The following is a 57,671-nucleotide window of genomic DNA, read 5'->3' on the forward strand; positions in this document are numbered from 1 at the left end:
GTCAGTGGAAAGCAATAGTAAGTATCGGCGATTAGCGCAGTTTGGTAGCGCACTTGGTTTGGGTCCAAGGGGTCGCAGGTTCAAATCCTGCATCGCCGACCATTTTCTTATCTAATAAGATGAGTAAATAAAATCCTCAAAATTATAAATCTACTTTTGTTAACCTTTAATCCTATTAAATAATTTATATTTTACTGCATGTAATTTACAGTTAGCCTGTTTTTTATTCAGTTAGCCTCTATAGTCTCTTATCTAGTCCAAATAATTGCCCCCTGTACTCGACTATCATAAATATTAGGTTATAATGCCGCGTCTATTGTTTAACATAGTGCCCGAAGGGCAAAGCAGCAATGGTATCTCATGGTAGCGACGGATGTTTTTAAGTGCGAAAAACCGCTTAAATTTTATCAAGACTCATGCAGATCACTTTGTTTGTAAGGAAGGCGAACAATCGCCAAAATTGAATATTGAGGTAAATCATGCAAGTTTCTGTTGAGACGACCCAAGGCCTTGAGCGCCGTATAACTATCACCGTTCCTTCAGAGAACGTTGAGACCGAAGTAAAAAAACGCCTACAACAACTGTCAAAAACACAGCGTATAGATGGTTTCCGTGCTGGTAAAGTTCCAGTATCTGTAATTAACAAGCGTTTTGGCCCTGCAGTTCGTCAAGAAGTTGCTGGCGAAGTAATGCAACGTAATTTTTACGAAGCAATTGTTTCTGAAAAAATCAACCCAGCTGGCGCGCCTACATTCGCACCTAAATCACTTGAAGCTGGTAAAGATTTAGAGTTCTCAGCTACATTTGAAGTTTACCCTGAAGTTGAAGTTCAAGGTTTAGATAAAATTACTGTTGAAAAACCTGCTGTAACAGTAACTGACGAAGATTTAGCTAACATGCTAGAAACACTTCGTAAACAACACGCAGCGTGGGCTGATGTTGATACAGCTGCTGGCGAAAATGACCGTGTAACAGTTGATTTTGTAGGTACTATCGACGGTGAAGTATTTGAAGGCGGCAAAGCTGAAGACTTCCCATTAGAACTTGGTCAAGGTCGTATGATCCCAGGTTTTGAAGATAACATCGTAGGTAAGAAAGCTGGCGAAGAAGTTGTTGCTGATGTAACGTTCCCTGATGATTACCACGCTGAAAACTTAAAAGGTAAAGCGGCTCAATTCACTATCACAGTGAAGAAAGTTGAAGCGCAAGAATTACCTGAATTAAGCGAAGAGTTTGCAACTAAATTCGGTGTTACCGAAGGCGGCGTAGATGCGCTTAAAGAAGAAGTTAAAAAGAATATGACGCGTGAGCTAGACCAAGCGGTTAAAGCTAACGTTAAAGACCAAGCAATCAAAGGTCTTTTAGCTAACAACGAAATTGAAGTGCCTAAAGCACTTGTTGATCAAGAAGTTGATGCACTACGTCAGCAAGCGGCTCAACGTTTTGGCGGCGACGCGCAAAACATGCCTGAGCTTCCAGCTGAATTGTTCCATGAGCAAGCAGTAACACGTGTTAAAACTGGCCTTTTATTAGGTGAAGTGATCAAAGCTAACGAGATTAAAGTTGATGACGCTAAAGTTGAAGCATTAATTGCTACAGTAGCTTCTGCATACGAAGATCCAACTGAAGTAGTAGAATACTACAAAGCGAATGATCAACTTATGCAGCAAATGCGTAATGTAGCAATGGAAGAGCAAGCAGTTGAAGCTATTTTAGCTAAAGCAGCTGTTACTGATGTTGAAAAAGCATTTGATGACATCATGAATCCAAAGCAAGGCGCTTAATAAGTCATTGACTTAAGCTCTCGCTAACGATTAAATGGCTCGTGCTACTCTGTTTATACAGCGTGCCCGGGCCATTTTAGTTTTTGGCTCTAAATTTGCGAAAAACGATAACTATGCTTCCTTATAATAAGGATAAGTATAAGCGCATAAGGAATTAAATAAGTATGAACACTGGTATTACAGATCCCCTAAATGCATTGGTCCCAATGGTTGTTGAACAAACACCAAAAGGCGAGCGCTCGTATGATATTTATTCGAGATTATTAAAAGAGCGTATTATCTTTTTAACAGGTCAAGTTGAAGACAACATGGCAAATCTGATTTTAGCGCAAATGCTATTTTTAGAATCAGAAAATCCTGATAAAGATATCTTTTTATACATCAACTCACCAGGTGGTTCAGTAACTGCAGGTATGGCTATTTACGATACAATGAACTTCATCAAACCTGATGTAAGTACAATATGTGTTGGTCAAGCTGCAAGCATGGGTGCTTTTTTACTTACAGCTGGTGCTAAAGGTAAGCGTTTTTGTTTACCAAACTCACGGGTGATGATTCACCAACCGCTAGGTGGGTTCCAAGGTCAAGCATCTGATTTTGAAATACACGCGAAAGAAATCTTGTCGATTAAAGACAAATTAAATCGCTTAATGGCTGAGCATACAGGTCAACCATTAGAGGTGATTTCGAAAGACACTGATCGTGATAACTTCATGAGCGCATCACAGGCTGTAGATTACGGCTTGGTAGATTCAGTGTTCACAAATCGCGATAAAAAGTAAGCGTTTGGTAAGCAGGTTGCCTGTTTACCACTTTGAGTTACTATGCGAAAAAATTAAATTTTGGTATAGTTAAAACGTATTGAAATAGCCACCAACCAATTTGGTGGCCAACGTATAAAATGAGGTAGCTGAATGTCTGACACTCCTACAGACGGCGACAAAAGTAGTAAATTGTTATACTGTTCTTTTTGTGGCAAAAGCCAGCATGAAGTTCGTAAATTAATTGCAGGCCCTTCAGTATACGTCTGTGATGAATGTGTAGAGTTGTGTAACGATATCATCAGGGAAGAAATAAAAGACATTGCTCCAAAGCATGATGCGTCTGATAAATTACCTGTACCAAAAGAGATCCGTAAGCACCTAGACGACTATGTTATTGGTCAAGACCATGCTAAAAAAGTATTGTCTGTTGCTGTTTATAACCATTATAAACGTTTACGTAATCAATCGACGAAGCAAGATATTGAGCTAAGTAAAAGTAATATCTTACTAATTGGTCCAACTGGTAGTGGTAAAACACTATTAGCAGAAACGTTAGCACGCTTACTCGATGTGCCGTTTACTATGGCCGATGCCACTACATTAACCGAAGCAGGTTATGTAGGTGAAGATGTTGAAAACATCATTCAAAAGCTATTACAAAAATGCGACTACGATGTTGAAAAAGCACAACGTGGTATAGTTTACATTGATGAAATTGATAAAATTTCTCGTAAGTCAGATAACCCATCGATCACACGTGACGTATCGGGTGAGGGCGTTCAACAGGCGCTACTTAAACTGATTGAAGGTACAATTGCATCAGTGCCACCGCAAGGTGGCCGTAAACATCCACAGCAAGAGTTTTTACAAGTAGATACATCTAAAATCTTATTTATTTGTGGTGGTGCGTTTTCGGGCTTAGATAAAGTCATTGAGCAGCGAAGTCATAAAAATACCGGTATTGGTTTTGGTGTTAGCGTAAAAGAATCTGCTGCGAGTCGCTCGTTAAGTGAAACATTTAAAGACGTAGAACCAGAAGATTTAGTTAAATATGGCTTAATCCCTGAGTTTATAGGTCGTTTACCAGTAGTTGCAACGTTAACAGAGCTTGATGAAGCTGCACTTGTTCAAATCTTAAGTGAGCCTAAAAACGCCATTACTAAGCAGTTTTCTGTTTTATTTGGTATGGAAGATGTTGAGCTTGAGTTCCGCGAAGATGCCTTAGCTGCCATTGCTCACAAAGCAATGGAGCGTAAAACAGGTGCACGTGGTCTTCGTTCAATTGTTGAAGGCGTACTGCTTAATACGATGTATGAACTTCCTTCGATGGATGATGTAAGTAAAGTGGTTATTGACGAAACCGTTATTAAAGGTGAGTCAGACCCAATCTTGATTTATGAAAATAATAAACAAGAAAAAACTGCATCAGAGTAGTTTTTAAGCTATTTGCATAAAAAAGGAGCCTTAGGCTCCTTTTTTTATAATTAATTTAATCGAGTTGGGAAAAATTGTTGAACTTTAATTAGGTTATCCCCATATACTTGAGTAATCTTTAAAATAAATAAAGTGCGAAGAGAAAATATAATGACGCTTGAGAGAACCGACCGAGTCGAAATCCCAGTCCTAGCACTGCGCGATGTTGTGGTGTATCCACACATGGTGATCCCGCTTTTTGTTGGCCGTGAAAAATCAATAAAATGCCTAGAAGCGGCAATGGACAAAGACAAACAAATTTTCTTGGTTGCACAAAAAGATGCAACTGTAGACGAGCCTGAGCAAGATGATATTTATCGTATTGGTACTATTGCAACTGTACTTCAGTTATTAAAGTTACCTGATGGCACAGTTAAAGTATTAGTGGAAGGTACACAACGTGCGCAAATAGAAGAATTTGTAGATAACGATGATTTCTTTGTTGCTAATGCCCAATTTATTGAATCTGATTTAATTGATGAGCAAGAGCAAGATGTATTTATTCGCAGCGCTATTAGCCAGTTTGAAGGCTATGTAAAGCTTAATAAAAAAATCCCACCTGAGGTACTAACTTCAGTTTCAGGTATCGATGAACCTGCTCGTCTGGCCGACACAATGGCAGCTCACATGCCGTTAAAAGTACCTGAAAAGCAAAAAGTGCTAGAAATTTCAAGCGTTACAGAACGTCTTGAATATTTAATGGCACTAATGGAAGGCGAAATAGACTTACTGCAAGTTGAGAAGAAAATTCGTACCCGCGTTAAAAAGCAGATGGAAAAATCTCAACGCGAGTATTACCTCAACGAGCAAATGAAAGCCATTCAAAAAGAGCTTGGTGAGCTTGACGATGTACCTGACGAATTTGAAGCACTTAAAAAGCGCATCGAAGAATCAGGCATGCCAACAGAAGCACAAGAAAAAGCGACCACAGAGCTTAATAAACTTAAGATGATGTCGCCAATGTCAGCAGAAGCGACCGTAGTACGTTCATACATTGATACATTAATTAATGTACCGTGGAAAAAACGTTCTAAAGTTAAAAAAGACTTAGCGGGTGCGCAAAAAATTCTTGATAGCGACCACCATGGTCTTGATAAAGTTAAAGAACGTATTTTAGAGTACCTTGCGGTGCAACAGCGTACTAATAAGCTTAAAGGTCCGATTTTATGTTTAGTAGGGCCACCAGGTGTGGGTAAAACCTCACTAGGGCAATCTATTGCACGCTCAACGGGTCGTAAGTATATTCGTATGGCACTAGGCGGCGTACGTGATGAAGCTGAAATACGTGGACATCGTCGTACCTACATCGGTTCAATGCCTGGTAAGTTAATTCAAAACATGACAAAAGTGGGCGTCAAAAACCCATTATTCTTGTTAGATGAAATAGACAAAATGTCATCAGACATGCGTGGCGATCCAGCATCTGCATTACTAGAAGTGCTCGATCCTGAACAAAATAGCCACTTTGCTGATCACTACTTAGAAGTTGATTACGATTTATCTGATGTCATGTTTGTAGCTACCTCAAATAGCTTTAACATTCCAGGTCCATTATTAGACCGTATGGAAGTTATCCGTTTATCGGGTTATACCGAAGACGAGAAGTTAAACATTGCAAAAGAGCACTTAATTACCAAGCAAGTAAAGCGTAATGGCTTAAAAGATCATGAAATTGAAATTGCTGATAGTGCAATTGTTGGTATTATTCGTTATTACACGCGTGAAGCGGGTGTGCGTAATCTTGAGCGTGAAATTTCGAAACTGTGTCGCAAAGCAGTTAAGAATATTTTAATTGAAAAAGACACTAAAACAGTGACTATTAATCAAGATAACCTAGAAGAGTTTTTAGGTGTACAGCGCTTTGATTACGGTAAAGCGGAGGACGGCGATCGTATTGGCCAAGTAACGGGCCTTGCATGGACTGAAGTGGGTGGCGATTTACTTACTATTGAATGTGCGGCAGTGCCCGGTAAAGGTAAATTGACCTATACCGGCTCTTTAGGCGATGTAATGCAAGAATCGATTCAAGCGGCTATGACGGTCGTGCGTAATCGTGCAGATACATTCCGTATTAACAGCGATTTTTACGAAAAACGTGATATTCACGTGCATGTACCTGAAGGTGCGACACCTAAAGACGGTCCGAGCGCAGGTGCTGCTATGGTGACTGGGTTAGTATCAAGTTTAACAGGCAATCCAGTGCGTGCAGATGTTGCAATGACAGGTGAAATTACGCTACGCGGTGAAGTATTACCTATTGGTGGCTTAAAAGAGAAATTATTGGCAGCTCACCGTGGTGGTATTAAAACCGTTATTATTCCAAAAATTAATGAACGTGATTTAAAAGAGATCCCAGACAATGTGCTGGCAGGCTTAGATATTCACCCTGTTACTTGGATTGATGAAGTATTAAAACTAGCTTTAGTGCATCCGGTTGAGAGTTTTTCAGTCGAAACGGCAAAAAAGTAGTAAAAAACGCAAAAAAAGTGCTTTTTAGGGCTTTTCAAATCTAAACGGTATGATAAGTTAAGCACTGGTTTTCAAGCCTAGCCCTTATGGGGCCTAGGCTTAAGAAAAATATAATCATGTGAGCATTAAAAGTTTGCTCTAAAATTTTCAAAAAAGTGATGTTAGTTTAAAAAACCGTCGCTCTTGATAATAACAATGAAAGAGGATGATATTGTGAATAAATCTCAATTAATCGATCAAATCGCAGCTGATGCTGACATTTCTAAAGCGGCTGCAGGTCGTGCACTAGATTCATTCATCGAATCTGTTTCTGGCGCGTTAAAAGATGGCGATTCAGTTGCACTTGTTGGTTTTGGTACTTTCTCTGTACGTGAACGTGCTGCACGAGCTGGCCGTAACCCACAAACAGGTGAAACTATTCAAATTGCTGCTGCAAACATTCCTGCTTTTAAAGCCGGCAAAGCGCTTAAAGACGCAGTAAACTAATCATCATTTTAAACAGATTAGTTATGGCGAATGTACAAGTACTTAATAATCGCAAATGATGAACTAAGTAACTTTACCGCCAGTTACTTCAAGTGAAAAAGCGTATCTGGTAAGATACGCTTTTTTTACATGTGACAAGGTAAAATACCTTGATCAAAAAGAGATAAACAAATGCTTGAGAAAATCAGAGAAGGTTCGCAAGGACCTGTAGCCAAAATAATTTTAGGCGCGGTGATTTTATCTTTTGCCTTAGCAGGGATAGGCAGTTACCTTGGTCAAACCACGGAACAACCCGTTGCTGAAGTAAATGGAGTTAAAATTAGCCAAACCGACTTTAATCGCGCGTATCAAAATGAGCGCAGTCGACTAGAGCAACAATTTGGTGAATACTTTGCACAAATATCTGCAGATCCAACTTACATGGCGAGAATTCGTCAAGGTGTAGTTGACCGTTTAGTACAACAAGAACTGCAAACACAACTAGCGGCAGAATTGGGTCTTCGCGTAAGCGATGCAAGTATTCGAAAAACAATTTTAGAGTTACCGTACTTTCAAGTAGGCGAGCAGTTTAATAACGACCGTTACTTACAAGTTATTCGTCAAATGAATTTTCAACCAGATGCATTTCGTGAATATCTACGTAAAGATATGACTCGTAGCCAGCTTGTATCAGCAGTCGCAGGTACTGACTTTGCACTAGACAGTGAGCTTAAAAGTGCAATTGCCCTGCAACAGCAAACGCGTAGCATTGACTACTTAGTTGTAAACAAAGAAGCATTAGCGGCTGATATCGTAATAACTGATGAGCAAGTATCTGACTACTATGAGCTAAATGCATCGCAGTTTTTGTCGCCAGAGCTTATCTCGGTAAATTATATTGAGCTTAAAGCTGAAGATATCACTGTTGAGTCGGTTACTGAGGATGATGTAAAAGCATACTATGAGCAAAATAAAGCACAATACGTAGAGCCTGAAAAGCGCCGCGTTTCGCATATCTTAATCGATAACAGCGAAGATGACGATGCAGCAAAGGAAAAAGCAGGTACGCTTTTAGCACAGTTAAAAGAAGGTGCAGATTTTGCTGAGCTTGCACAATCATCATCGGATGACATTGTCAGTGCAGAACTTGGCGGAGATCTTGAATGGATCGAACGCGACGTAATGGATCCTGCTTTTGAAGATGCTACATTTGCTCTTACAAACAAAGGTGAGTTTTCAGATGTTGTTGCTTCAGAATTTGGTTATCACATAATCAAGTTAACTGATATTCAGCCACAGCAGGTAAAAGCCTATGATGATGTTAAAGCTGATTTACGTACAGAGCTTGAACAAGCTGAAAAAGTTGACGCATTTTACGAAAAGCAAACAGAAATGGGTGCGCTTGCGTTTGAAATTTCAGACCGTTTAGACGATGCTGCTGAAGCAGCTGGTTTAGAGATTAAATCAACATCACTTTTAGCACTTAATGCATTGCCAGAGCCATTAAATAATGCGTCGGTTATAACTGCTTTATCGTCAGTTGATTTACTTGAAGATAAAGTAAACTCTGAGGTTATAGAGCTTGGTAATGAGCATGCCATTGTTGTTCGTGTTAATGAGCACAAACCTGCTACGACTAAACCATTAAGCGAAGTAAGTGAGCAAATTAAAACTCGCTTAGTGAACGAACAGTCATCAACAATGGCTAAAAGTAAAGCACGTAGCTTATTTGCAGAAGTGCAAGCAGGTAAGCGCTTAAGCGATATAGCTAACGAGCAAAGTTTAACTGTTCGCCAAGAAGCGCAGTTAACACGTCAAAGCTACACGGTATCACCTGCGATTGTGACTCAAGCTTTTAAAATGGCTCACCCAGTAGATTCTGCAGTGGTAGACGTTGTTGATTTAAATAACGGTGATGCAGCGATTGTCGCGCTTAAGTCGGTAACTGATGCACAAGTTGCAGCTGATATTGATCCACAAGCCAAGCAAAGCATTACTATGGCGCAAGCAAATAAAAACTACATGGTATTTATTGAAGCGCTTAAAGCGAATGCTGAGCTTAACTTACCAACGGTTACACAATCTGTTGAGTAATTAACTTTAGCTCATAAAAAAAGGCGCTTTTAAAGCGCCTTTTTTATTGTCTTGAATAAAGTTGGTATTAATTACCTCTGGCAATAAACTCAATCCGATTACCACTAGGCTCCCTTATCATCATGTGCTGCGTTGGGCCCTTGCCTAAATTCTCTGGTGCAAATTCAATTTTAACATTACTTTGCGTTTTTAAATGTTCATGTAGCTGGGCTAACTTTTCAATACTCTCAACACTGAGTGCTAAGTGGTGTAACCCCACATTTTCTGCTCGATTAAACGCTACACGTTTTTGATCATTTTTCACGCGCCATAATGTAATGGTTATTTTATTGTTTGATAAAAAATAAGCGGGATAGGTTGAATCGCTTCCTAGCGTTTTAAAACCAAGTACATCAGCAAAAAATGCTTTTGAAGCATCCAAGTTTGATACGGTTAGCCCTAGGTGATCAACTCCGCCAACCCAATTTTTGACGTCTTTTGGTGTATCAGCAATAGCAGAAGCGGATAGAAGGAGTAGGGGAGAAAGACTAAGTAATAACGTTTTTTTAAACATGATATCTCTTGTTAATTAAATGCAGTTAACAATAAGACCTATCTAAATACGGTTATCTCACAAAAAAGGTATAAATCTATAAGCTGCTTTTAGCAGCTTAGTAAACGCTGCGTTACTTTTGACTGCGGGTTTTGAAAAACGACTTCGGTGGCACCGTATTCGACTACTTCGCCTTTGTCGAGCACCACAACGTGGTCGCTAATATGGCGCACTAAACTCAAGTGATGGGTGATCATGATATATGTCAGTCCTGTATCACGTTGTAACTTTAGTAGTAAATTAACTATCTGCGCACGTATAGAAGGGTCTAATGATGATACTGCTTCGTCGAGTACAACAACCTTGGGATCCAAAATTAATGCACGAGCGAGTGCTACACGCTGTAATTGACCTACGCTAAACATATGCGGATAGTAATGCTGATGATCTCTTAATAATCCAACTTTAGACAGTGTGGTATTTATTTTTTCGATGCGCAGTGCCTTATCAAACTCAGTATTATATAAAAGGCAGTCATCAAGCATATCGCCAATGGTTAATCCTGGATTTAGTGACGCCCCTGAGTCTTGAAAAATCATTCGAATATGACGACATTGATCATCGCGAATGCCGTTGTCTTCAATAATATTACCTTCTAGCAAAATTTGTCCGCTATCAGCATGATCAGCGCCGGCGAGTAACTTAGCTAGCGTACTTTTACCAGCGCCCGTTTCACCAATTACAGCAAGAGTTTCACCTTTACCTATACAAAACGAAATATTTTTGAGTACTTCAAATTTCTTTCGATTAAATAAGCCAGCCCGTACATTAAATGTTTTAGATAAAGCTTGTACTTTTAATACCGGTTGCATTATCTCATGTCCTTAATAAGTGGAAAGTGACACGCATAACTGTGGCCATTGTGCTTGGTAAGTGGAGGGGTAACAACACATGCTTTTTGTGCTTGTGGACAGCGTGGTCCTAGTCGACAACCTATAGGTAAATGCTGCAACGTAGGAATGCTTCCTTTAAGTGCATAAAAAGGCTCTTTATGAGAGAGGCCTTGCTCGTAATCCGGTAAGCTTTTTAATAAAGCTTGTGTATAAGGGTGACGAGGCTGGGTAAAAATTTTGTGAGTAGGTCCCGCTTCGACCATTTGTCCGCAATATAAAACATGAATACAATGCGACCAATGTGCAATTTCTTCGAGTTCATGAGAAATCATCAAAATAGACATGTTTTTTAATTGATTTAAGCTTTTTAATAACCTAAATACTTGTGCACGCGTGGTACTTTCAAGCGCCGTTGTTGGCTCATCTGCAATAAGTAGCTTTGGCGTTCGGGCTATGGCCATTGCAATCATTACTTTTTGACACACGCCTTCTGAGAGCTCATGTGGGTAACTATCGAGTACGGCTTCATGATTTTTAATCCCAACTTTATGGATAAGTGCCTTTACCCTATCTTTTCGCTCGCGATTGCGTTTTAAGAAAAACCCTTTACTTGCTACTTCCGGCAATGTTTCAGCTATTTGATCGAATATTTTTGCGGTTGGGTCAAGGCTGCGACTTGGATCTTGGTAAATCATCGCAATATCTTGGCTCACTGTTTTACGGCGTTGCTCGGGTGTTAAACGCATTAAATCAACACCACGCCAGTGAATTCTATCTGCGGTGATGTCCCAGCGTTCGTTTAAAACACCGACAATGGCTTTTGCTATTAGGCTCTTGCCAGAGCCAGACTCGCCTACAAGTGCGTGTACCTCGCCTTCTTTTAAACTAAAGCTGACTCTGTCTACGGCTCTAATTACCGTTTCTGAGGTGCGTAGCTCAATAGTTAGGTTTCGAACATCTAGTAATTGCATTTAATCAGCCTTACGTTCTTTTAACACCTGTCGCAGTCCGTCACCCACCAAATTGGTTGATAGTACCGCTAAAAATAATAATACGCCTGGTAACGCAACAGTCCAAGGCGCTAAATAAATCAGGCCAAGGTTTTCGGCTAAAATTGCACCCCATTCTGTGGTGGGAGGTTGAGCGCCTAATTTTAAAAAGCCCAGTGCTGAAATATCTAATATTGCGGTCGATAGTGCCATAGTAAAAATAACAACAATATGTTCGTAAATATTGGGGAATATCCCGCGCGATATTATATGCCAGTTAGACGCACCATCAAGCTTAAAAGCGGTAATGTAATCTTTATTTAATTCATCAACAATCAGGCTTTTTATTGAGTGAATAAATTGCGGTAGCAGAGCTAAAATAATAGCCCACACAGTGTTCATTAAACCAGGCCCAAGTACCGCAATAATAATAATCGCTAATAATAAAGAAGGGATAGACAGTGTTATATCAAGTAAATGATTTAAAAAACTTGATCGTAGCCCACGGCTAATACCAGCAAAAGTGCCCACCAGAACACCAATAATAGTGGTAAGGAGCGCCGCTACAACCGACAGTCCGAATGTATAAGTAGCGCCATTCATTAAGCGCGAAAGTACATCTCTACCTAAATCATCGGTACCTAAAATAAAACGTACATCGCCCATTTCTCGCCATGACGGTGGAATAAGCAGTGCATCACTATGCTGTTGGTTTACGCCATAAGGCGCTAAAAATGGTGCGCTGGCGGCAAGCAAAGCAAAGGCTAAAAATATCCACAAACCAACTAATGCAGGGTGATTATTTTTAAACTTTCGCCAAAATCGCGCCAGTGGCGATGTATTCGACTCTTCAGAAAATAAATTAAACTTTGCCATGAGCTTGGTTCCGTGAAATTGGGTCGAATAGGGTGTAAGTAAGTTCGGTAATAATAGTGGCTAAAATAACAAACAACGACACGGCCATTAACCCACCTTGAATCGCGGGAAAGTCGCGCTGATAAATACTATCGATTAACCAACGACCAACACCAGGCCATGAGAATATAACCTCTGTTATCATGGCAAGTGTGATAAGCGTACTAAACTGCAAACCAATTTGTTTAATGACCGGCAGCAATGCATTACGCAGTGCATGGTGCATTATAAGTTGTCTGCGATTAAGCCCTTTTGCTCTGGCTGTTTTTATAAAGTTTTGGTCCATTACCTTGAGCATTGATTCCCGTGTAAAACGTATCAAAACGGTGGTTGGATACATAGCGAGTACAATAGTTGGCAATGTTAAATGGCGCAGAGCATCTAAAAATGCAATTCCTCGATAAGGAAAGTTGGCTAATGCAATATCAATTAAAATAAAACCGGTTACAGATGGGATTTCGTAAAGTAAGCCCATTCTCCCCGACATTGGAAACCAGCCTAGTTTTAATGAAAATACCATAATGAGTAACAGAGCTAACCAAAAAACAGGCATTGAATACCCAATAATGGCGCTAGAGTTAATGAGCTTATCTGGCCAACGCTTATAATAAACAGAAGCTAAAATACCAACGGGTACGCCGACTACAACCGATACAATAAGTGCATAAATACTCAGCTCTAATGTGGCGGGTAATAAAGCAATAATATGTGTAAATACATTTTGCCCAGAGGCAAACGACACGCCCCAATCGCCTTGTAAAATTCGCCCTAAAAAGGCGAAATATTGCATAAAGTAATTACTGTTATATAAGTATTTATCTTCAAGCGCACTGTGCTGAGCAAAGTTATTACTCGGTATGCCACTTAAGTTACTGAGCGGCTCACCAGGAAATAAATAAGCAAGTGAGAAGGTAAAAACACTGAGCATAAACACCATAAAGACAAGCAAACCAAGGCGTCGAAAAATATAATCTAGAATCATTATTTCTTCCTTGCATTAGCTAATGAAATAGCACCAAACGGGCCCAATGTTATACCTTCTACATCTGCGCTACTTGCTTGAAAACGCAAGCCATGAGCAAGAGGTAACAATGGGAGCTCATCTATAATCATGTTTTGCGCTTGTACGTAGTATTTTTTACGCAGATTGAGATCTGTGGTATCGAGAGCTTGAGTCAGCAGTAAATCAAATTTAGGGTTGCACCAATTAGCTGGGTTTTTACCGCTAAAAGTGGCGGAGCAACTTAGTAATGGACTAAAAAAATTATCCGGATCGGGTGTATCTGCGGCCCATCCGAGTAAAACACTGTCGTGGCGATGCTCGCCAATGCGTTGTATAAATGTATTCCATTCGTACTCTACAATACTGACATTAACACCAATTTTGCGTAAATCACTTTGCATAAGCTCAGCCATTTTACGTGCATTAGGGTTATAAATTCGACTTACTGGCATTGCCCAAATATTCATATCAAACCCATTGGGTAAGCCAGCTTTAATTAATAATTGTTTAGCAAGCTCGGGATCAAACGTAGGCATGTTTTTTTGTGACTCGAACGCCCATGACGTTGGCGGTAAAATTGATTGTGCACGCGTACCGTTACCGTAATACACAGCTTGCATTATTTTATCTATGTCGATGGCATGAGCCAGTGCTTGGCGCACCTTTATATTGTCAAATGGAGCACGTTCGGTATTAAAGGCCCAATAACCCACATTTAAATTGGTTTCTTTTTCAATATTAATATCATCACGCTGGGCTAAAATACTCAACTGGGCACTGCTTGGGTGGGCCGTTACATCACATTCTTTAGTCAACATTTTTGCAATACGTGCAGTCCCATTTGGTGTTATATCGTAAACCAACTGCTCTAGTACCACATCGTGTTTCCAGTACAGCGGGTTTCTATAAAAACGCACCAGATGATCGCGGCGATATTCTTTATAAATATAAGGGCCGGTGCCAACAGGGTATTGATCGAATAAATTGGTTTGCTCATTTGCTTTTAACTTCATTGCGTATTCTTGCGAGAGCACAACCGCAAAGTCGGTTGCTATATTGGCTAAAAAGCTACTTTCAGCATTAAATAGCTCAAATCGAACTTGATAGTCAGATACTCTAACAATGTTTTGAATAAGCTGGTCAAGGCCTACGCTCTGAAAATACGGATAATTAGCTTCGCCTACAAAATGGTAAGGGTTATAAACATCAAACAGTCGACTAAACGTAAAAATAACGTCATCAGCATTAAAGTCACGAGTGGGAGTAAAGTAAGATGTGGTGTGAAATTTTACGCCCTTGCGTAACGTAAACATGATTGATTTACCATCTTTACTGATTTTCCAGTCGGTAGCTAACTCGCTTTGAAACTCTGCTGTAACAGGGTCAATACTAATTAAGCGGTCGTATAACTGGTTGGCAATTATATCAATAGTGGAACCCGTAGTGGTCACTTGCGGATTAAACGACACAGGATTAGCTTCAGCGCAATAAACTAAGCCTTGGTTTTTTTCTTCTATGACTTCTTCTTTACTATCTATGCAACCAACTAATGTAGCCGCTAGCAAAACAAGTAATAATTTATGCACCCGCATAACCTCTGCTATTGTTGATCCAACAAGTTGTATTTTTTAAGATAACCACGTAATTGATGATACGTTAAACCAAGTACTTCTGCAGTTTTCTTTTGATTAAATTGGCTATGCTCGAGCGCTTTATTAATCATGTTTATTTCAAAGTCGTTTGAGCGCTCTTTGAGATTACACGGAAATTGAATATCAACGGCTATATCAGTGCTCGCTTGAGTAATAGGTGGAGCAATAACAATAGGGTCAGCGTTAACAGTTTGAGTCGCTAGTGGCGCTTTTACACGTGCTTTTGGCCTAAAAGGGCTGTCAAATGGGTCTAAAATAATCTGGTGAACGGGAATATGTTCACTGCCATGGCGATACAAACTACGCTCAACAACATTTTTAAGCTCACGAATATTACCGGGCCAATCATAACTAAGGAGTGTTTCTGTTGCGCTGCGAGTAAAGCCGCTAAATAACGCCCATTCTAAATCGCGTGCCATATTCATCGCAAACTGTTCAGCAAGGAGCATAATATCGTCTTGACGTTCGCGCAGCGGCGGTAGGGTAATTACGTCAAATGCAAGGCGATCGAGTAAATCACTTCTAAATTCACCTTGCTCGGCTAAATAAGGTAGGTCCTCGTTTGTCGCGCACACTAAGCGTGTATCTACTTTTACAGTTTGTTTGCCGCCAACACGTTCAAACTCACCGTATTCTATAACGCGTAGCAGTTTTTCTTGTACCATAGCGGAAGTATTGGCTAGTTCATCTAAAAATAACGTCCCGCTGTTAGCGCGTTCAAAACGACCTTCGTGGCGTTTGCTTGCCCCCGTGAACGCACCGCTTTCATGGCCAAATAATTCACTTTCGAGTAGGTTTTCGTTAAGCGCTGCACAGTTGAGCTTTACGTAGTTTTGCTCCCAACGTTTAGATAAAAAATGTAAGCGTGCTGCGATTAGCTCCTTACCTGTGCCGCGTTCACCAATAATAAGCACCGGCTTATCTAAATTAGCTAGCTGCGATACCTGATCTAATACAGATAAAAAGCTATCTGATTGGCCGAGTAAATTATCCTGTTGGCGGTATTGGCTCATATTTCCTAACTCTTGGTCATTTTTACTAACAGTTAGTGTATTTCATAATCGGGGAGAACTAAAGAAATTTGTATATATAGTTTAACTTAATGAAAATAAAGTGTATTTTATCTTTTAAAAAGTTGGCAAGTATATTGATACTAGTTATAGCAGACTAACTACGTTTTAATTACAGAGGTAAATGTTATGGGAATTTTTTCACGTTTTGCAGATATTGTTAATTCTAATATCAACGCCATTTTAGATAAAGCAGAAGACCCAGAAAAAATGGTTCGTCTGATTATTCAAGAAATGGAGGATACGCTTGTAGAAGTGCGTTCTACTTCAGCTAAAACACTGGCTGAGAAAAAAGAAATTGTACGTCGTGTAGACACTTTAAAAGCGCAAGTAACCGATTGGCAAGAAAAAGCAGAACTGGCTTTAAGTAAAGATCGCGACGATTTAGCGCGCTCAGCATTACTTGAAAAACAAAAGTCGGTTGATGCCGTTGCTACAGTAACAAGTGAACTTGAACATGTAGAATCTCACATAGAAAAACTTCAACAAGAAGTAACGACACTACAAGAAAAGCTAGCAGATGCGAAATCTCGTCAAAAAGCCATTATACTTCGTCAACGTTCGGCTGAGTCGCGCCTTGAAGTGAAAAAAGCACTTGATAGCTCAAAAGTAGAAGATGCACTTAATCGTTTTGAACGTTACGAAACTAAAATTGATGGGCTAGAATCTCAAATTGAGTCTTACGATTTAGGTAAAAAGACGTTAGCGGACGAAATTGCTAATCTACAAAAAAATGAAAAAATAGATGATGAGCTCGCCGAGCTTAAAAAGAAGCTAGCTGATAAATAATTGCATATAAAAATAGATGGGGCCATGTGCCCCACTGCTTAAAAACATCAAAACGGATTGTTAGGAGAGGGTTATGTTTGATCCAGAGATATTAGTTGCACCATTTATCTTATTTATGATTTTTGTTGCACCGCTGTGGTTAATTTTACACTACCGTAGCAAAAAACAGGTCAGTCAAGGGTTGAGTGAGCACGAACATCGTCAGTTACTGGAGCTTGCACAAAAAGCCGAAAAAATGGCTGACAGAGTAGAAACGTTAGAAGCACTACTTGATCAAGAGTCACCACAGTGGAGACGTAAAGTATGAGTACCAAACGCGAATTATTAAGAGACCCACAGCGCGGTAAAATAGCGGGTGTATGTGCGGGATTAAGTGACTACTTTAATATGGAGTTATGGTTAGTTCGCATTATATTTGTTAGTGCGGTACTGCTAACAGGTGGTCCACTATTTGTGGTAGCGTATATTGCTGCTTGGTTTATTTTGGATAAAAAAGAGCCAACTACAGCTAATAATACAAGCTCTGCTAAACATGACGACCCACTAGAAGTAAAATTTAAAGTATGGCAAAAAGGCGAGCCACCGCGCCGCGCTTTGCAAGATTTAAAAGAGCGTTTAACGCGCGTAGATACTCGCCTTCAAGATATGGAGCGCCATGTTACTTCAAGCGAGTTTACGGTGAGCCGTGAAATCAACAAACTTTAAAGGATTTAATAGCACCTTATTTGCAGCGTGATAAATTACGGCAAATTAGGTGCAAGACACTTTATGAGCCAATCATTTGCAAAAAAGACCTTTAAAAGCATTAAAGGCAAAGCACAAAAAGCCCTCCATCGTAGTTTAGATCAGCACGTAAAGCTGGCCGTAACGGGCCTAAGTGGCAGCGGTAAAACAGCGTTTATTACCGCGCTTGTTAAACACTTAACAACCCAAGCGGACGATAAAAACTTACCTTTTTTTGATGTAATGCGTGAGCATCGCCACGTTGCCACAAAAGTTGTGCCGCAAGAAGCGTTAAAAGTCCCTACATTTAATTATACGCGCGCGTTAAATTCATTATTACCCAGCGATGGCGATCCCTCATGGCCTGCATCAACCGAGCGTATTAATACACTACGCTTGACAATAAAGTATCAAAGTAATGCGGGGCTGCGTGGGCACTTTTCGCCGCAATCAACGCTTTATTTAGATATAATTGACTACCCGGGTGAATGGCTCCTTGATTTACCTATGCTTGAGCAAAGCTATAGGCAGTGGTGCGAGCAGCAATATCCGTTATTAACTCAGCCTTCGCGCGTAAACACATCAAGTGATTTTTTAATGGCCGTTGAGCAACTTGACTTAAACGCTCCCGTTGATGAAAACGCACTTGCTCATATTGCTCAGCTTTATCAAAGCATGTTAGTAGGGCTTAAAAAAGACACCAAACTTGCTATGTTGCAACCTGGGCGCATGCTTATGCCAGGTGATTTACAAGGCGCGCCATTGTTATTGTTTTTTCCGGTATCGGATGAAGTAAATAGTGACGATGTCGTTGCAGGTTCTAATTTAGCGCATTTAATTAAGCGTTTTAATGGCTATATAAAAGAAGTCGTAAAACCATTTTATAATGAGCATTTTAGGCACTTCGATCGCCAAATCGTACTTGTCGATGTACTTAGTGCATTAAACGAAGGGCACGAAACCCTCCAAGAGCAAAGCAGTGTAATAAATCAATTACTCGCGCACTTTAATTATGGCGAATCGGGCTTTTTTAAGCGTTTATTTAAACCAAACATAGACAAAATATTGTTTGCAGCTAATAAATCAGATCATATAAGTGCAAAGCACCATAAAGACTTAGCACTGCTACTTGATTCGCTCGTGCATGAGCAAAGCAATCATTTAAAGTTTGATGGTGTGCAAATAGAAACCATGGCTATGTCTTCAATTACAGCCACGCAGCCACGCCAAATTACCGACAAAGGCCAAACGCTTGATTGCATTTATGGCAAACCTTTAAACGAGTCTGATTGGCTTACGTATTTACCACCGCAACCACCCACGCGAATGCTTAATAAACGTGAGTGGCCGGCACAGGGATTTGAGTTTTTATCGTTTTCTCCAATGCCGAGCCCCGATAAACAACTAAAACACATTCGATTAGATCATGTCATGCAGTACCTGCTAGGAGACAAATTAACATGAGTGAGTCAAGCCAAAAATTTCAAGCAGGGCGTCGTATAGATACGCAAAGCATTGAGCAAAAGGAGCCCGTTTTAGCACCTGCAAAAATTATTCAGCACGGACAAAGTGATTACGAAGAACTTGAAGATGAAGCACTAGAGCCAGAAATAGATCTGGAACCTGTGTACAAAAAGTCAAAGTGGCAAACGCTCAAAGGTGTTTTTGCTATTAGTTTTATAGTGCTGGTGCTTTTAGAGTTTGCATACTCGTTAGTATTTGCTTTCGAGCAGTCAATTATTTTAGGCAGTGTTTATTTAACTGCGGTTGTAAGTGGCGTACTGCTAATAGGGCGCTTATTGTGGCGAGAGTACCGAATGCTGCGCAGTTTAAAGCGTAACCAATTGCACCGAGTTGAAGCCGACAGGCTTTTAAACAGCGAGCAAGTAGGAGGTGCATTACCTTGGCTTGAAAAGCTCAATAAACACCAGCAACTCGATAACTTTGAAACCTTCAAAAACCAAGTAGCTACGCATCACAGCGATAAAGAAATAATGACGCTGTACGCCAATAGTTTATTAATAACCCAAGACACCAAAGCTAAAAAGCTTATAAATCGTTTTGCGACTGAATCCGCACTGCTAGTTGCCCTAAGCCCACTTGCGCTGGTGGATATGATGGCTGTGCTTTGGCGCGGGACTAAGTTAATAGAACAAATTGGTAAAATTTACGGCATTGGTTTTGGGTACGCGAGCCGTATAAAGTTATACCGTATGCTGATAAAACAAGTAATGTTTGTAGGCAGTGCTGAGCTTGTGTCTGACCTTGCTGCAACTGCATTAAGTGCTGAGCTTTTAGGTAAGCTTTCTGGACGGGCTGCGCAAGGGGTCAGCGCCGGTATTTTTACAGCCCGTATTGGTTACAAAGCAATGGAGCTTAGTCGCCCATTACCAAGGCTTGAAAACAAACGCAGTTTATTAAAAGGGACTGTGCAAAGTATCGCAGGTAAAATAATGAGCCGTAAAAAGGCTGAACCAACACACTAGATTAGCAGTGGCAATATTTGTGTACAAACGTGCGCTGCACGGTTTTTACACAAATAGCCATCTGAGCATCCGGCATGCTTGCTGTTTGTAAGCGCATACGTTTTGATTGTTGAATCGCAAAAACATAATAATCAAAAAATGAGCCTACAATGAGCAAGCATCATATAAACACCCAGTGTATTCACGGACCACAAAAAGCAAACGACCCGCACGGCGCACTCACTTCTCCTTTGTATCAAACCTCTACCTTTCATTTTGAAAATGCTGCACAAGGTGCTGCGCGTTTTGCAGGCGACGAACCAGGCTATATTTATACGCGCTTAGGAAACCCTACAACCACAGAGCTTGAGCAAAAAGTTGCTCAACTCGAGAGCTGTGAAGCAGCAGCTGCAACCGCAACAGGTATGGGGGCTGTATCTGCCTCAGTACTGAGCTTTTTATCGCAAGGAGATCACCTTGTTGCCTCAAGTGCTTTGTATGGTTGTACCTTTGCGTTTTTCTCGCACATGTTGCCGCGCTGGGGAATCGAAGTCACTTTTGTTGATATGACCAACGAGGACGAACTACGCGCTGCCATCAAACCTAATTCAAAAATGATATTTGTAGAAACGCCAATCAACCCCACTATGGCGGTTATTGATTTGGCACTCATTGGCGCAGTTGCTAAAGAGCACAGTTTAATTAGTGTGGTCGACAACACCTTTTTAACGCCGCTACTGCAATCACCAAAAAAATATGGCATCGACATAATAATGCACAGTGCGACCAAGTACTTAAATGGCCACGGAGACGTAGTAGCTGGTATTGTATGTGGATCGCTTGAGCACATAACACACATTAAAATGACCGTACTAAAAGACATTGGTGCAACCATAAGCCCGCACGACGCATGGCTAATTAATCGAGGCCTAAAAACACTCGCTATTAGAATAGAGCGCCATTGTCAAAGCGCACAAACAATAGCCGAATATCTAGAAGCGCACCCACAAGTAAGCACCGTATATTACCCGGGGCTTAAATCGCACCCAGGTTATAAGTTTATTGGTAACCAAATGAAAGCCGCTGGTGGTGTTATTGCGTTTGAAATAAAAGGTACGCTACAAGATGGCGCACAATTTATTGATAGTATGAAACTTTGTACACTTGCAGTAAGCCTCGGCGACGCTGAAACACTGATTCAGCATCCTGCATCTATGACTCACTCGCCTTATACGCCAGAGGAGCGAGCTGCCGCTGGAATAAGTGATGGGCTGATCAGGCTCTCGGTTGGGCTTGAAGATGTTAACGACATTATTAGTGATTTAAACCAAGCTTTTACTAAAATTGGTTGGTTGTATTTAATTGTGTACACGTAAATGTAAGCTGCAGGCCTTTATTTAAAGGCCTGTATTTTTATTGTGCCACAGGTGTAATTTTAAGTTTACGATTTTGGTGATCGCGCCAAATACTGATATTAGCCTATCTATTAAACTTTTCTTCACTTTTGCATAGTATGGGGTCATTCGATATTCAATAGGTTTGAGTATCACACTGACACCGATTTAGGGCTCACACCCAAGAAGGTACTTATGGCTAAAGCAAGTAAATACACATCCAAAACACCAGACGAAAATGGTGTTATACACTGGAGTGATGAAGAGAATAAAATTTGGTCTGAGCTTGTAGCGCGCCAACTTGCATGCATTGAAGGCAAAGCCTGCAACGAGTACATGCAAGGGTTAAAAAAGATTAACCTGCCGCACGATCGTATTCCGCAGTTAAGCGAACTAAACGACGTATTACTCGCCACTACCGGTTGGCAAGTTGCACCAGTACCTGCACTTATCGACTTTGATGAGTTTTTTAGATTACTGGCAAACAAGCAGTTTCCGGTAGCTACATTTATTCGTAGCCGCGAAGAATTTGACTACCTACAAGAGCCAGATATTTTTCATGAAATATTTGGCCACTGCGCCATGCTAACTAATCCTGACTTTGCCGAGTTTACACACAAGTACGGGCAATTAGGTTACGCAGCGCAGAAAAAAGACCGCGTATACCTTGCGCGTATATACTGGTTTACGGTTGAATTTGGTTTAATGCAAACCGAAGATGGTCTGCGTATTTACGGCGGCGGTATTTTATCAAGCCCAGGGGAGACTCAGTACGTATACTCAAATACGCCAGAAATCAGCCCAATGAATGTGCTTGATGTACTGCGTACGCCGTACCGTATTGATATTATGCAACCACAGTACTACACCATAAATTCGATTCATGATCTGTTTGATATATCACAAATGGATATTATGACTTTGGTTGAGCGAGCTAAAGAGCTTGGTTTACACGACCCAAAATTTCCACCAAAAGAAAAATTAGCCAGTTAAATATTAATGCTACAAAAGCTAAAAGTAAGGATTTAGAATGTCTTCATTAAGTGCACAAAAATGCGAAGCCTGTCATGTAGATGCGCCAAAAGTATCTGACGAAGAGTTAGCACAATTAATTACTAAAATCCCAGACTGGGTACCAGAAGTACGCGACGGCATTATGCAGCTTGAGCGTGTTTATAAATTTAAAAACTTTAAGCAAGCTATCGCGTTTACTAACAAAGTAGGCGACATGGCAGAAGACGAAGGCCATCATCCAGGTTTATTAACCGAGTGGGGCAAAGTAACGGTTACATGGTGGAGCCATTCAATTAAAGGCCTACACAAAAACGATTTTATTTGCGCAGCTAAAACAGACGACGTATTTAACGCGCTGTAATTAAAAAGTTAATTGAGCAAACCAACAAAAGCACTTATTTTTATAAGTGCTTTTGTTGGTTTAATGGAAGTGTTTAGTTGTCAGCTATCAGTGACGAGCTGATCGAAGTTAATCTTATCGCCGTAGGTTGGGTTGAGAGAAGCGAAACCCAACGGTTTAGTTTTTCTTGATAAGTTAATGTAAGCCACGCCCATTAAAGCTATTGACTGAATTTAGATCGTAGTGTTTTTTAAGTGCTTCAAACTTTAAGTTAGAAAGCTCTTCAACCCCTTTTCTAGTTATTTTTATCATATTGATCTTATCTTCACTTTCATCTTCAATTTCTATTAAATCGCTTTCAAATCCCCATGCATCTAAAGATTTACTGTTTTTTAAAATATATGCTGAATCTGGATGGAGGCTTTCATGATTCACTGAGGAGCTTATAAATTGCTCTAAGAATCTTATTTTATCTATTTCATGGTTTGCTAGTTCGCTTTTTAAAATGTTTTCACCTAACTCTACAGCTGCAAATAAATCAAACACATTATTAAGTTTGTCCTTGTACTCTTTAAATATATTTTCATCTTTTGTTCTGTAGTCTGTGATAGTTTCATTTGCTTTAGAAAGTTCTTCTTTCAAAGTATTAAATTCGGTTTCATAGAAATCTCTTAATGAATTCGAATCTTCCAAAGTTAGGTGGTGAGGTTTGAAAAACTCAGGAAGTGACTTCATTTGAAACTCTTTAGTATAGGCTATGAAGCGTGTGTAAGCAGCAGTAAAAAGTGGTAACAAAAATACAAGCACTAGACTAGAGATGAGTGGTGTAAATAAATTCAGGCACCAATCAGAGTAATTTTCAGTAATACTTTTTATTTTATAAGTAGCATCTAGATTTGAGAAGCAGATGAAATAAACGGCTTTCCAGTTGAAAAAAAACCAAGATATAATAAAGCTACCTAATAAAGGGTGAGTAACTTTATCTGTTATAGATGATTTTATTGAGTTTGATAGGTCTAAAAGTGAAGACATTATAAATCCTTTTAATTAATAAAAAGCCCTAAACCAAAGGGCTTAGAGCTTTTCTACATACAATTAAAGTTCAGCTAAAACACTTAACTTCAAAGTATCGTTGGGTTTCGTTTCACTCAACCCAACCTACGTGTTACTCATCAATTGAGCGTAGTAGGGCGTTGATGCCTACTTTTTCGCGTGTTTGCTGATCTACTTTTTTCACGATAATTGCAGCGTAAAGACTATGCGTACCATCTTTTGATGGTAGTGCGCCTGGTACAACTACAGCGCCTGCTGGTACGCGGCCGTAGTGAATTTCACCCGTTTCACGGTCGTAAATACGGGTACTTTGGCTGATGTAAACGCCCATTGAAATTACTGCGCCTTCTTCAACAATTACGCCTTCAACAATTTCAGAACGTGCGCCAATAAAACAGTTGTCTTCAATGATAGTTGGGTTAGCTTGTAGAGGCTCTAAAACGCCACCTATGCCTACGCCACCAGATAAATGTACGTTCTTACCAATTTGTGCACACGAGCCTACAGTCGCCCATGTATCAACCATGGTGCCGTCGTCAACGTAGGCACCAATATTTACGTACGATGGCATAAGTACGACGTTTTTACCTACAAAGCTGCCTTTACGTGCTACCGCATTGGGTACTACGCGCATACCGCCTTGCTGAAACTGCTCCGGTGTATAGTCGCTAAATTTAAGCGGTACTTTGTCGTAAAACTGGTTTACGCCGTCGTTCATTGGTTGGTTGTCGCGAATACGAAACGACAGTAACACGGCTTTTTTAAGCCACTGGTGTACAACCCATTCCCCCGATATTTTTTCAGCAACGCGTGCTGCGCCACTATCAAGTAAATCAAGTGCATCAATAATAGCTTGTTTTACATCGCTAGATACGGTGCTTGGGCTAATGCTATCGCGGTTGTCCCATGCGTTTTCGATCATCGTTTTTAAATCTGACATGTGTGTCCTCTATTCTGTTTCGGCGTTGAATTTTTTACGTAATGCCTGATGAATTTTTGCTTGCTCTTCATCGGTCAGCGCTTGGTATTCGTTATTAGATACGACAAAGAAATCCTCGGCACGTTCACCTACCGTTGTAATACGGGCAGCGTGAATGTGTAATAAATGCGCTTGGAAAACTTCGGCTATTTTGGTTAACAAACCTTGTATATCGACCGCTTGAATTTCTATTAAACTGCGGTCTTTACGTGCATGTGGGCGCAGAATTATTTTAGGTTTTATATTAAAGTCTTTAAAGCGTTGTGAACGGTTCTTTTTAAAACGTATTTTTTTACGTGGATCGTTAAGTGCTTGTTCAAGTCCTCGTTTAATTGATTGCGCACGGCCGCTGGCGATAGGTTGACCATTTACTTCTAGTATTACAAAGCTAAACAGTACATAGCCATCTTTAGTGGTTAGAACTTGTGCGTGTTGTATTTGCGCTTTTTTAGAGCCAATTACACTGACTAAACGAGCAAATAATACGCTAGAATAAGGGCTGTATACAAACACTTGTGTTCCGCCATGCATTGCCTTATTCGACACAATAACACTCGGTTGGCTTAAATCAGTACTACTTAACAAGTGCTCACTTTGCCACGATATTTGTTGTTCACTAAAAGCGGTATAATAGTTCGCTTTAAAACGGCTCCAAATTAAATCAATCTTTTCTTCTTGATAACCTAAGTTAAGAAGGCGCTGTTTAGCTTGGTGTTTTTTATCGCGAATTTGGTCGCGTTGGTCCATTGGGTTTTCAAGCCCTAAACGTAACGCCCGTTGTGTATGTAGGTAAAGCTCACGCAGCAGGGTGTTTTTCCAATCATTCCATAAGTTGTCGTTGGTTGCACGTATATCTGCAACGGTTAAACAATATAAATAGTCGAGTTGACGCTCTGTTTTTATCCGCGTAGCAAAATCTTTAATAACACCTGGATCGTTAATGTCTTTACGCTGAGCGGTAACCGACATAAGTAAATGATTACTTACAAGCCATGCAATTAACTTTGCATCAGCCGATGAAAAGCCATGTAGTTTAGCAAATGCAATAGCATCAACGGCACCAAGTTCTGAGTGATCGCCACCACGCCCTTTTGCTATATCATGAAAAATACCCGCTAAATAAAGCAGCTCTGGCTTGTCCATTCGAGTCACGATTTCACTGCAAATAGGAAACTCGCTAATACCGGTTTTATCAAAGTATTGGTAAATATTTTTGATTAGCTTGTGGGTATGTTCATCTACTGTATATGCATGAAATAAATCAAATTGCATTTGTCCAAATATATTACGCCACTGGGGTAAGTAGGCGGCAAGCATGCCGTGCTTGTGCATGAGCGTAAATGCGCGGCCCATACCGTTAGGATGCTTAACTAAGCGTAAAAAGGCTTCACGACAGGCCGCGTAGTCTTGTAAGTCTCCCAATAAACGACGGCGAACTTGGCGAATAGTTCTGATGGTGCTTGGGTAAATATGCGTTATTGTTGGGTTATCGGCTATGTGCTCAAACAATACAAAGAGTTGGTCGCGCCTAAAGAATACGGATGGATCTTTTACTCTTATTTGATGGCCTATTTGCTCAAAGTTTCTGTCGAGTTCTACTGCTTGGTTTTCACTATTTTGAGGGCTGATACTTTGCTCAAAGTATGAAAGCAGCATTTGATTTAACTCACGCACGCGACTCATAATTCTAAATAAGCGCTTCATCATACGCTCAACTGATGCTTTACCATCGCTACCAAAACCCAGTATTTCAGCGGCTTGCGGTTGATGATCGAATAATAAGCGATTCTCAGAACGTTCAGCGGCTAAATGCAGCGCAAAACGAATATTCCACAGATTTTCTCTGCACTCTGAGAGCTCTTGAAACTCTTCGTGAGTAAGGTAGCCATGATTTATAAGCTCTTGCAAGGTCTCGGCTCTAAAGTGTTTTTTGGCAACCCAAATAATAGTTTGTAAATCGCGAAGGCCGCCAGGGTTTTCTTTGATATTTGGTTCAAGGTTATAGGCCGTGCCGTGGCATTTTCTATGGCGTAAATTTTGTTCTTGCACTTTGGCAACAAAAAAGTCACTAGAGCCCCAAACTGGCGTTTCAAGTACAAATGTTTTGAGTTTTTCAAACTCAATATGATTACCAAAAATAAGGCGGCTTTCGAGCAAGCTGGTAGCAAAGGTTACGTCTTCACGCTTTTGTTCAATAGCTTGCTCTATAGTACGCACGCTATGGCCTATCTCTAAATTGAGATCCCACAGCATGGTGACAAACTGGCCAATTTTTTCGCAAACATTTTCGCTTGGTTGTTGAGTAACAAGCAATAAAAAATCGATGTCTGAGTATGGGTGCAGTTCGCCGCGCCCATAGCCACCAACAGCAATTAGTGCAAGGTCAGGTTCGTGTGCTAAACCATAAACATGGAATAGTTTAATGAGTAGGCGGTCAATAAACTCAGCCCGAGCATTAATTAAATTCCCAACGGGTTGTTTCGAAAATTCGTTATGTAACCATTTATAAAAATAGCTAGAACAATCGCGATAATCACTCAGTTGCTCAGCATCGCTAAGCAACTTCTTTACTTTGTTGGGTAATGCCACCTAGGCTCCGTATTATCTTAATAGCAGAAACAATTAGTAATGACCGTTTTTACACTAAATTAGAAAAAAATGCGAGAACTGAACACATTGTAATTATAACAAATTCTTGAGTAAAGAGTTGTAACGTTAACTAATTTAAAGAAGGCAGATTACGACAGTCGATAAATTTTAATTGCAGAGTTAGTTTGTACCTATTATAGTTAATTTGGTTTTCTAATATAAAGGAATTTTACAATGGAAAATTTATTTGTATTTATATTTGCTAGTTTTTTTTGTAGTCAAGCATGGGCTATTCTAGTTAAGGAAAGTGAACTGCAATCATTTGGAATCAATGAACAAAATAGTCAATATGTTTATAAAATTAATAGAAACCTTACGTATGAGGCAGTATATTTTTGTAAGGAAGACTCAGCAAGTTGTATAGATAAAATTAATGGAGATCGTTACTTATTTAACTTGCAAAAAAATTCGATTAAAAAAATTCAAAATGCTGAGCTTATAGGCTTAAGTAAAGATGAAGAGACGTTGTTTAGAATATTTACTCTTTTATTTCGAGAGGAATATGAAAGAATTGAATCACTTCATGATCAAGAAATCTTTCAACGTTCTTTTCGCACAGAAACATCAGAGAGCTGCGGCACTCCAACACATTGGTCTGATCCATTGGTCTGATCCATTGATCCCTGATCTTCATTATGGTCAAGCTTGCGCTATTCATGATCAATGTTACGGTACTTATACTAGTAAATCTCAATGTGACTTTAGGTTTTTGGAAAAAATGGAAAGGGCGAATTTTACTTTATTAGCTGAAATAAGAACTGACATATTAATAGATAGTCCTGTTACAGTAGCTGTGTATAAAGCTCTTTTAGATCAATTAGCCGATGGTTATTATGCAGCAGTTAAGAATAATCAGAGTGCATTAATTGCCTATTGCCAAGGAAAACCCGCTGATTGTATTAATTTAAAAGGTGACTATAGTCAATTTATTAATAATGGCATAGATCCTTCAGTATGTGACTCTGGACAAAGTAGTTGTATCGGAGGAGGTGATGGCAACGGCCCTGGTACCTTTCCATCTTGCTTAGTGCAAATGATGGTATGCACAGGTGGTGGTTGTAATTACTACACACAACCTTGTTTATAGTGTCGTTTAATAAGGAGTAATAAATGTTTTATATCGCACTTATGATTATGTTGGTAGTGCTTGCTGGTGTTAGTTATAAACAAAGGGAAGCTAATTTTTTAAAGTTTAATATAATTATAATATTAATTTCTTTTTCTATCTTTTACTTATTCGATCTTATTTATAATAACGTTTTTTATCAACCAGAATATGGTGAGGGAGCTCCCATGTCTATTGTAGCAGTTATAATATTAACCTTAATTGCTTGGTTGTGGTCTGCGTTGATAAAACTATTTTCGAGTAAGTTATTTCATAAATAGTTGTGTTTATATAAAAAATACCAGCTCAATTTGAGCTGATATTTTTTATATACTTATTTTTAGTTATTTTATAAGTGCTTATGAACTCGGGCAATAGTTTCATCATTTCGTAGCGTTAAAATTTCAACACCATTTTCAGTCACTAATAAAGTATGTTCCCACTGCGCTGACAAACTACGGTCGCGTGTTACTACAGTCCAATCATCTTTAAGAAGCTTACATTGACGTTTACCCGCATTCACCATAGGTTCAATAGTTAAACACATACCTGCTTTTAAGGCTTCACCAGTACCGGCTTTGCCGTAATGCATTATTTGTGGTTCTTCATGAAATCCTGCGCCAATACCGTGGCCACAATATTCACGGACAATTGAGTAATTAAAGCTCTCTGCATATTTTTGAATTGCTTCGCCAATATCACCTAAACGCACACCTGGTTTTACCATTTTAATTGCCAGATATAAGCTTTCTTGGGTTACTTCTGCAAGACGTTTGCCTTGAATGTTGGGTGTACCAACGTGGAACATTTTAGATGTATCGCCGTGGTAGCCATCTTTAATGACTGTTACGTCAATATTTACGCTATCGCCATCTTTTAATGCTTTGTCATTTGGAATTCCGTGACAAATAACATGATTAACTGACGTACAAACTGATCTTGGAAAGCCATGATAATTTAATGGAGCAGGGATTGCTTGTTGCACATTAACAATATAATCATGACAAATTGTATTTAGCTCATCGGTGGTAATTCCTGGCACTACATGTGGGCCGATCATTTCGAGTACATCGGCTGCTAAGCGCCCAGCTACACGCATTTTCTCTATTTCTTCAGGGGTCTTGATAATAGCGCTCATTGAGGCTCCAAAGTTGAGTTTTTAACATTTATCGCTGCATAATTTTTGCACGCGATGTTGAGTATTTGTTTTTAATATGGTATAAAGCGCGCCGTCTTTTTACAAATAAATTCTTAAATGATTTTTTGTATTTAAGGCAAACACAATTTGATTTTAACACACACACGTATCGTCACATACACTTGGGTGCATTTGAAGTTTAATTACTTCGGTGTTGGTGCTATGGGATATGTGGAGGCCTAACCCTAAACAACTATAGAGGATCTATAAAATGGCAAACGTTTCAATGCGCGATATGCTTCAAGCTGGTGTTCACTTTGGTCACCAAGCACGTTACTGGAACCCTAAGATGAAGCCTTTCATCTTCGGCACACGTAACCGTGTACATATCATCAACCTTGAGCAAACTGTACCAATGTTCAACAACGCACTTAAGTTTTTAACTGGTGCTGCAGCAAACAAAGGTAAAGTTCTTTTCGTTGGTACTAAGCGCGCAGCAAGCGAAGCAGTTAAAGAAGCAGCTATCGCGAGCGACCAGTATTACGTAAATCACCGTTGGTTAGGTGGTATGTTGACTAACTGGAAAACAGTTCGTCAATCAATCAAGCGTCTTAAAGACCTTGAAATCCAAAGCCAAGACGGAACTTTCGAGAAATTAACTAAGAAAGAAACGTTAATGCTTAACCGCGAAATGGACAAGCTTGAAAAAAGCCTTGGTGGTATCAAAAACATGGGCGGTCTTCCAGACGCGCTTTTCGTTATCGATGCTGATCACGAGCACATTGCTATCCGTGAAGCTAACAACCTAGGTATTCCAGTTGTTGCAATCGTTGATACTAACTCTAACCCAGACGGTGTTGATTTCATCGTACCTGGTAACGATGATGCTATCCGTGCAGTAAGCCTTTACACAAGTGCTGTTGCTACTGCTATCACTGAAGGCCGCGAGAATAACATCGTTGCTCAAGCTGAGAAAGACGACTTCGTAGAAGCTGAGTAATTAGCTGTCATCAAGTCTTCATCTTTTTAAGGTGAAGACTTGCTATTCTTGTAGAGCGGGTAACCCGCTTATCTAAACCAGAATTCAGATTTGAGGATTTACTAATGGCTGTAACTACTGCCCTAGTTAAAGAATTACGCGAGCGCACAGGCGCTGGCATGATGGATTGTAAAAAAGCGTTGACTGAAACTGATGGCGACATCGAGTTAGCGATTGAAAATATGCGTAAAAGTGGCGCTGCTAAAGCTGCTAAAAAAGCAGGTAACATTGCTGCTGAAGGTACTATCATCATCAAGCAAAACGCGGGTGTTGCAGTACTAGTAGAAGTTAACTGTCAAACTGACTTCGTTGCAAAAGACGTAAGCTTCTTAGCATTTGCTAATAAAGTTGCTGACGCTGCAATTGCTGACACTATCTCTATCGAAGACTTACAAGCTAAGTTTGAAGAAGACCGTGTTGAGCTAGTGACTAAAATTGGTGAAAACATCAATGTACGTCGTCTACAGTACGTAACAGGTGAAAACCTAGTTGAGTACCGTCATGGCGATCGTATCGGTGTTGTTGTTGCAGGTGTTGCTGATGAAGAAACACTTAAGCACGTTGCAATGCACGTTGCTGCATCTAGCCCTGAATACTTAACACCTTCAGATGTTCCAGCTGATGTTGTTGAAAAAGAAAAGCAAGTACAAATCGAAATCGCGATGAACGAAGGCAAGCCTGCTGAAATCGCTGAGAAGATGGTTGTTGGTCGTATGAAGAAATTTACTGGTGAGGTTTCTCTTACTGGTCAAGCTTTCATCATGGAACCTAAAAAATCTGTTGGCGATATTCTTAAAGAGAAAAACGCAACAGTTACTAGCTTCGTACGTGTAGAAGTTGGTGAAGGTATCGAGAAGAAAGAAGAAGATTTTGCTGCTGAAGTTGCTGCTCAAATTGCTGCTGCTAAAGCTAAGTAAGATTACTATTTGTGATGCAAAAGGAAATTAGATGCAATTAAAGTACTATTTGGTTTTGCTTCACAGCTAGAAATTCTTTAAAATAACCGCGCTTTTATGTTTAACATAAGCGCGGTTATTTTTTATCCATAATTCAATAAAAGTTGGCCCCAATACTATGACTATCAATCGCAAACCTATTTTTAGACGTGTTCTTCTTAAATTAAGTGGTGAAGCTTTAATGGGAGACGAAGGCTTCGGCATCGACCCTAAAGTTTTAGACCGTATGGCACAAGAGATTAAAGAGCTAGTAGAACTCGACGTAGAAGTGGGTTTAGTGATAGGCGGTGGTAACTTTTTACGTGGTGGTTCACTGGCCGAAGCCGGTATGAATCGTGTCGTTGGCGACCATATGGGTATGCTTGCGACGGTTATGAATGGCCTTGCAATGCGTGATGCGCTACACCGTGCATTTGTAAATTGTCGTTTAATGTCGGCTATTCCGCTTAATGGTGTGTGTGATGCATACAATTGGGCAGAAGCAATTAGCTTGTTAAAAACGGGCCGTGTTGTTATTTTTGCAGCAGGTACGGGTAATCCGTTTTTCACGACTGACTCAGCTGCGTGCTTACGTGGTATAGAAATTGAAGCCGATACCGTAATCAAAGCAACTAAAGTAGATGGTGTTTACAGTGATGATCCTGTTAAAAACCCAGAAGCAACGCTTTATCGCCACCTAAGCTACAATGAAATTATTGAAAAAGAATTAAAAGTTATGGATTTAGCGGCATTTACTTTGGCCCGCGATCACAATATGCCATTGAGCGTATTTAACATGAATAAATCAGGCGCGTTAAAACGCGTAATTATGGGTGAAGAAGAGGGAACCCTTATTTCTTCACAAGCCTCAGATGAAATAATCAAATAATTAGGATTAAACCGTGATTAACGATATTCAAAAAGACGCGCAAGCGCGCATGCAAAAAAGTGTAACTGCACTAGGTAGCCAATTATCTAAAATTCGTACTGGCCGTGCACATCCAGCTATCTTAGATGGCATTATGGTGTCGTACTACGGTGCACCAACGCCTTTAAACCAAGTTGCTAATGTAACAATTGAAGACTCTCGCACACTGGCTATTGGTGTGTTTGATAAGTCTTTAGCGCAAGCTGTTGAAAAAGCGATTATGGCGTCTGACTTAGGCTTAAACCCTATGTCAGCAGGTACTGTTATTCGTGTACCACTTCCTCCACTGACCGAGGAACGTCGTAAAGACTTAATCAAAATTGTACGCGCTGAAGTTGAAGGCGGTCGTGTTGCTGTTCGTAATATTCGTCGCGATGCTAATGGCGATGTAAAAGCGTTATTAAAAGATAAAGACATATCAGAAGATGAAGCGCGTCAATCAGATGATGCGATTCAAAAACTTACTGATAAGTTTATTAAAGAAATGGATACGCTATTAGCTGCCAAAGAAACAGAATTGATGGAAATCTAAGCAACTAAAATTATTAGTTTTGAAACGCCGTCTGGGGTATACTAGGCGGCGTTTTTTTATGGAATACTCGATATTTATGGCTCTAGACGCTGATACAATTTCACAGCAATGTTTACCTAAACACGTTGCCATCATCATGGATGGAAATGGACGTTGGGCACAAGCTAGAAACAGACCTCGTGTATATGGGCATAAAAAAGGTGTGGACGCTGTGCGTCAATCAGTTCAGTTTTGTACTAAATTAGGGATACAATCGTTAACCTTATTTGCTTTTAGTAGTGAAAACTGGCGCCGCCCTGAAGACGAAGTGAATACTTTGATGGAGCTCTTTTTGTTTGTTTTAACAAAAGAAGTGAAAAAGCTTCATAAAAATAATGTAAAACTAATCATTATTGGAGACTTATCACGATTCTCGGAGAGCTTGCGTAGTAAAGTATATTCTGCACAAGAGCTGACAGAGAACAATACGGGGTTGTGTTTAAATGTAGCAGCTAACTATGGTGGTCGTTGGGATATGGCTAACGCTGCGAAACAACTTGCTTTGCAAGTGGCAAAAGGCGAGCTCAATGCAAACGATATTACCGAAGAGCGTTTAGCGCAGCATATGAGCATGGCAGATCAGGCTGAACCTGATTTACTCATTCGTACAGGTGGCGATGTTCGTATTAGTAACTTTTTACTATGGCAAGCAGCTTACGCCGAACTTTACTTTACCGACACACTTTGGCCTGATTTTAATGAAGCAGCATTTGCTGAAGCCATTGCATGTTACGTTGCCAGAGAGCGACGTTTTGGTTGTACGGGCGAACAAATAAAACAATTACTCGCTCAAAACTAAAAGAATAAGGGTCACATTTTGTTAAAACAACGAATTTTAACCTCACTCGTGCTAGCACCTTTAGCACTGGCTTTGGTTTTTTATACACCGCTTACGTTATTTAGTTATTTTGCTGGTGCAATCGTGTTATTGGGAGCATGGGAATGGTCTGCTTTTATGGGCTTATGCGGTAAGCTTAAAAGAGGCGCGTTTGTTATTTTAGTTGGTGTGTTACTCGCACTGCTTAATTTACATTGGCCAATAGATGCATTATGGCAAAATGGTAAACTTGTTGGGGATGCAAATTATGTATTTACACTGGCATTTGCTTGGTGGATTGTTGCTAGCTATTTAGTATGGCGTTACCCATCGATGGCTAAAGCGTGGAATGAAGGCTTAGTTATGCGCGGCATTGCTGGCTTATTGACGCTTGTCCCATTGTGGCTTGCACTTAACACATTACGTAGCGCGCAATATGCAGAGTCGACTCATTTTGGCTCCATGCTTATTTTAGTTGTGTTAGGAATTGTATGGAGTGCTGATGTAGGTGCATACTTTACAGGTAAGAGCTTCGGTAAGCATAAATTAATGCCTAAAGTAAGCCCAAACAAAACAATTGAAGGGTTAGCAGGCGGTGTTGTTGCATCAATTATATTTGTATTAATATTTTGCCATTTTACTGATGTTGATTTAGTTGTTTGGCCTGTGTATGCGATTATGACTGCATTTATAGCTTTATTTTCTGCAGTTGGTGACTTGCTTGAAAGCATGTTTAAACGCGAAGCGGGCCTTAAAGACAGTGGCAGCTGCTTACCTGGGCATGGTGGTATTTTAGACCGAATTGATAGCTTAACGGCTGCGGCTCCAATGTTTGTGATGTGCTACGCGTGGACACTGAGTTTATGAGCCATAGGCAATTACTGGTTATTTTAGGCGCCACGGGTTCAATTGGTTTAAGTACACTTGATGTCGTATCGCGAAATAAAGAGTTATATGATGTGTTTGCCTTAACTGCAGGGCAAAACGCAAAAAAAATGGCTGAGTTGTGTATTGAACATCAGCCTATGTATGCAATTATGGCAACGCAGCAAGCCGCTGAGCAGTTATCTTCATACTTAGCTAATACTCAGTGTCAAACTTTGGTAATGCACTCAGTTCAAGCAATGAGCGATTTATGTGCTCATCCTGATGTTGATATTGTTATGTCGGCAATTGTTGGTGCTGCGGGCTTAATGCCTACATTGAGTGCCGTTGAGGCGGGTAAAAAAGTGTTGCTTGCTAATAAAGAATCATTAGTTATGTCTGGTCAGTTGTTTATCGATAAAGTTAAACAGCACAAAGCCACTTTGCTGCCAATCGATAGTGAACATAATGCAATTTTTCAATGTCTTCCTGCTTCATTACAAAATGCCAAAGGCGATCAACATTTACAACAGCACGGCGTAAGTAAAATTTTGCTTACCGGCTCTGGTGGCCCGTTTTTAACTCGTGATATCAATACCCTTAAAAATGTCACTGTGAATGAAGCGGTAGCGCATCCTAATTGGTCTATGGGTCAAAAAATATCAGTTGATTCAGCCACTATGATGAACAAAGGCTTAGAGTTTATTGAAGCCAAATGGCTGTTTAATTGTGATGCAAACGATATTGATGTGGTTATCCACCCGCAAAGTATTATTCACTCAATGGTGCAATATCACGATGGTTCTATTTTAGCGCAAATGGGTAACCCAGACATGCGTACACCCATAGCGCATGCGCTAGCATACCCTGAGCGAATTGATGCAGGCGTTAAGCCGTTAGACTTTTCTGATATTTGTGATTTTTCGTTTACTAAACCTGATTTTACTCGTTACCCGAATTTACAGTTGGCGATTGATGCGTGTAGTTCAGGTCAAGGGGCAACCACAACCGTTAATGCAGCAAATGAGATTGCTGTAGATGCATTTTTAAACGGTAAAATTGGCTTTACCGATATATACACAATAAATGCAAAGACGCTCGACGCTGCAACGTATACCAATGTGCAAAGCCTAGATGAAATTCTAGAGTGCGATAAGTTAGCGCGCATTAGCGCTTTAGAGTTTATAACAACAGTGGCGCATTAATATGTTTGATTTTTTTTGGAATCTCGGCTCATTTATTCTCGCTCTCGGTATTTTAGTTACAGTGCATGAGTATGGTCATTTTTGGGTGGCGCGTAAGGCGGGTGTTAAAGTACTGCGTTTTTCTATTGGTTTTGGAAAGCCCTTATTGAAATGGCGCGATAAATACGATACTGAATATGTAATTGCCGCTATTCCATTGGGTGGTTATGTAAAGATGCTAGATGAGCGCGTTGATGAAGTAGCGCAGAGTCAACGGCATTTATCTTTTAATGCAAAATCGGTTCAGGCGCGTATCGCTATCGTTGCCGCAGGTCCTATGGCTAACTTCTTGTTTGCTATTTTTGCACTAGCTGTGATGTATATGGTGGGTGTGCAATCCGTTAAGCCTGTTGTTGGCAGTGTTACTCAAGGCAGTCGCGCAGAGCAAGCGGGCATAATGCCAAGCCAGCAAATTATTAAAATTGGTGATAATGATATAGCAACATGGCAAGACGCCACATTTGCATTGATGTCTAGCTTAGGTGGGCAAAGTGTTGAGGTAACGGTTCGAGATGAAAACCTTCAACCAAGAGTTAAAACGCTTAATTTAGATGGTTGGAAATTAGATCAACAAGATGTGCCACCGTTAAGCTCACTGGGCATAGTGCCCTTTAGGCCACAAGCAACACTAACGATAGCGGCAGTGACTAAAAATTCAGCGGCAGAACATGCAAATTTGCAGGTTAACGATACAATATTGGCTGTAAATGGCGAAACAATAAGCAATTGGCAGCAATTAGTTAATCTTATTACGCAATCGGCTAACAAATCTTTACAATTTAGTGTAAAAAGACAAGATAGTATAAAAGTAATAGCTGTAACGCCTCAAGCTCGTATTGATAATAACGGCATGGAACAAGGTTTTTTAGGTGTAGCCCCAGTCGTTCAGCAATGGCCTGATGGTTACGTAGAGACTAGACAGTACGGTCCACTCGATAGTATTGTTCGCGGCACACAAGAAACATGGCGTTTGATTACCCTTAGCTTTGACATGATAGGTAATTTAATTACAGGTCAGGTTTCGGTTAAAAACTTAAGTGGTCCGGTGGGTATTGCAGTAGGCGCAGGAACTAGCGTAAGCTATGGTTTAGTTGCCTTTTTGAGCTTTTTGGCACTGATAAGCGTTAACTTGGGTGTATTCAATTTATTACCCCTGCCAGTGCTTGATGGTGGACACTTAATGTATTACATAATTGAACTTTTACGTAAAAAGCCAGTCTCTGAAAAGACACAAGAGTTTGGTTTTAAAGTGGGTGCTTTATTGCTCATTTTTCTAACATGTTTCGCTTTGTTCAATGATGTATCGCGTTTGTAGTTGCAACGTGACCAATTACTAATTAGAACTCGATTGTAAAATATCTCTAAGTAGAGGTGTTGAGCGGTAATACAGTTGTATAGGATAAAGATAATAAAATGGCTATAAAAAAACATTTGGCAATGACAAGTTTATTAGGGGCAAGTTTTGCAGCCCTAGGCCAAAACTCCTTTATTGTTGAAGATCTAAAAGTTGAAGGTTTACAGCGTGTAGCACTGGGTGCTGCGTTAACGCATATTCCTATCAATGTGGGCGATAATGTAGATGACTATACGATTTCAAAAACAATAAAGTCACTTTATCGCTCAGGACACTTTGATAATATAAAAGCGCTTCGCGATGGCAATAACGTTGTTTTTAAAGTAACTGAACGTCCAACTATTAGCTTTATAGAATTTGAAGGCAATAAAGATATAAAAGATGAGCAGCTTAATGAGTCGTTAGGCCAGCAAGATATTCGCCAAGGTGAACCCCTAGATCAGACAGTTATAGATAATATTGAAAAAGGCCTAGTTGAGTTTTTCCACAGTATCGGTAAATACAACGCTAAAGTTGATATTAGCGTGACTAAATTGCCACGTAACCGCGTTAAACTTAAATTAGAGTTTGATGAGGGTGATGCGGCATCTATTCGCCAAATTAACCTAGTGGGTAATGAACTTTTTTCAAATGAAGATCTGCTTAAACTTGCTGAGTCTCAGCAAGATTTGCCTTGGTGGCAGTTTATGGGTAGCGATCGTTACCAAAAGCAAACAGTTGAAGGCGATCTAGAAAAAATTCGCAGTTTTTATTTAGACCGTGGGTATCTTCGTTTTAATATTGACTCAACACAAGTGTCTGTGAGTCCGGAGCGTGAGTCTGTTTACGTTACAGCCAATTTAACGGAAGGTGTTAAATATAAAGTCAAAGGTTTTGATTTTATAGGCGATTTACTTGGTCGTGAAGATTTAATTAAAAGTGTAATTCCACTCAGAGCTGGAGAGTTATATAACGGCTCTGTTGTTACGTCTTCTGAAGAGTTCATTAAGAGTTATTTAGCACGATTTGGTTATGCTAATGCTGAAGTTCGTACAATCCCTGAAATTGATGACGAAAAGCAAGAAGTACAGTTAACACTGTCTGTTAATCCAGGTAAACGTGTATATGTGCGCCGAATCATTGTAGGTGGTAATCAAAATACATCAGATGAAGTGTTGCGCCGTGAAATGACTCAACTAGAAGGTGCTTGGTTATCTAATCAAAACCTAGAACGTTCAAAGTTACAAATTCAGCGTTTAGCCTACATGGAAAAAGTTGACTTTAATGTAGTGCCAGTGCCAGGTGTTGACGACCAAGTTGACGTTGACTTTACTGTTAAAGAGCAGTCGGCAGGTAGCTTTAACGCAGGTCTTGCTTATGGTTCTTACCAAGGGCTACAATTTAATATTGGCGTGACAGAATCTAACTTTTTAGGTACTGGTAACCAAATTGGTTTTAATATAAATACTTCTAAGGGCTCTGAACGCGTAAGTGTATCTTATACAGACCCATACTTTACGCCTGATGGTGTATCGCAAGGTAGTAGTATTTTTTATAGTAACTATGATGCAAGTGCATTTAGCCTTATTGATTATAAATCAAAAAGCTACGGGCTTGGTACAAATATAGGTTTCCCAATTGATGCGATTAATCGTATTAATTTTGGGGTGCGTTGGATACAAGAAGAACTGTCGGATATTGCTGAATATGAGCAAACACGAGTACTTCGTGAAACCTTCATAGATAAAGATAACCCAGATAAGGGTTTCGACTTTACTAAATATGAGTTAAGCGTAGGTTGGTCTCGTGTTACTGTAAATCGTGGTTTATTTCCAACTGCGGGCTCGCGCCAAACCTTGAATCTAACAGCAACAACGCCTAACTCAGATCTTCAATATTTTAAATTGAACTATGATTCGCGTTTTTACTGGCCAATTTCAAATGATCACCGCTGGGTGTTTTCAACACGTGCCGCGCTTGGTTATGGTAATGGCTATGGTTCAACAAACGGGTTCGATCAAACGTTGCCGTTTCAAGAGTATTTCCGCATTACTGAAATGGAATTACGAGGTTTTGACCGAAATACAATCTTACCCCGTGCAGTATCTCGTAGACCACTATCGATTCCAGGTACACCGGATCCTGATGGCGTTACAACTGGTACTATAGGCGGCGCATCTGAGTTTGATGTATTATCAGCTCAAGGTCGAATAGGTGGTAATGCTAAAGCAGTGGCTGGTATGGAATTAATTGTTCCTACACCGTTTTTAGATGAGGATAACACGAGCTCAGTTCGTACGAGTTTCTTTGTTGACGCTGCAAACGTATGGGATACAGAGTTTAACGTCGATCGTTTTCAAAATTTAGAAGTTGATCAGCGTGCTAAGCTAGATGATTATTCAGATCCGATGCGTTTTAGGATTTCAACCGGTTTATCACTACAGTGGATCTCCCCAATGGGTCCAATGCTGATTAGTTTTGCGTATCCATTGCAAAAAGAAGAAGATGACGATACAAAAACAATTAGTTTTAATATTAGTAATACTTTCTAAAGGAGTTTTTTATGACTAAATTATTTAAATCTACAGCAGTAGCTGTTTTAGCAACGTTAATGATGGGTACTTCTGCAAGTGCACTAGCACATAAAGTAGGCATAGTGGATATGCAAGAAATCTACAAGCAGCTTCCTCAGATGGCTAAAATTGAACAATCATTACAATCAGAGTTTGCAGAGCGTCGTCAAGAGCTTGAAAAACTACAAGGCGATATTCGTTTTGAAGCCGAGAAGTTTAAGCGCGAAAGTACAACGATGAGCCAAGCTCAAAAAGATACACTGCGTGATAAAATTCAAGGCATGCAAAAAAACCTTGCCGAAAAAGGTCGTCCTTTAGAGCAAGAAATAAAAACACGCCAAAACCAAGAACTGGCGAAAGTTCAAGGTTTAATTATTACAACGATTGAAGAAATTGCTAAAGATGGCGACTTTGATGAAGTTAAAGTAAAAGACACAACTATTTACTTTAATCCTAAAAAAGTAACTGATTTATCTGATAAAGTTGTAGCAGCTGTTAGCAAGAAATAATCACTCTATGCAAAATTATACGCTTTCGCAAATCGCGAAACTTCTAAGCGCCGAACTTCAGGGTGATGGCGCTTTAGAAATAAAAAAAATAGCGACACTTGCAAATGCCCGTACTGGGCATATTGCATTTTTAGCGAACTCAAAGTACCGCCCACAACTGCAAACAACCCAAGCCAGTGCTGTGATTGTAAGTGAAGCCGATGCGCCATATTTTAATGGCAATAAAATCATTGTCGCGAACCCTTATGTTAGCTATGCAAAACTAGCGCAACTAATTGATACAACGCCACGTTCGGCATCTACGGGTATTCATGCTAGTGCTGTTATTCACCCAACGGCTGTAATAAGTCCAAGTGCTGCTATTGGTGCTAATGCCGTAGTTGAAGCTGATGCCGTTATTGGCGATAACGCACAGATTGGTCCGAATAGTTTTATAGGCGAACGTGTTAAAATAGGTTCAGGTACTAAGCTTTGGCCTAGTGTGACTATTTATCATGACGTTGAAATTGGTTCGGATTGTTTGTTTCAAGCAAATAGTGTTGTGGGTAGTGACGGATTTGGTTATGCAAACGAGCGAGGGCAGTGGATAAAGATACCTCAGCTTGGATCGGTTATTATAGGCAACAAGGTTGAAATTGGTGCAAGTACCACGATTGACCGGGGGGCACTCGATGACACCATAATTCATAGCAATGTTATTATCGATAACCAATGTCAAATAGCACACAACGTTGAAGTTAATTCAGGCACAGCAATCGCTGGCTGCACCGTACTTGCAGGAAGTGTAACCATTGGTAAAAATTGCCAGATTGGTGGCATGGTTGCAATTAATGGTCACATGTCTGTATGTGATGGTGTTATAATTACCGGCATGAGTATGGTGACAAAATCAATCACCGAACCAGGTATTTACTCATCTGGTATGCCCCATACAACTAACAAAGAATGGCGAAAGTCTATTGCTCATTTGCGAAATCTTTCAGACATGAAGTCACGTCTTAAAGCGCTCGAAGCACTGACTAAGTCATAAACGTTGAACACTAATAAGGATGCTATTTTGGCAAACGAATTAAATAGCCTTGATATTCAAGAAATTTTAGCTTTATTACCGCACCGTTACCCGATGCTACTAATTGACCGTGTTATTGATTTTACACCAGGTAAATCTTTGCATGCTATTAAAAATGTTTCTATAAACGAACCTATTTTTACTGGGCACTTTCCAAACCAGCCTATTTTTCCAGGTGTGTTAATTTTAGAAGCAATGGCACAAGCAACAGGTTTACTTGGTTTTAAAACAGTTGAAAACCGTAGCGAAAATGAGCTTTACTTATTTGCTGCTGTAGACAATGCCCGTTTTAAGCAGCCGGTGATCCCAGGCGACACTATGCACCTTCATGTTGAGTTTTTAAAAGAGCGCCGCAATATTTGGAAATTCGCCGCTCAAGCAAAAGTCGATGGCAAATTAGTATGTAGTGCCGAAATTATGTGTGCTAGAAGAGAGTTTTAATTGTGATCCATTCTACAGCAATAATCGAACCTGGCGCGAAACTAGGCAACAATGTCTCAGTTGGCCCATATAGTTATATTGGCAATGATGTTGTTATCGGTGATAACTGTATTATTGAGTCTCACGTTGTTGTGAAAGGGCCATCGACGATTGGCTCTGGCAATCATATTTTTCAATTTGCGTCTGTAGGCGAAGCCTGCCAAGACAAAAAATACAACAACGAGCCAACCACATTGATCATGGGTGATAACAACGTTATCCGTGAATGTGCCACAATTCACCGTGGAACAATTCAAGATCAAGGCGTTACTAAAATTGGTAGTAATAACTTATTTATGGCTTATACACACGTTGCACATGACGCAGTAATTGGCGATAACGTAATTTTTGCTAACAACGCAAGTGTGGCCGGTCATGTACACGTAGGCGACTGGGTTATCTTAGGTGGTAATTCGGGAGTTCATCAGTTTTGTAAAATTGGTGCACATGCCTTTATTGGTATGTATTCAGGTGTTAACAAAGATGTACCACCTTTTGTTACTACCATTGGTATGCCAGCAGGCCCTGCCGCTATCAATAAAGAAGGCATGAAACGTCGTGGTTTCGAAAGTGATGAAATTATGGCTGTACGCCGTGCATACAAGGCATTTTATCGTAAGAGCTTAGGTGCAGACGAAGCGATTGAGTCTCTCACGGAAGATGCCGCAAAGTATCCAGCAGTGCAGTTGATGATCGATTTTGTAAAAAGCTCAGAGCGCGGCATTGTAAGATAATTAGCGAGTTTGCTTTAAGCATTAAAAAACCACCCTAGATGATAAATCGAAGGTGGTTTTTTATTGTCCAGCGTTTAAAACCGGGTAGTTAGCGCAACATAGTCGGGATAAGTGCTACAGAGCTCTTTATGAGAGCCTTGCGCGACTACTTTACCGCCTTCTAACCATACAACATTATCCATTTGAGCAAGAAGGGCAGGATCGTGCGTAATCGTCAGCACGCTCGCGTTATTCATAACATGCATTATTGCTTGCATTACCCCTTGCTTAGATTGATTATCAAGACCTTCTGTTGGTTCATCAAGAACTAAAATAGCAGGGTTTTTAAGTAATGCTTGGGCAATGGCTATACGCCTAGATTGACCTTGCGACACGTTACGCCCGCCAGTGCCTAATCGTGTTTTTAAACCTTCTTTTAGCTCATTAAACCATGGGCTCAACTGAGCTAATGCGAGCGCTTCAATCATTTGCTCTTTGGTTGCATTTGGCGCGGCATAACGTAAGTTTTCACTTAATGTGCCATCAAAAATATGGTGCTGCTGGGCGAGTATATTTATAACATTTGCGCGTATATCATTATTTAACGAATGTAAGTCAACAACGCTATTTTGATTGTTTAGCGTTATGCTGCCTTGTTGCAAAGGCCATAAACCAGTAAGTAAATTTACAAGCGTCGTTTTACCGCTGCCGCTTCTACCTACAATTGCTATTTTTTGCTGGGGCTTTAGTTCAAAACTGATATTAGTTAGCGCTGTTTGTTCACCATATCGGTAGCTAATATTGTTAAGTAGCAATGTGTGATTTTGCGCATTAAAGCTTTCATCTACCTCTATAATTGTACTTTCAATTTGCGAGTTAGCGGCTTTATCTTCAAGTGTAAACAATCGCTCTGCTGCTTTTAAAACACTTGGAAGCTCTATAAACGCGTTAGGTAGTAGCAATACGCTTTCAAAGCTTGCCAGTACAAACAAACTTAACATAGCAAGCTCTACATTTACCATACTGTTGGCGTAAACCAGCGGCACTATGGTTACTATGCTAGCAAGCATGGCTAATTGAACAACCAACAAGCTCAACCCATCTGAGTTTGCCAGTACTTTGTGGCGAATAAATAATTGCTGATTGTACTGCTCGCTTAATTCGTCGCACTTATTAAGCTGCTGTGAACGGGCTTGATAAATACTTAGTTCTCTAAGTCCTGTGAGTGTATCTGAAAGCTCAGAGCGAAGTTGTGCACTAAGTTGTGTTTCTTTATGGCTGTTTTTAGTGAGCTTTGCGCTGAGCAGGGCAGGTATAACCACACCAATAAGCACAATACCAGTAAAGCAAATAAGGGCGACGTTGCCATTATAGGCCGACATAAACAGCATGATAATTGGCACACTTAAAAGAGCGACCAGCATAGGCAGTAAAACGTTTAAATAAAACTTGTCGAGTGCGTCTACATCATTTTGTAATCGGTTAACTAAATCAGCGCTGCGGCTCATTGCTAAATCAACATTGTTAAGCTTACTTAACGTTGCAAATACATTAGTACGTATTTCACTTAGTAATAAAAACGTGGCGTTATGAGTAACCAAACGTTCGCCATAGCGCGATGCAGTTCGCACAATAGCTAAAAACCGAATCGTGCCGGCAGGGGTAAAGTAATTCATTTGTACGCCCGCAATACCAGCAGCCGCCATTGATGCTAAAAACCAGCCTGATATAGCCAACAAGCCCACATTAGCTAATACCGTAATCGTCGCTAAAAATGTACCTAATAGCATAGCTTTGTAATGAGGAGCACAAAGCTTTAATAAGCGAATAAAATTAGTCATGCGCCACCCCTTGTTTAGCCGTTTTTAATAAATCAGCAAAAGCACCATTTTGCGCTGCAAGTGTTTCAAAATGCCCTTGCTCTGCTATTTTTCCATCGTGCATAACAATGATATTGCTGGCATGTTTTACGGTATTTAATCGATGAGCAATAACTAGCACTAAGTTGTTTTTAGCGTATTCATTAATAGCATTTTGAATGAGTAGCTCTGTTTGGCTATCAAGGTGCGCTGTAGGCTCATCAAGCACTAAGACTGGTGCTCGTTTTATAAATGCGCGAGCCAGTGCGATACGTTGCTTTTGTCCGCCAGAAAGCCCTTCGCCTTGCTCACCTATCAGTGTGTTAAAACCATCTGGTAGGGTATTTATAAATTCAAGCACACCAGCTTGCTTTGCTGCATGTTCAAGCTCTTGCTGTGTGGCAGTTGGTTTGGCCAATTTAATGTTGGCAGCAATGGTGTCGTAAAACAGCGTCGCTTTTTGTGGTATCCATGCAATGTTATTTTGCAGGTAAGTAATATCGGTTGTACTTAAACTCTGCCCATTAATAGATAGATGGTTAATCACCTCAGGGTGAAACCCTAATAGGCAATCAAACAACGTACTTTTACCTGATCCACTACTGCCCACAACTGCAATTAAGCCTTTATTTGGCAATGTTAAATTTATATTTTTAATCCCTTCGTTACTATCTGGGTATATAAAATTAAGGTCGGTAATACTTATTGAGTTAATTGTATTTAAAGTTAAATTGTTTTCAGGCTTGGTTGTAGTTACTGATGTATTTTCGTCACTTGGTAGTGGGGCATTTAAAATCGCAACCATGTCGGCCGCCGCACTAATACCTTGTAAGCGTGCATGATAATGACTACCTAGCTGGCGCAGTGGTAAATAAAATTCAGGCGCTAAAAGTAGCACCACAAAGCCAGTAGCAAAATCAAGAGTGCCAAAAAATAATCTAAAACCAATAATTACAGCAACCAGTGCCACGCTAATGGTGGCTAAAAACTCAAGTGCAAACGATGATAAAAACGCGATTTTTAAAACATCGAGTGTCGCGTGTCTAAAATCATCTGAAATTTTAGCTATTTGCTTAAGCTCGGTACGTGTTGCATTAAATAGCTTGAGTTGAGTTAAACCTTGTACGCGGTCAAAAAAGTAATTGCCGAGTACAGCAAGTTGCTTCCAGCGTTTTTGGTTTAAAGCTTCGGCTTTAGAGCCTACTAAAATCATGAAAAAAGGAATGAGCGGGGCGGTTAAAAAAAATATCAGCCCAGCTTTATAATCTGTCGGAAAAATAACAACCAATATTGCCAGCGGAATAAGCGCACTGTAAGCAACACCGGGTAAGTATTTAGCATAATAGTCGTGGAGTGCTTCTACGCCATTATGTAGGGTATTTAATGTAGCACCTTGGCCGTGTTGTTCTATATAGCTTGGCCCAAGTAAACTGAGCTTATTTAGAAGTGTTTGGCGCATAGCCGATTTTATTTTAAGTGCAGCAAATGCACTCAAACGTTCACTTAGCGCCAAAAACACTGCGCGTAATAAAATAATACCTGCTAAGGGCCATAGTAAATAAGTAACTTGGGCTAAGTTATTACCTTCAAACATAACGTTGTGAATAGTTTGCGCAAGTAAATAAGCACCTGCAATCATTAGTAATGCGTTAAAAGTACCCAATGCAATGCTTAACTTTAACCACACAGCAGCGGGTTTACTTTGACGCTTTAAAAAAGCGCGCAGTGATTGCTGCTGCGCGCGATCTGGTTGGGGGTTAGTCGTCATCTTTTGTGTTGTTAACATCATTTAATAAATCATGCATGTCTTGTTCATCATCAGCAATGCTGTTTTTATTTTGCTGAAACTCGTACCACATTACATTTATAACACCTAAGGTACAGGCTAAAAGCACACCTAAAATCCAAGCGAAATACCACATAGTTTAGTCTCCTTAATAGCTACCGTGAGTGTTATTTTCAATTTCTTCAACCGTTACTCTGCGCCACATTTTTACGTAACACCAAGTGGTATAGGTCAAAATAAGTGGTACAAAAATACACACTGCAACAAACATTACATTGAGCGTTTTATGGCTCGATACCGCATCCCAAATTGTTAAGCTAATATTTGGATTATTGCTTGATGGCATAATAAATGGGAACAGTGATACACCCGCCGTCATAATTACGCCAATTAACATTAAGCTTGTTGAAATAAGCCCAAGTGCAGGTTTGTTCAATTTAGAAAACACAAGTGCACTTAATGCCATTGCAAACGCTAAAATAGGGAAGGTCATTGTCCACGGACGGGTACTATAATTACTTAACCACGCACCTTGCGCTGTTGTGACTACTTTAGCTAAAGGATCTGCATGACTTTGTGTATCAGGCATCGATACAATTTGGTAACCGGTTAAATTAGCAACCCAAAAACCAGCTGCAGCAAATAATACAATAAATACAATCAGCGAATAACGACCATACTGACCCGAACGCTCTGCGACTGCACTTGCTGTACGAAGTTGTAACCACATTCCCGCATGCGCAACTAACATGGTAATACTCACTAAACCTGCAAGTAATCCAAATGGGTTAAGTAAACCAAAAAATGAACCTTGGTAGCTAACACGCATTAAGTTATCAATATTAAATGGTATGCCTAAAAATAAATTACCAAATGCAACGCCAAAAACGAGAGCTGGAATCGCGCTGCCTGCAAGCAAGCCCCAATCCCAGTTATTGCGCCAGCGTTTTGAGTCTACTTTACTGCGGTAATCAAATCCAAGTGGTCTAAAAAATAAGGCAAAAAGTACCAGCATCATGGCAAAGTAAAAGCCCGAAAATGCGGCAGCATAAACCATAGGCCACGCTGCAAATAACGCCCCGCCCGCAGTTATAAACCATACTTGGTTACCATCCCAATGCGGGCCAATAGTGTTTATTACTGTGCGGCGCTCTGAATCTGTTTTACCAACGAGGCGAAGCAACATAGCAACGCCCATATCCATGCCATCGGTAATAGCAAAACCAATAAGTAGCACACCAATGATCAACCACCAAAGCATTTTTAACGTTTCATAATCAAAAATCATGATTGCTCTCCTTCAGTTTTCTCAGCTTTATTTGGTAATTCAAAATGATATTTACCAGTATGTAGCGAGCTTGGTCCTTGCTTAACAAACCGGATCATCAGCCAGCCTTCCACAATGGCTAGACCAGTATAGAAAACAATAAACCCAGTTAAACTAATTAAAATATCGTTTACTGTTAGTGACGACGTGGCTAAAAAGGTCGGCAGTATTTCAGATATAGCCCAAGGTTGACGGCCATATTCAGCAACTATCCAGCCAAATTCAATCGCTATCCAAGGTAGTGGAATGCTTAATACGGCAGCCCATAACAACCAGCGTTTTTGCTCAATAACGCGATGTGCGTTGTAGTAAAATGCCAATATAAATACACCAAGCATGGCCACGCCACAGGCAACCATAATCCTAAATGACCAAAACATAGGGCCCACTTTTGGAAAGGAGTCCTTAACGGCTTTTTGAATGTGCTCTTCTGTGGCGTCTACAACATCAGGTGTGTAGCGCTTAAGTAGCAAGCCATAACCTAAATCATCTTTTAGGGTATTAAACTTAGCAACATTTTCTGGCGTATCTTCACCGTTTCTGAGTTTTGTAAGGTATTCATAAGCAATCATGCCGTTGCGAATACGTACTTCATGTTGTTTTTCTAGGTCGTTAATACCCGTTACTTGCTCATCGAGTGAGCGCGTAGCAATTAACCCAAGTGCGTAAGGTATTTTAACCGCCGCATGTGTTACTTGCTCTTCTGAATCAGGAAAACCAAATGCGGTAAACGCAGCGGGGGCTTCTTCTGTGTGCCATTCTGCTTCAATTGTGGCAAGTTTAACTTTTTGAACTTCGCCAACTTCGTACCCTGATTCATCACCTAGTAAAATTACACATAAAATAGACGCTAAACCAAAACCAGAAGCGACCGAAAATGAGCGTTTAGCAAAGGCCAAATCGCGACCTTTTAATATGTACCAACTACTTATGCCCAGTACAAACATCGAGGCAGCTACGTAACCTGCTGATACGGTATGAATAAACTTAACTTGCGCTACAGGATTAAACACAAGCTCTGCAAAACTGGTCATTTCCATACGCATAGTTTGATAGTTAAACTCAGCGCCCACAGGATTTTGCATCCAACCGTTAGCGATTAAAATCCATAGCGCCGACATATTTGTTCCCAACGCCATTAAAAAGGTTGCCCCTAAATGTTGGCGCTTAGAAAGCCTGTCCCAGCCTAAAAAGAACATCCCCACAAAGGTTGATTCTAAAAAGAATGCCATTAAGCCTTCAATAGCCAGCGGGGCACCAAAAACATCACCTACGTAATGGGAGTAATAAGACCAGTTAGTACCAAACTCAAATTCCATGGTAAGGCCTGTGGCCACACCAATTGCAAAGTTAATACCAAACAATTTTCCCCAAAACTTAGTCATATCACGATAAATTTCGCGACCGGTCATAACATAAACCGATTCCATGATAACTAAAATCCAGGTCATACCTATAGTTAGAGGTACAAATAAAAAATGAAAGAGAGCGGTAACAGCAAACTGTAATCGCGATAGATCCACAAAGGTTTCATCTATCATTATTAGCTCCTTAAAAGTGACGGATTAACAGGGCAATATAATAATTGGCAAAGTTATGTTTTTATCTTTCAGTAATTACTGAAAGTTTGTAATATTATTTACGTTTGTGCAATTTTTGTCAATACGTATATTAGCAAAAGTTAATATATATTTCATATGCTACATGAACATTAAAAATAAATAATTCAATAAATTAAATTTGCTTATAAAAAACCAGTTATTTAAAGCGTTTAATCAAACACTAAAACACGGTAAACTAACAAGCATGAACGCTTGGTTTACTTGTGAAATAAAATCAAATGAATAAAGATAAAAAACAACTACGTATTGGTATTGTGGCAGGTGAACTGTCGGGCGATATTTTAGGCGAAGGCTTAATAAAAGCGCTTAAGCAACACTTCCCTAATGCTATTTTTGAAGGAATAGCGGGGCCTAAAATGCAAGCGCAGGGCTGTAAAACCTTGTTCGATATGGAAGAGCTTTCGGTAATGGGGCTTGTTGAAGTGTTAGGGCGTTTGCCGCGTTTACTTAAAATCCGTAAACAACTCGTGCAGCACTTTGTTGATAACCCACCTGATGTATATATTGGCATCGATGCTCCCGATTTTAATTTACGAGTAGAAAAGCCGCTTAAAGATGCGGGCATTAAAACGGTGCAATACGTCAGTCCATCGGTATGGGCATGGCGCGAAAAGCGTATTCATACCATAAGTGCAGCGACTAACTTAGTGTTGGCGTTATTACCATTTGAAAAAGAATTTTACGATAAACATCAAGTACCGTGTACATTTGTGGGCCATACCTTGGCTGACGATATAGCACTTGAGCACAACGACAGCAAAGCCCGTGAAGAATTAGGTTTAAGTCTTGATGACAAAGTATTGGCGTTGCTGCCTGGTAGTCGAGGCTCTGAAGTTGGTTTACTAAGTGAAACTTACATTAAAGCGGCAGCAGAACTGCAAGCGCAAAACCCAAATCTTAAAATTGTGGTGCCACTGGTAAATGAAAAACGCAAAGCGCAATTTATCGCTATTTTAAATGCCACAGCACCAAGCCTAAATGTTAACCTGCTTGATGGGCAGTCAAAGTTAGCTATGCAAGCCGCCGATGCTATTTTATTAGCGTCGGGTACTGCAACACTAGAAGGTATGCTTTATAAAAAACCTATGGTAGTGGGCTATAAAATAAAGCCGTTGAGTTATTGGATTTTTAAAACTCTATTTACGTTTAATATTAAATACTTTTCGCTGCCTAATTTATTAGCCGACGAAGAGCTAGTGCCTGAGTTTTTACAAAGTGAGTGTAACGTGACTAACTTAACAAACGCGCTTACTCCTATGCTCAACACTGATAACAAAGCGCTAAAAGCACGCTTTTTAGCTATTCACGAAAAAATTAGATTAAATGCCAGCGAACAAGCAGCCAATGCTGTGGCGGAGTTAATAAATGCAAATTGATAGACCCAATGTAACCTTAATTGCCGGTGTTGACGAAGTAGGGCGCGGCCCACTTGTTGGCGATGTGGTCACTGCCGCCGTTATTTTAGATCCCACTAAACCAATTGCTGGCTTAGCGGATTCTAAAAAATTAACAGATAAAAAACGCCAAGCGCTTGCGATTGAAATAAAAGAAAAAGCATTATGTTATGCATATGGGCGTTGTAGCCCAACAGAAATAGATGAGTTAAATATATTGCATGCGACTATGCTTGCAATGACCCGCGCAGTAGAGGCGCTAAGTACGCAACCTGAATTTGTATTTATAGATGGTAATCGCTTACCAAAACTCACCATGCCAGCGCAAGCTGTTGTAAAAGGCGATAGCTTAGTGGCAGAAATCTCAGCGGCGTCTATCTTGGCTAAAGTAGCGCGCGATGACGAAATGATTGAGCTTGATAAACGCCACCCTGAATATGGCTTTGCAGGGCACAAAGGATATCCAACTAAAGCGCATTTTGCAGCGCTTGAGCAGTACGGTGCGATTGACGAGCATCGTAAAAGCTTTAAACCTGTGCAGCGTGTATTGGCGCAAGCCAATGGTGAGGGCTAAGCATGGCTGCTCCTGATTTTGTTCATTTAAGAGTTCATTCAGATTTTTCGATGGTTGACGGCCTTGCTAAAACAAAGCCGATTGTCGCTAAAGCACAAGAGCTGCAAATGCCTGCGATTGCGATTACCGATCAAATGAACTTTTGTGGTTTAGTGCGCTTTTATGGCGCAACGCATAACGCCGGTATTAAACCTATTGTGGGTGCTGATTTTTGGGTTCGTAGCCCAGAATTTCCTGACGAGCCAAGCCGCTTAACTATATTAGCCAAAGACAACGACGGCTATAAAAACATTACCTTATTAATATCTAAAGCGTATCAACGTGGGCATGTGTTTCATCGCCCCGTTATTGACCGAGAATGGCTGGTGGAACATAAAACGGGCTTAATTATTCTCTCAGGCGCTAAAGACGGTGACTTAGGTAAAGCGTTACTAAAAAATAATCCAAGTGTTATTGAATCGGTTGTTAGTTTTTACAAGCAGCATTTTAGCGATAACTACTACCTTGAGCTTGTTCGCACCAATCGCCCTTTAGAAGAAGACTACTTGCACATGGCGGTAGAGCTTGCTACCAAAGAGCAGTTACCTGTTGTAGCCACCAACGAAGTGGTATTTTTAAAGCCAGAAAACTTTGAAGCGCACGAAATTCGTGTTGCTATTTTTGACGGCTATACGCTTGATGATAAACGCAGGCCGAAACGATTCTCTGAAGAACAATACCTAAAAACACCAGAGCAAATGGCTGAGCTGTTTAGCGATATTCCAGAAGCGCTACAAAACACCGTAGAAATAGCTAAACGTTGTAATGTAACGGTTCAATTAGGAACTTACTTTTTACCTGATTACCCAACTGGCTCACTTAAAATTGATGAATTTTTAGTTAAAGTGTCAGAAGACGGCCTTGAAGAACGTCTACAGTTTTTATTCCCCGATGAAGAAGAGCGGAAAGTAAAACGCATTGAATACGATGAGCGACTTGATATAGAGCTTGGCGTAATTAACCAAATGGGATTCCCAGGTTACTTCTTAATCGTAATGGAGTTTATCCAGTGGAGTAAAGATAACAATATACCAGTTGGACCTGGTCGTGGTTCAGGTGCGGGTTCGTTAGTTGCATACGCACTTAAAATTACCGATTTGGATCCGCTTGAGTTCGATTTACTTTTTGAGCGATTTTTGAATCCTGAACGTGTATCAATGCCCGATTTCGACGTCGATTTCTGTATGGATAGACGAGACGAAGTAATTGATCACGTGTCTGCTTTGTATGGGCGTAACGCCGTATCGCAAATTATTACCTTTGGTACTATGGCTGCAAAAGCGGTAATACGCGATGTAGGGCGAGTGCTTGGGCATCCTTATGGGTTCGTTGATCGTATTTCAAAAATGATTCCAGGCGATCCTGGGATGACGCTTGCAAAAGCGTTTGATATAGAGCCACGCTTGCAAGAAGCCTACGATGGCGACAATGAAGTAAAAGATTTAATCGACATGTGTCGCATCCTTGAAGGGTGTACACGTAACGCCGGTAAACATGCGGGTGGCGTAGTGATATCGCCAACCACTATTACCGACTTTGCCGCGCTTTATTGCGATGACGAAGGTAAGTTTCCGGTCACGCAGTTTGATAAAAACGACGTAGAAACCGCAGGCTTAGTTAAGTTCGATTTCTTGGGCTTGCGTACACTGACTATATTGCAGTGGGCGGTCGATATGACCAATGTGCGCATGGAGCGCCAAGGTAAAGATCTCGTTGATATAAATACCATTCCACTGGATGATAAAAAAAGTATCGAGTTACTACTTCGCGCCGAAACGACCGCTGTATTCCAGCTAGAATCGCGCGGTATGAAAGACTTAGTACGCCGTCTAAAGCCCGATTGCTTTGAAGATATGATTGCGCTTGTGGCCTTGTTCCGCCCAGGTCCGCTGCAATCAGGCATGGTAGATAACTTTATCGACCGAAAGTTGGGCCGAGAAGAAATCTCATACCCAGATGCGCAATATCAGCACGAAAGCTTAAAACCAATACTTGATCCAACGTACGGTATTATCTTGTATCAAGAACAAGTAATGCAAATTGCGCAAGTATTAGCAGGTTACACGCTCGGTGGTGCCGATATGCTTCGCCGTGCAATGGGTAAGAAAAAACCCGAGGAAATGGCAAAACAGCGTTCAACGTTTGAAGATGGCGCACGAAATAACGGCATTGACGGCGAGCTCGCGATAAAAATCTTCGACTTGGTAGAAAAATTCGCTGGTTACGGCTTTAATAAATCTCACTCAGCGGCGTACGCACTGGTATCGTATCAAACGCTGTGGATGAAAACCCATCATCCGGCAGAGTTTATGGCTGCGGTAATGTCGGCCGATATGGATAATACCGACAAAATAGTTATTTTGGTGGATGAATGTGAAAACATGAAGCTCACCTTATTGCCACCCGACGTAAACGCAGGCGAATTTAAATTTACAGTAAACCTGCAAGGCGAAATTGTTTATGGCATTGGCGCTATTAAAGGGGTGGGTGAAGCACCGGTTGATGCTATTTTAGAAGCGCGTGCAAAAGGGGGACCATTTAAGGATTTATTTGATTTTTGTGCTCGCGTTGACTTAAAACGCTTAAATAAACGTGTTACTGAAAAATTAATTTACTCAGGCGCACTGGATAATTTAGGGCCAGAAAAAACCCAACCTGGGCGTGCTACGTTATTAGCTAGTTTAAAAAGTGCGATGCGTGCGGCCGACCAACACAACAAAGCTGAGTTATTAGGGCAAAGTGATTTGTTTGGTTTATTAGCCACCGAACCAGATGAAGTTGAACAAGCCTTTATTAAAGCCACAGGCCTCACCGATAACGAATGGTTAGATGGCGAAAAAGAAACCCTAGGCCTTTATTTAACAGGGCATCCGATAAATCAGTACCGCCGTGAACTTAAGCATTACACCAGTGGAAAAATAGTTGATTTACAGCCAACTAATCGCGACGTGTTCGCAACGGCCGCTGGTTTAGTGATTGCTTCTAGGGTATTAATTAATAAAAAAGGAAATCGCTGGGCCTTAGTAACTTTAGATGACAAGAGTGCACGCATTGATGTACGCTTGTATTCAGACGAGTTTGAAAAGTACCAAGATATGCTGCAAGTTAATAATATCTTGGTAATATCTGGACAGGTCAGCTTTGATAACTTCTCTGGTGGTATTACAATGACCGCGAGAGAAATAAACACCATAGCTCAAGCGCGTGAAAAACGTATTAAAGCGATTAAAATGACGCTGAACATGGTGCAAGTCGAGGCTGGTTTCTTCGATAAATTACAAAAAGTACTCGAACCATACAAAATGGGAACGTGTCCGATCAAAGTTTATTACCAACGTCCAGATGCGTTGGCGCAATTAACTCTTGGTATCGAATGGTGTGTTACGCCAAGTGACGACTTAATTCATAAGTTATCGCTAATGGCGGCGCAAGATGTAGAACTAGAATTTAACTAATTAGGTAGTTTAGAGCATGAGCCTCAATTATCTTGATTTTGAGCTTCCGATTGCAGAATTAGAAGCAAAAATTGAAGAATTACAAAATATAAGCCGCGCTGGCGAATTAGACCTTGAGTTAGAAGAGGAAGTCAGCAAATTAAAAGAAAAAAGTGCCAAACAAAAACAGGAGATATTTTCTAATTTAGGTGCTTGGCAAGTATCACAGTTAGCACGTCATCCGTTGCGTCCTTACACTCGAGATTATATCGAGCGCATTTTCACGGAATTTGATGAGTTTTCTGGCGATCGTACTTTTGCTAACGATCCTGCTATTTTAGGTGGTATAGCGCGTTTAGATGGCGAACCAGTTATGGTTATCGGCCAACAAAAAGGCCGTGATACGGCTGAAAAAATTAAACGCAACTTTGGTATGCCAAAGCCAGAAGGTTACCGTAAAGCATTACGTTTAATGGAAATGGCTGAGCGTTTTAAAATGCCAATCATGACCTTTATCGACACGCCAGGTGCATACCCAGGTGTTGGCGCTGAAGAACGTGGGCAATCTGAAGCAATCGCGCGTAACTTAAAAGTAATGGCGACACTTAAAGTACCGACAATATGTACGGTGATTGGTGAAGGCGGTTCAGGTGGTGCATTAGCGATTGGTGTAGGCGACAGAGTTAATATGTTGCAGTACAGCACTTACTCAGTAATTTCGCCTGAAGGTTGTGCGTCTATTCTTTGGAAAAGCGCTGATAAAGCACCGCTTGCAGCAGAAGCAATGGGTGTAACCGCAGAGCGCGTTAAAGAATTAGACTTAATCAACAACTTAGTTGATGAGCCTCTTGGTGGCGCGCACCGCAATTACGATGCTATGGCACGTAATTTAAAAGTTCGCCTTAAACGTGACTTAGCAGACTTACAAGCACTTACGCTTGAGGAAATGCTTGATCAACGTTATAAACGTTTAATGTCGTTTGGTTATTGTTAAGCACATTTAATGTTAAAAAAAGCCGCTTATGCGGCTTTTTTGCTTTAAAATACCCAGAGTTTTTATATAAAAGTGCGCCCATATGCATACATCAGCAATTTATCAGCAATTAAAAAAATCACTAAATAACTATATTGAGCAAGGCAATACTGATTTTACTGTGGCGCTCTCTGGTGGGGTTGATTCTGTGGTGTTGCTGTATTTAATGGGAGCTTTAAAAGCAGATACCCCTGCACTTAATATCTCGGCTATATATGTTAACCATGGTTTGAGCCAGTATGCTGATGATTGGCAAGGCTTTTGTAAAAGCGTATGCATTGATCTTGAGGTGCCTTTTGAAGCTGCGAAAGTTGTTATTAAGCCGCAGTCGCGCACCAGCCTTGAAGCCCAAGCACGCGACGCTCGTTACAAAGCACTTGATGAGCGAAGCTCAAAAGGGAGCATTATTCTACTGGGCCAACATTTAAACGACCAAATAGAAACGTTTTTACTGCGCTTAAAGCGAGGTTCTGGTTTAAAAGGGCTTGGTGCTATGCATAAAGCGCGTTTGCTGCAAAGTGGGCGCACATGTTTTAGACCATTATTAAATGTAACGCGCAGCGATATAGAAGCGTTTGCAGCGCAGTTTAATATTAAGCATATCACTGATGACTCAAACACAGATGAACGCTTTGATCGTAATTTTTTACGCTCAAAAATAGTCCCTGTTTTAGCCGATCGCTTTAATGGGTTTGAACAATGTACCGCACGAAGTATTAAGTTACTACAGCAGCAGCAAACACTACTAGATGAATACACACAGCTTGATTTAAATAAGTGTATTAACGAGCATCAAGCACTGTGCATTAGCAAAATAAGCGAATACAGCCCAGCGCGCATTGCAAATATAGTACGTGCATGGCTTGCACTATTTACACAAGTGATGCCATCGCAAAAGCAACTTGAACAAATTATAGATCAAGCAATAAATGCAAAAAACGACACACAAATGCGTATTGATTTGCTAGATGGTCAAATACGTCGTCATCAAGGGGATCTGTATTTTGTAACACCAAGTAAAGTATTAACAGATATTGAGCTCAATCATTCAGAGCTAGCACTTGCAGACGGGCGCTTATTAATTAAAAGCATCGGTTGCGGACTAAGACCTCCATACTCTAATGAGCAAGTAATAGTGCGCTTTAATTGCAATAGCGCGCGTATAAAACCACTTAAAAAGCCTGGTAGTAATACAGTTAAACATTGGTTTAAAGATGCAAAAATAGCGCCGTGGCTTCGCGCCAGTGTGCCGCTTATTTTTTATAATGATGAATTAGTTCAAGTAGTTGGCTATTTTATAAGTGCTAACCATATTGATGAAAGTGGTATTTTTTGGGAGTGTAAATAAATGAGTAAACAGCCGCATGTTGGTTTATCGTTGATAACTAAAGCGCCAATGGGTATGTTAATTACAGCTATAATTGCAGTTATAGCCAATGTTTTACTTGAGTTGAATGTTATCACCTTAGGTTATGCAATTGCTGGTGGTGCTCTCTCAGCAATGCTCTTATTAGCTTATTGGTTAGGCAAAGGTGGGTTGTTTTTTGTTTTAGGCGTAAGCCTGCCATTGCTGCTGGTTTTATTTACACCGCTTGCTGGAATTACTGCACTGCTTAATTTAGTGAGTGGTTTCTTTTTTGGTTTTTGCGCGGCGTTGGTTGCTTATAAATTATATCAATTGCATTAAATTAATGATCTATTATAGCGACAAGAAAATAGCTCAGTAACAAGGCTAAAATTATGATACATAGTTGTTCTATATAAATAATTTTTAAC

General features: G+C 40.3%; 52 protein-coding genes and 1 tRNA gene. 37 read left to right on the plus strand and 16 right to left on the minus strand.

Going from position 1 to position 57,671, the window contains the following annotated elements; translation table 11 throughout:
- The first annotated feature begins 25 nt into the window (after window positions 1-25).
- The 7 genes from CWB66_RS03095 (at window position 26) to CWB66_RS03125 (ending at window position 9,049) form a co-directional block, all read left to right on the plus strand.
- A tRNA-Pro gene (locus CWB66_RS03095) sits at window positions 26-102 on the plus strand.
- 377 nt (window positions 103-479) lie between these two features.
- Entirely contained in the window at window positions 480-1,784 is a 1,305-nt protein-coding gene (gene tig, locus CWB66_RS03100) for a trigger factor (protein WP_077537395.1), read from the plus strand.
- A gap of 164 nt (window positions 1,785-1,948) precedes the next feature.
- Window positions 1,949-2,566 (plus strand): ATP-dependent Clp endopeptidase proteolytic subunit ClpP, encoded by a 618-nt coding sequence (gene clpP, locus CWB66_RS03105; protein WP_077537396.1) that lies wholly within the window; start codon window positions 1,949-1,951, stop codon window positions 2,564-2,566.
- A gap of 132 nt (window positions 2,567-2,698) precedes the next feature.
- On the plus strand, window positions 2,699-3,982 hold the full coding sequence (clpX, locus tag CWB66_RS03110; protein ID WP_077537397.1) for an ATP-dependent protease ATP-binding subunit ClpX: 1,284 nt from the start codon (window positions 2,699-2,701) through the stop codon (window positions 3,980-3,982).
- Between the two features lie 150 nt (window positions 3,983-4,132).
- A complete protein-coding gene (gene lon / locus CWB66_RS03115) occupies window positions 4,133-6,490 on the plus strand; it encodes an endopeptidase La (protein WP_077537398.1) in 2,358 nt (785 codons plus the stop codon).
- 189 nt (window positions 6,491-6,679) lie between these two features.
- Window positions 6,680-6,976: an HU family DNA-binding protein gene (locus CWB66_RS03120; protein WP_286364811.1), complete on the plus strand. Its 297-nt coding sequence runs from the start codon at window positions 6,680-6,682 to the stop codon at window positions 6,974-6,976.
- Window positions 6,977-7,147: 171 nt separating this feature from the next.
- Window positions 7,148-9,049: a SurA N-terminal domain-containing protein gene (locus CWB66_RS03125; protein ID WP_138584303.1), complete on the plus strand. Its 1,902-nt coding sequence runs from the start codon at window positions 7,148-7,150 to the stop codon at window positions 9,047-9,049.
- A gap of 67 nt (window positions 9,050-9,116) precedes the next feature.
- Here the strand turns inward: CWB66_RS03125 and CWB66_RS03130 are convergent, their stop codons facing one another.
- The 7 genes from CWB66_RS03130 to pspF all read right to left on the minus strand — a co-directional run bounded on the left by CWB66_RS03130 (window position 9,117) and on the right by pspF (window position 16,046).
- Window positions 9,117-9,602: a VOC family protein gene (locus CWB66_RS03130; protein WP_138584304.1), complete on the minus strand. Its 486-nt coding sequence runs from the start codon at window positions 9,600-9,602 to the stop codon at window positions 9,117-9,119.
- An 89-nt stretch (window positions 9,603-9,691) separates the two neighbouring features.
- Window positions 9,692-10,453, minus strand: coding sequence for an ATP-binding cassette domain-containing protein (locus tag CWB66_RS03135; RefSeq protein ID WP_077537401.1), 762 nt, complete (start codon window positions 10,451-10,453; stop codon window positions 9,692-9,694).
- A complete protein-coding gene (locus CWB66_RS03140; protein ID WP_138584305.1) occupies window positions 10,453-11,445 on the minus strand; it encodes a peptide ABC transporter ATP-binding protein in 993 nt (330 codons plus the stop codon). The genes CWB66_RS03135 and CWB66_RS03140 overlap by 1 nt, the downstream gene beginning before the upstream one ends.
- Window positions 11,446-12,339 (minus strand): ABC transporter permease subunit, encoded by an 894-nt coding sequence (locus CWB66_RS03145; protein ID WP_024612314.1) that lies wholly within the window; start codon window positions 12,337-12,339, stop codon window positions 11,446-11,448.
- Entirely contained in the window at window positions 12,326-13,360 is a 1,035-nt protein-coding gene (locus CWB66_RS03150) for an ABC transporter permease (protein WP_138584306.1), read from the minus strand. Before CWB66_RS03150 ends, CWB66_RS03145 begins: the two co-directional genes overlap by 14 nt.
- Window positions 13,360-14,967, minus strand: a complete 1,608-nt coding sequence (locus CWB66_RS03155) for an ABC transporter substrate-binding protein (protein WP_138584307.1) — start codon at window positions 14,965-14,967, stop codon at window positions 13,360-13,362. Before CWB66_RS03155 ends, CWB66_RS03150 begins: the two co-directional genes overlap by 1 nt.
- A 14-nt stretch (window positions 14,968-14,981) precedes the next feature.
- Window positions 14,982-16,046 (minus strand): phage shock protein operon transcriptional activator, encoded by a 1,065-nt coding sequence (pspF, locus tag CWB66_RS03160; RefSeq protein WP_138584308.1) that lies wholly within the window; start codon window positions 16,044-16,046, stop codon window positions 14,982-14,984.
- Between the two features lie 186 nt (window positions 16,047-16,232).
- On the opposite strand from pspF, the gene pspA reads away from it, so the two are divergent.
- The 8 genes from pspA to CWB66_RS03200 all read left to right on the plus strand — a co-directional run bounded on the left by pspA (window position 16,233) and on the right by CWB66_RS03200 (window position 22,849).
- On the plus strand, window positions 16,233-16,892 hold the full coding sequence (pspA, locus tag CWB66_RS03165; RefSeq protein WP_138584309.1) for a phage shock protein PspA: 660 nt from the start codon (window positions 16,233-16,235) through the stop codon (window positions 16,890-16,892).
- A gap of 73 nt (window positions 16,893-16,965) precedes the next feature.
- Window positions 16,966-17,199 (plus strand): envelope stress response membrane protein PspB, encoded by a 234-nt coding sequence (pspB, locus tag CWB66_RS03170; protein ID WP_011328706.1) that lies wholly within the window; start codon window positions 16,966-16,968, stop codon window positions 17,197-17,199.
- Window positions 17,196-17,597, plus strand: a complete 402-nt coding sequence (pspC, locus tag CWB66_RS03175; protein WP_138584310.1) for an envelope stress response membrane protein PspC — start codon at window positions 17,196-17,198, stop codon at window positions 17,595-17,597. The genes pspB and pspC overlap by 4 nt, the downstream gene beginning before the upstream one ends.
- Window positions 17,598-17,660: 63 nt before the next feature.
- On the plus strand, window positions 17,661-19,079 hold the full coding sequence (locus CWB66_RS03180) for a YcjX family GTP-binding protein (protein WP_138584311.1): 1,419 nt from the start codon (window positions 17,661-17,663) through the stop codon (window positions 19,077-19,079).
- Entirely contained in the window at window positions 19,076-20,101 is a 1,026-nt protein-coding gene (locus CWB66_RS03185) for a TIGR01620 family protein (RefSeq protein ID WP_138584312.1), read from the plus strand. The genes CWB66_RS03180 and CWB66_RS03185 overlap by 4 nt, the downstream gene beginning before the upstream one ends.
- Before the next feature lie 149 nt (window positions 20,102-20,250).
- A complete protein-coding gene (gene megL / locus CWB66_RS03190) occupies window positions 20,251-21,456 on the plus strand; it encodes a methionine gamma-lyase (protein WP_138584313.1) in 1,206 nt (401 codons plus the stop codon).
- A 213-nt stretch (window positions 21,457-21,669) separates the two neighbouring features.
- Window positions 21,670-22,467, plus strand: a complete 798-nt coding sequence (phhA, locus tag CWB66_RS03195; RefSeq protein ID WP_024590721.1) for a phenylalanine 4-monooxygenase — start codon at window positions 21,670-21,672, stop codon at window positions 22,465-22,467.
- Window positions 22,468-22,504: 37 nt separating this feature from the next.
- Window positions 22,505-22,849 carry a 4a-hydroxytetrahydrobiopterin dehydratase gene (locus tag CWB66_RS03200; protein WP_002958326.1) on the plus strand — a complete coding sequence of 115 codons (345 nt, stop codon included), beginning with the start codon at window positions 22,505-22,507 and terminating at the stop codon, window positions 22,847-22,849.
- A gap of 174 nt (window positions 22,850-23,023) precedes the next feature.
- Here the strand turns inward: CWB66_RS03200 and CWB66_RS03205 are convergent, their stop codons facing one another.
- The 3 genes from CWB66_RS03205 to glnD all read right to left on the minus strand — a co-directional run bounded on the left by CWB66_RS03205 (window position 23,024) and on the right by glnD (window position 27,449).
- The gene (locus CWB66_RS03205; protein WP_138584314.1) at window positions 23,024-23,860 is read right to left on the minus strand and encodes a hypothetical protein; all 837 of its coding nucleotides are present in this window, start codon (window positions 23,858-23,860) and stop codon (window positions 23,024-23,026) included.
- Between the two features lie 133 nt (window positions 23,861-23,993).
- Window positions 23,994-24,821: a 2,3,4,5-tetrahydropyridine-2,6-dicarboxylate N-succinyltransferase gene (gene dapD, locus CWB66_RS03210; protein WP_138584315.1), complete on the minus strand. Its 828-nt coding sequence runs from the start codon at window positions 24,819-24,821 to the stop codon at window positions 23,994-23,996.
- A gap of 9 nt (window positions 24,822-24,830) precedes the next feature.
- Window positions 24,831-27,449 carry a [protein-PII] uridylyltransferase gene (gene glnD, locus CWB66_RS03215; RefSeq protein WP_138584316.1) on the minus strand — a complete coding sequence of 873 codons (2,619 nt, stop codon included), beginning with the start codon at window positions 27,447-27,449 and terminating at the stop codon, window positions 24,831-24,833.
- Between the two features lie 234 nt (window positions 27,450-27,683).
- Between glnD and CWB66_RS03220 the strand changes: the two genes are divergently transcribed.
- The 3 genes from CWB66_RS03220 to CWB66_RS03230 all read left to right on the plus strand — a co-directional run bounded on the left by CWB66_RS03220 (window position 27,684) and on the right by CWB66_RS03230 (window position 28,895).
- Entirely contained in the window at window positions 27,684-28,121 is a 438-nt protein-coding gene (locus CWB66_RS03220) for a hypothetical protein (RefSeq protein WP_138584317.1), read from the plus strand.
- A gap of 106 nt (window positions 28,122-28,227) precedes the next feature.
- A complete protein-coding gene (locus CWB66_RS03225) occupies window positions 28,228-28,596 on the plus strand; it encodes a hypothetical protein (RefSeq protein ID WP_138584318.1) in 369 nt (122 codons plus the stop codon).
- 23 nt (window positions 28,597-28,619) lie between these two features.
- A complete protein-coding gene (locus CWB66_RS03230; RefSeq protein ID WP_138584319.1) occupies window positions 28,620-28,895 on the plus strand; it encodes a hypothetical protein in 276 nt (91 codons plus the stop codon).
- 68 nt (window positions 28,896-28,963) lie between these two features.
- Here CWB66_RS03230 and map read toward each other — a convergent pair whose 3' ends face one another.
- Window positions 28,964-29,752 carry a type I methionyl aminopeptidase gene (gene map, locus CWB66_RS03235; RefSeq protein ID WP_138584320.1) on the minus strand — a complete coding sequence of 263 codons (789 nt, stop codon included), beginning with the start codon at window positions 29,750-29,752 and terminating at the stop codon, window positions 28,964-28,966.
- 271 nt (window positions 29,753-30,023) lie between these two features.
- Here map and rpsB point away from each other — a divergent pair, with 271 nt between their 5' ends.
- The 13 genes from rpsB to lpxA all read left to right on the plus strand — a co-directional run bounded on the left by rpsB (window position 30,024) and on the right by lpxA (window position 42,848).
- Entirely contained in the window at window positions 30,024-30,752 is a 729-nt protein-coding gene (rpsB, locus tag CWB66_RS03240; protein ID WP_077537416.1) for a 30S ribosomal protein S2, read from the plus strand.
- 104 nt (window positions 30,753-30,856) lie between these two features.
- The gene (gene tsf / locus CWB66_RS03245; protein WP_008168613.1) at window positions 30,857-31,708 is read left to right on the plus strand and encodes a translation elongation factor Ts; all 852 of its coding nucleotides are present in this window, start codon (window positions 30,857-30,859) and stop codon (window positions 31,706-31,708) included.
- A gap of 157 nt (window positions 31,709-31,865) precedes the next feature.
- Window positions 31,866-32,615: a UMP kinase gene (gene pyrH, locus CWB66_RS03250; RefSeq protein ID WP_077537417.1), complete on the plus strand. Its 750-nt coding sequence runs from the start codon at window positions 31,866-31,868 to the stop codon at window positions 32,613-32,615.
- A 49-nt stretch (window positions 32,616-32,664) separates the two neighbouring features.
- Window positions 32,665-33,186 (plus strand): ribosome recycling factor, encoded by a 522-nt coding sequence (gene frr, locus CWB66_RS03255; protein ID WP_220492750.1) that lies wholly within the window; start codon window positions 32,665-32,667, stop codon window positions 33,184-33,186.
- A 58-nt stretch (window positions 33,187-33,244) separates the two neighbouring features.
- Complete coding sequence (gene uppS, locus CWB66_RS03260; protein WP_077537419.1) at window positions 33,245-34,024, plus strand: undecaprenyl pyrophosphate synthase; 780 nt, start codon at window positions 33,245-33,247, stop codon at window positions 34,022-34,024.
- 18 nt (window positions 34,025-34,042) lie between these two features.
- A complete protein-coding gene (locus CWB66_RS03265; RefSeq protein ID WP_138584321.1) occupies window positions 34,043-34,909 on the plus strand; it encodes a phosphatidate cytidylyltransferase in 867 nt (288 codons plus the stop codon).
- Window positions 34,906-36,111, plus strand: a complete 1,206-nt coding sequence (ispC, locus tag CWB66_RS03270) for a 1-deoxy-D-xylulose-5-phosphate reductoisomerase (RefSeq protein ID WP_138584322.1) — start codon at window positions 34,906-34,908, stop codon at window positions 36,109-36,111. Before CWB66_RS03265 ends, ispC begins: the two co-directional genes overlap by 4 nt.
- A gap of 1 nt (window position 36,112) precedes the next feature.
- Window positions 36,113-37,465 carry a sigma E protease regulator RseP gene (gene rseP, locus CWB66_RS03275; protein ID WP_138584323.1) on the plus strand — a complete coding sequence of 451 codons (1,353 nt, stop codon included), beginning with the start codon at window positions 36,113-36,115 and terminating at the stop codon, window positions 37,463-37,465.
- A 98-nt stretch (window positions 37,466-37,563) separates the two neighbouring features.
- The gene (gene bamA / locus CWB66_RS03280) at window positions 37,564-40,035 is read left to right on the plus strand and encodes an outer membrane protein assembly factor BamA (RefSeq protein ID WP_138584324.1); all 2,472 of its coding nucleotides are present in this window, start codon (window positions 37,564-37,566) and stop codon (window positions 40,033-40,035) included.
- An 11-nt stretch (window positions 40,036-40,046) separates the two neighbouring features.
- On the plus strand, window positions 40,047-40,565 hold the full coding sequence (locus CWB66_RS03285) for an OmpH/Skp family outer membrane protein (protein ID WP_077537424.1): 519 nt from the start codon (window positions 40,047-40,049) through the stop codon (window positions 40,563-40,565).
- Between the two features lie 7 nt (window positions 40,566-40,572).
- Window positions 40,573-41,595 (plus strand): UDP-3-O-(3-hydroxymyristoyl)glucosamine N-acyltransferase, encoded by a 1,023-nt coding sequence (gene lpxD / locus CWB66_RS03290; RefSeq protein ID WP_138584325.1) that lies wholly within the window; start codon window positions 40,573-40,575, stop codon window positions 41,593-41,595.
- A 27-nt stretch (window positions 41,596-41,622) separates the two neighbouring features.
- Window positions 41,623-42,075: a 3-hydroxyacyl-ACP dehydratase FabZ gene (gene fabZ, locus CWB66_RS03295; RefSeq protein ID WP_077537426.1), complete on the plus strand. Its 453-nt coding sequence runs from the start codon at window positions 41,623-41,625 to the stop codon at window positions 42,073-42,075.
- A gap of 2 nt (window positions 42,076-42,077) precedes the next feature.
- On the plus strand, window positions 42,078-42,848 hold the full coding sequence (gene lpxA, locus CWB66_RS03300) for an acyl-ACP--UDP-N-acetylglucosamine O-acyltransferase (RefSeq protein ID WP_077537427.1): 771 nt from the start codon (window positions 42,078-42,080) through the stop codon (window positions 42,846-42,848).
- Between the two features lie 74 nt (window positions 42,849-42,922).
- On the opposite strand, the gene cydC is transcribed toward lpxA, so the two are convergent.
- From cydC to CWB66_RS03325, 5 genes are read right to left on the minus strand one after another with little or no spacing between them, the layout of a single operon-like run.
- Window positions 42,923-44,668, minus strand: a complete 1,746-nt coding sequence (gene cydC / locus CWB66_RS03305) for a thiol reductant ABC exporter subunit CydC (protein WP_138584326.1) — start codon at window positions 44,666-44,668, stop codon at window positions 42,923-42,925.
- Window positions 44,661-46,454 (minus strand): thiol reductant ABC exporter subunit CydD, encoded by a 1,794-nt coding sequence (gene cydD, locus CWB66_RS03310; RefSeq protein WP_138584334.1) that lies wholly within the window; start codon window positions 46,452-46,454, stop codon window positions 44,661-44,663. Before cydD ends, cydC begins: the two co-directional genes overlap by 8 nt.
- On the minus strand, window positions 46,444-46,608 hold the full coding sequence (cydX, locus tag CWB66_RS03315) for a cytochrome bd-I oxidase subunit CydX (RefSeq protein WP_138584327.1): 165 nt from the start codon (window positions 46,606-46,608) through the stop codon (window positions 46,444-46,446). The genes cydD and cydX overlap by 11 nt, the downstream gene beginning before the upstream one ends.
- A gap of 12 nt (window positions 46,609-46,620) precedes the next feature.
- Window positions 46,621-47,760: a cytochrome d ubiquinol oxidase subunit II gene (gene cydB, locus CWB66_RS03320; RefSeq protein WP_138584328.1), complete on the minus strand. Its 1,140-nt coding sequence runs from the start codon at window positions 47,758-47,760 to the stop codon at window positions 46,621-46,623.
- Window positions 47,757-49,340 carry a cytochrome ubiquinol oxidase subunit I gene (locus tag CWB66_RS03325; protein WP_138584329.1) on the minus strand — a complete coding sequence of 528 codons (1,584 nt, stop codon included), beginning with the start codon at window positions 49,338-49,340 and terminating at the stop codon, window positions 47,757-47,759. The genes cydB and CWB66_RS03325 overlap by 4 nt, the downstream gene beginning before the upstream one ends.
- A 299-nt stretch (window positions 49,341-49,639) precedes the next feature.
- On the opposite strand from CWB66_RS03325, the gene lpxB reads away from it, so the two are divergent.
- The 6 genes from lpxB (at window position 49,640) to CWB66_RS03355 (ending at window position 57,582) form a co-directional block, all read left to right on the plus strand.
- Window positions 49,640-50,797, plus strand: a complete 1,158-nt coding sequence (lpxB, locus tag CWB66_RS03330) for a lipid-A-disaccharide synthase (protein WP_138584330.1) — start codon at window positions 49,640-49,642, stop codon at window positions 50,795-50,797.
- Window positions 50,787-51,389, plus strand: coding sequence for a ribonuclease HII (gene rnhB, locus CWB66_RS03335; protein ID WP_096792712.1), 603 nt, complete (start codon window positions 50,787-50,789; stop codon window positions 51,387-51,389). Before lpxB ends, rnhB begins: the two co-directional genes overlap by 11 nt.
- Window positions 51,390-51,391: 2 nt before the next feature.
- On the plus strand, window positions 51,392-54,883 hold the full coding sequence (dnaE, locus tag CWB66_RS03340) for a DNA polymerase III subunit alpha (protein ID WP_138584331.1): 3,492 nt from the start codon (window positions 51,392-51,394) through the stop codon (window positions 54,881-54,883).
- Window positions 54,884-54,899: 16 nt separating this feature from the next.
- Entirely contained in the window at window positions 54,900-55,856 is a 957-nt protein-coding gene (gene accA / locus CWB66_RS03345; RefSeq protein WP_077537435.1) for an acetyl-CoA carboxylase carboxyl transferase subunit alpha, read from the plus strand.
- An 82-nt stretch (window positions 55,857-55,938) separates the two neighbouring features.
- The gene (gene tilS / locus CWB66_RS03350; protein ID WP_138584332.1) at window positions 55,939-57,243 is read left to right on the plus strand and encodes a tRNA lysidine(34) synthetase TilS; all 1,305 of its coding nucleotides are present in this window, start codon (window positions 55,939-55,941) and stop codon (window positions 57,241-57,243) included.
- The gene (locus CWB66_RS03355) at window positions 57,244-57,582 is read left to right on the plus strand and encodes a hypothetical protein (RefSeq protein ID WP_138584333.1); all 339 of its coding nucleotides are present in this window, start codon (window positions 57,244-57,246) and stop codon (window positions 57,580-57,582) included.
- Window positions 57,583-57,671 lie beyond the last annotated feature (89 nt).

This window comes from Pseudoalteromonas sp. S558 (assembly GCF_005886635.1).
In the GTDB taxonomy this organism is placed as follows: domain Bacteria; phylum Pseudomonadota; class Gammaproteobacteria; order Enterobacterales; family Alteromonadaceae; genus Pseudoalteromonas; species Pseudoalteromonas aliena.

Bases quoted from the DNA above. Each gene is read 5' to 3' on its own strand.
- tig (WP_077537395.1), top strand. From the start codon at position 480: ATGCAAGTTTCTGTTGAGACGACCCAAGGCCTTGAGCGCCGTATAACT.
- clpP (WP_077537396.1), top strand. From the start codon at position 1,949: ATGAACACTGGTATTACAGATCCCCTAAATGCATTGGTCCCAATGGTT.
- clpX (WP_077537397.1), top strand. From the start codon at position 2,699: ATGTCTGACACTCCTACAGACGGCGACAAAAGTAGTAAATTGTTATAC.
- lon (WP_077537398.1), top strand. From the start codon at position 4,133: ATGACGCTTGAGAGAACCGACCGAGTCGAAATCCCAGTCCTAGCACTG.
- CWB66_RS03125 (WP_138584303.1), top strand. From the start codon at position 7,148: ATGCTTGAGAAAATCAGAGAAGGTTCGCAAGGACCTGTAGCCAAAATA.
- CWB66_RS03130 (WP_138584304.1), bottom strand. From the start codon at position 9,602: ATGTTTAAAAAAACGTTATTACTTAGTCTTTCTCCCCTACTCCTTCTA.
- CWB66_RS03135 (WP_077537401.1), bottom strand. From the start codon at position 10,453: ATGCAACCGGTATTAAAAGTACAAGCTTTATCTAAAACATTTAATGTA.
- CWB66_RS03140 (WP_138584305.1), bottom strand. From the start codon at position 11,445: ATGCAATTACTAGATGTTCGAAACCTAACTATTGAGCTACGCACCTCA.
- CWB66_RS03145 (WP_024612314.1), bottom strand. From the start codon at position 12,339: ATGGCAAAGTTTAATTTATTTTCTGAAGAGTCGAATACATCGCCACTG.
- CWB66_RS03150 (WP_138584306.1), bottom strand. From the start codon at position 13,360: ATGATTCTAGATTATATTTTTCGACGCCTTGGTTTGCTTGTCTTTATG.
- pspF (WP_138584308.1), bottom strand. From the start codon at position 16,046: ATGAGCCAATACCGCCAACAGGATAATTTACTCGGCCAATCAGATAGC.
- pspA (WP_138584309.1), top strand. From the start codon at position 16,233: ATGGGAATTTTTTCACGTTTTGCAGATATTGTTAATTCTAATATCAAC.
- pspB (WP_011328706.1), top strand. From the start codon at position 16,966: ATGTTTGATCCAGAGATATTAGTTGCACCATTTATCTTATTTATGATT.
- pspC (WP_138584310.1), top strand. From the start codon at position 17,196: ATGAGTACCAAACGCGAATTATTAAGAGACCCACAGCGCGGTAAAATA.
- CWB66_RS03180 (WP_138584311.1), top strand. From the start codon at position 17,661: ATGAGCCAATCATTTGCAAAAAAGACCTTTAAAAGCATTAAAGGCAAA.
- CWB66_RS03185 (WP_138584312.1), top strand. From the start codon at position 19,076: ATGAGTGAGTCAAGCCAAAAATTTCAAGCAGGGCGTCGTATAGATACG.
- megL (WP_138584313.1), top strand. From the start codon at position 20,251: ATGAGCAAGCATCATATAAACACCCAGTGTATTCACGGACCACAAAAA.
- phhA (WP_024590721.1), top strand. From the start codon at position 21,670: ATGGCTAAAGCAAGTAAATACACATCCAAAACACCAGACGAAAATGGT.
- CWB66_RS03200 (WP_002958326.1), top strand. From the start codon at position 22,505: ATGTCTTCATTAAGTGCACAAAAATGCGAAGCCTGTCATGTAGATGCG.
- CWB66_RS03205 (WP_138584314.1), bottom strand. From the start codon at position 23,860: ATGTCTTCACTTTTAGACCTATCAAACTCAATAAAATCATCTATAACA.
- dapD (WP_138584315.1), bottom strand. From the start codon at position 24,821: ATGTCAGATTTAAAAACGATGATCGAAAACGCATGGGACAACCGCGAT.
- CWB66_RS03220 (WP_138584317.1), top strand. From the start codon at position 27,684: ATGGAAAATTTATTTGTATTTATATTTGCTAGTTTTTTTTGTAGTCAA.
- CWB66_RS03225 (WP_138584318.1), top strand. From the start codon at position 28,228: ATGGAAAGGGCGAATTTTACTTTATTAGCTGAAATAAGAACTGACATA.
- CWB66_RS03230 (WP_138584319.1), top strand. From the start codon at position 28,620: ATGTTTTATATCGCACTTATGATTATGTTGGTAGTGCTTGCTGGTGTT.
- map (WP_138584320.1), bottom strand. From the start codon at position 29,752: ATGAGCGCTATTATCAAGACCCCTGAAGAAATAGAGAAAATGCGTGTA.
- rpsB (WP_077537416.1), top strand. From the start codon at position 30,024: ATGGCAAACGTTTCAATGCGCGATATGCTTCAAGCTGGTGTTCACTTT.
- tsf (WP_008168613.1), top strand. From the start codon at position 30,857: ATGGCTGTAACTACTGCCCTAGTTAAAGAATTACGCGAGCGCACAGGC.
- pyrH (WP_077537417.1), top strand. From the start codon at position 31,866: ATGACTATCAATCGCAAACCTATTTTTAGACGTGTTCTTCTTAAATTA.
- frr (WP_220492750.1), top strand. From the start codon at position 32,665: ATGCAAAAAAGTGTAACTGCACTAGGTAGCCAATTATCTAAAATTCGT.
- uppS (WP_077537419.1), top strand. From the start codon at position 33,245: ATGGAATACTCGATATTTATGGCTCTAGACGCTGATACAATTTCACAG.
- ispC (WP_138584322.1), top strand. From the start codon at position 34,906: ATGAGCCATAGGCAATTACTGGTTATTTTAGGCGCCACGGGTTCAATT.
- rseP (WP_138584323.1), top strand. From the start codon at position 36,113: ATGTTTGATTTTTTTTGGAATCTCGGCTCATTTATTCTCGCTCTCGGT.
- bamA (WP_138584324.1), top strand. From the start codon at position 37,564: ATGGCTATAAAAAAACATTTGGCAATGACAAGTTTATTAGGGGCAAGT.
- CWB66_RS03285 (WP_077537424.1), top strand. From the start codon at position 40,047: ATGACTAAATTATTTAAATCTACAGCAGTAGCTGTTTTAGCAACGTTA.
- lpxD (WP_138584325.1), top strand. From the start codon at position 40,573: ATGCAAAATTATACGCTTTCGCAAATCGCGAAACTTCTAAGCGCCGAA.
- cydC (WP_138584326.1), bottom strand. From the start codon at position 44,668: ATGACTAATTTTATTCGCTTATTAAAGCTTTGTGCTCCTCATTACAAA.
- cydD (WP_138584334.1), bottom strand. From the start codon at position 46,454: ATGACGACTAACCCCCAACCAGATCGCGCGCAGCAGCAATCACTGCGC.
- cydX (WP_138584327.1), bottom strand. From the start codon at position 46,608: ATGTGGTATTTCGCTTGGATTTTAGGTGTGCTTTTAGCCTGTACCTTA.
- cydB (WP_138584328.1), bottom strand. From the start codon at position 47,760: ATGATTTTTGATTATGAAACGTTAAAAATGCTTTGGTGGTTGATCATT.
- CWB66_RS03325 (WP_138584329.1), bottom strand. From the start codon at position 49,340: ATGATAGATGAAACCTTTGTGGATCTATCGCGATTACAGTTTGCTGTT.
- lpxB (WP_138584330.1), top strand. From the start codon at position 49,640: ATGAATAAAGATAAAAAACAACTACGTATTGGTATTGTGGCAGGTGAA.
- rnhB (WP_096792712.1), top strand. From the start codon at position 50,787: ATGCAAATTGATAGACCCAATGTAACCTTAATTGCCGGTGTTGACGAA.
- dnaE (WP_138584331.1), top strand. From the start codon at position 51,392: ATGGCTGCTCCTGATTTTGTTCATTTAAGAGTTCATTCAGATTTTTCG.
- accA (WP_077537435.1), top strand. From the start codon at position 54,900: ATGAGCCTCAATTATCTTGATTTTGAGCTTCCGATTGCAGAATTAGAA.
- tilS (WP_138584332.1), top strand. From the start codon at position 55,939: ATGCATACATCAGCAATTTATCAGCAATTAAAAAAATCACTAAATAAC.
- CWB66_RS03355 (WP_138584333.1), top strand. From the start codon at position 57,244: ATGAGTAAACAGCCGCATGTTGGTTTATCGTTGATAACTAAAGCGCCA.